Here is a 56,103-nt window from a genome sequence, read left to right as displayed (position 1 = left end):
TGAACTCGGCGCCAACCTCGCCCTTTCGGGGACTGTTCTGCAAAAGGGAGGGCGCGTGTATCTGACGCTCAACCTCCTCGACACGCGGACGAGCCGCCAGATCCAGTCCGTTCTTATCCAGATGGCGGCATCGGCGGTGGGGGAGCTGCAGACGAGGGCGCTGCAAGCTATTAGCGAGATGCTGGGGCTCGAAGGCGAGGCCTCCACCTCAGCCCACCTCGCCAGAGGTTCCTCCAATCCCGATGCACTGAAGCACTATATGGACGGACTCGGGTATCTCGAACAGAACGCGGATAACGACGACCTCGGCCGCGCAGTGTCCCTTTTCGAGAGCGCGATCCAGCAGGACCCTACGTTCTCGCTCGCCTACGCCCGCCTAGGAGAAGCCAGCCTCCAACAGTACGAGGTCACGCGCGATTCCTCTTGGATCGGCAGGGCCGAGACCGCCGGTCGCCGCGCCGTCGCCCTCGACCCCGGCGAGCCTCTGGCGTACGTCGCGCTATCGCGCTTCTACCGCGCCACCGGGCGCTACCCCCGCGCCACGCAAGCGGCCAGCCGAGCAGTGGACCTTTATCCAACGAGCTTCGACGCGCTGCTCGCCCTCGCGAGAGCCAAGCAGGCCTCCGCCGACATTAAGGGCGCAGAAGAGGCCTTTCGGAAGGCCATTCGGGTTCGCTCCAATCTCTGGACGGGCTACGCTGAACTGGGCTACTTCCTCTTTGGGATGGGGCGTTACCAAGAGGCGATCGAACAGTTTGGAGAGGTCATGCGATTAGTTCCTGCTAACTCGCAAGGCTATGCCGCTCAGGGAGGCGTGTATCACCAACTGGCTCGGCAGGCAGCGGCTTCTGGCGACGAGGCCCTCTCGGATGAGATGTACGCAAAAGCTGGGGAGAGGTACGAAGAGGGACTAGCGCGGCGAAAAACGTCGGGCGCGTACTCCAACTTTGCCTCGTTCCTGTTGGAACAGGGGCGAGTCGCCGAGGCCATTCAAGCATACCGACAGGCTCTCGACATTAACAGCGCAGATCACAGGCTGTGGGCGAACCTCGCTTCAGCCTTGGATGAGGCGCCAGGGAAAGAACGTGAGCGCACTGGCGCGATTCGCAAGGCTGCTTCAGCTGCCGAGGCAAGCCTCCGAGTCAACCCCCAGGACGCGCAGGTTCTCGCCTCTCTCGCGGTCTACCGGGAAGAGCTTGGCCAAAAGGACGCGGCACGCGCTGCTGCTATCAAAGCCGCTGACCTAGCTCCGGCCGACCTCCGAACACAGTACAACCTTTTCTCCGTCTTCGAGAAGACCGGCGACCGAGACCGCGCCCTAGAGCACCTCGCTCGCGCGTTTGAGGGGGGCTACTCCCTCTCGGACATTGATGACACCGCGGACTTCTCAAGCCTGCGAAGCGACCCGCGTTTCGCAAAACTACGCGCGAGATCCCAAGACTCGCGCTAACTCATCGCGGGCAACCCGCACAGATATGCCAAGCAGAACTGTTGGAGTCATTACCAAAAAAAAAGGAGTCTATGTTGTATTGTCTAAGTCGCGAGGCGATGCGCCGGGCAATGCCATTGAGGACTATATGGAGGCAAGCGCGTATTGCGTACTCGTATGGGAAGTGCGGGGCATAAATGATGACATAGAGATTGAGCTGCCCTGGGTGTCCGAGGGGACGATGTTTGCGAAGGAGGTTGCGCTTCAAGGGAAGCGCATCTTCGTCGCTGCTACTCCCGGCTCCATTAATCCTGGCTCGAGGCCTTACCCATACCAGGTGCGGATAGGTAGCGGGGCGAGCATCGCCGCAATCTCCCCGCCGCCGGTGATCATCATGCCTCCCTGAGCGCCCCCGCTCCGTAGGCAGCACGTCCGCCATCTGGTAGCACCCCTCGCCCGAGGCCTCTGGCGGTAGCTTGCGCGTTTTGCACACGCACCCCGCCGCCACGCGCGCGGCGCCCCGATGGCAGGCTACCCCCACGACGACATCGAACCCCGCTGGCAGGCCTACTGGGCCGAGCACGACACGTTTAAAACCCTCGGCCCCGGCGACGAGGGCTTCGACGCCAGCAAAGAGCCGTACTACGTGCTCGACATGTTTCCGTACCCCTCCGGGTCTGGTCTCCACGTCGGCCACCCGGAGGGCTACACGGCCACGGACATCCTCGCGCGGTACAAGCGCGCCAGAGGCTTCAACGTGCTCCACCCGATGGGCTGGGACGCCTTCGGCCTGCCCGCCGAGCAGTACGCCATCGAGACGGGCACGCACCCGCGCGAGACGACCGAGAAGAACATCAACACGTTCCGGACGCAGCTCCAGAGCCTCGGCTTCTCCTACGACTGGTCGCGCGAGGTCAACACGACCGACCCCGGTTACGTCCGCTGGACGCAGTGGATCTTCCTCAAGCTCTACGAGAAGGGCCTCGCCTACCAAGCTGAGGTGCCCGTCAACTGGTGCCCGGCGCTCGGGACCGTTCTCGCGAACGAGGAGATCATCGACGGCAAGAGTGAGCGCGGCGGGCACCCCGTGGTACAGCTGCCCATGCGGCAGTGGATGCTCAAGATCACCGAGTACGCCGACCGGCTCCTGGCCGGCCTGGACGACGTGGAGTGGCCCGTTTCCACCAAGGAGATGCAGCGCAACTGGATCGGCAAGAGCATCGGCGTCGAGGTGGACTTCCGCGTCTTCGGCCACCCCGAGAAGGTCGTCCGTGTGTTCACGACGCGGCCAGACACGCTCTTCGGTGCGACCTACATGGTCCTCGCCCCCGAGCATCCGCTCGTGAAGCAGATCACGACGCCAGAGGCCTCTGGCGAGGTCGAGGCGTACGTGACGAAGGCGTCGCACAAGACCGACCGCGACCGGATGGAGCAGAAGACTAAGACGGGCGTCTTCACCGGCGCGCATGCGGTCAACCCGGTCAACGGCGAGAAAGTCCCGGTATGGGTCGCGGACTACGTGCTCAACACCTACGGGACGGGCGCCATCATGGCCGTCCCGGCGCACGACGAGCGCGACTTCGAGTTTGCTCAGGCCTATGGCTTGCCCATCCGCGAGGTCGTCGCGGGCGGCGAGAAGGACGACGACGGCAGGCTCAAAGAGGCCTACACCGGCGAGGGCCCGCACGTCAACTCCGACGCCAGCGGCCACGCCGTGAGCGACATCGCGACCTCTGGCGCCAACCTCGACGGCATGGGCCTGGAGGAGTCCAAGACTGCCATCCTCGCGTGGCTGGAGGACAACGGCGTGGGCCGCGCGCAGACCAACTACAAGCTCCGCGACTGGCTCTTCAGCCGCCAGCGCTACTGGGGCGAGCCCTTCCCGGTCGTCCACATCGACGGCGCGCCGCAGCCTCTGGCGCCAGAGGCCCTGCCCGTCACGCTCCCCGAGGTCCCGGACTACAAGCCGACCGGCAGCCCCGACGGGCCTCTGGCGCAGGCGACGGACTGGATCTCGCTCACGGTCGACGGCAAGGAGGCCAAGCGCGAGACGAACACGATGCCGCAGTGGGCGGGCTCGTGCTGGTACTACCTGCGCTTTCTCGACCCGCACAACGACGAGCAACTCGTAGACCCCGAAAAGGAGAAGTACTGGCTGCCAGTCGATCTCTACGTCGGCGGCAGCGAGCACGCGGTTCTGCACCTGCTCTACGCGCGCTTCTGGCACATGGTGCTCTTCGACGCGGGCGTCGTGTCCACGCCCGAGCCGTTTGTCAAGCTGGTCCACCAGGGCATGATCCTGGGGGAGATGGAGCACACCGCCTACCGCCGCCTGGGCGACGACGGCGAGGTCTTCGGCTGGGTCTCGGCCCAGCACGCCGTCGAGGTGGAGGGCGAGGACGACTCCGACGTCAAGTTCCAAGACGAGCGAGACGGCTCCTCGCTCGTGGCGGTTCGCGTGGGGGACGACGCGGTCACCAAAAAGGGCGACGGGTTCGTGCTCGTCGAGTCGCCAGAGGTCCGCGTGCTCAGCCGCTCCTACAAGATGTCCAAGAGCCGCGGCAACGTGGTCAACCCGGACGACGTGGTGAGCGAGTACGGCGCAGACAGCCTGCGCCTGTACGAGATGTTTATGGGCCCGCTGGAGGCGACCAAGCCCTGGAGCACGCGCTCCGTCGAGGGCGTCCACCGCTTCCTCTCGCGCGCCTGGCGCCTCATCACCGGCGAGACCGGCCACGAGGGCGAAGCCTCTGGCGGCCTCTCCGATTCCATCACGCAAGAGGCCGCGAGCAAGGATCAGCTCCGCACGCTCCACGCGACGATCGCGAAAGTGACCGAGGACATCGAGGCGATGCGCTTCAACACGGCCATCGCGGCTATGATGGAGTTCGTCAACGCAGCCTACAAGTGGGACACGGTCCCGCAAGAGGTCGCCGAACGCTTTGTTCAGCTTCTGGCGCCGTTCGCGCCGCACATCGCGGAAGAGTTGTGGGCGCGCCTCGGCCACGAGGAGAGCCTGAGCTACGCGCCGTGGCCGGAGCACGACCCCGAGCTTCTAAAGGAGGACGAGATCGAGATCGCCGTGCAGGTCAACGGCAAGCTGCGCGGCACGGTCACCGTCGCCGCCGATGCGGACAAGGCCGCGGTCCTCGAAGCCGCCTACGCCGAGCCCAACGTGCAGCGCCATACGGAAGGCAAAACCATCCGCAAAGAGATCGTCGTCCCCGGCCGTCTCGTCAACCTCGTCGCCACATGATCGGCTTCTCACGATCCGCGCTCCTTCTCGGCGCAGCGGTGTTCGTCCTCGCAGGCTGCCGCACCGAGTCCACCGACGCCACGTCGCCAGAGGCGCAGGCCTCTGGCGAGGCGGACACGACTGAGGTGGCCAGCACCTTCGAGATCAGCGCCCCCGAGCGCGTGCAGGGCGCGAGCCAGCGCACACGCGAAGTCAACCTCGTGAGTCAGACCGATGACGAGACGGCGTGCTACCTCGTGGTGGAGAACGCGGGCACGATGGAGATGCTCATGGCCGAAAAGGACCTGTGCGGCATCACCTACGAGTTCGAGGGCGAGCGCGTCAAGATCACGCAAGAGGACGCCACAGTCCGCGCCGTCTCGTGCGCCGGCGATCCGGACTGCCCGGACACGGAGACCGTCCCGCTGGTGGTCCAGGTGGAGCGCCGCTAGTGTCTCGCCTCGCTCTTGAGCCTCTGGCGGCGGCCTGCGCGGCGCACCTCGCCGCGACGATGGACGGCGACGCGGCGCACGACCTCGCGCACGTCCGCCGCGTCGTGGCATCGGCAGTGCGCCTGGCGCGAGAGGAGGGGGCGGATCTTGATGTCGTGTTGCCCGCCGCGTGGCTGCACGACGGCGTGACCGTTCCCAAAGACTCGCCCGACCGCGCGCGCGCCAGCGGCCTCGCGGCCCGCGCGGCCGTCGCCTGGCTTCAAGCGCGTGGTTTTCCCGACGCCAAGCTGGACGCCGTTGCGCACGCCATCGAAGCGCACAGCTTCTCGGCCGGCATCGCGCCGCGCACGCCAGAGGCCCGCGTGGTGCAGGACGCCGACCGGCTGGACGCGCTCGGCGCCATCGGCATCGCACGGTGCTACGCCACGGCGGGCGCGATGGGCAGCGCCCTCGTCCACCCGGACGACCCGGTGCCCGCTGTAGACGACGACTTCCAGCCTCTGGCGCGCGCGCTGGACGACCGGCGCTACGCGACGGATCACTTTTTCGCCAAGCTGTTCCGCCTCCCCGCTACGATGCAGACCGAGGCCGGACGCCGCGAGGCCAAGCGCCGCGTGGCGTTCATGCAGGGCTTCCTTGCGCAACTCCAGAGCGAAACCGCGCCGCCAGAGGCCTCTGGCGAGTAAGACCGACGCGCAGAGACTCTCATCTCGAGAGGCACGTTCGGTTGCACTTAAGGACGGGCTGCGGTGCGGCAAGCCCGCGACTCCGCGGCCAGCGGCATGAGATCGCCGCGCTTCGCTCGCGATGACATCGGTTTGGGGTACGGCGTCGAAGGCGGTGGGAACTGCACGAGGTCTCTGGCGCCAGAGGCGAGCGCGGGACAGCTTTCCCCAGAACCCAGAACCCAGAACCCAGAACCCAGAACCCAGAACCCAGAACCCAGCCGCGCCAGAGGCCTGGACCCGCCCCGTCTCTGGCGCGTCCGAAGCGGCCTCTCTCCCGACCCATGCCGTTCTCTCTCTGGTTCATCATCGCAGGCGCGCTGCTGACGCTGATGGCCCTGATGGGCACCACGCTCAAGCGACTCCCGCTCTCCACCGCGCAAGTGTACCTGCTGGTGGGGATCGGCATCGGCCCGCTCGGCATCGGGCTTCTCGTGTTCGACCCGATCGAGCACGCGAGGATCTTGGAGATCCTGAGCGAGATCGCGGTCATCCTGTCGCTGTTCGCCGCCGGACTCAAGCTCCGAACGCCGCTCTCGGACGGCCGCTGGCGTCTCCCACTCCGCCTCGCGACGATCTCAATGACTGTGACGGTGGGGCTCGTCGCGGTCGCGGGGAAGTACCTACTGGGCCTGCCGTGGGGCGCGGCGGTGTTGCTCGGCGCCGTTCTCGCGCCGACCGATCCTGTCCTGGCCTCGGATGTGCAGATCCGCCAGCCCGATGACCGCGACCGGCTCCGCTTCTCTCTTACCGGCGAGGCGGGCTTCAACGACGGCGCCGCATTCCCGTTCGTTATGCTCGGCCTCGGGATGCTGGGCTTGCGCGATCTGGGCGAGTGGGGCTGGAAGTGGTGGGCCGTTGATGTGTTCTGGGCCATTCTCGGCGGCATCGCCATCGGCTGGCTGTTGGGCCGCGGCGTAGGGCGGCTGGTCGTGTACCTCCGCCAGAAGCACAAAGAGGCCGTCGGCGCCGACGACTTCCTGGCGCTCGGGCTCGTGGCGCTGAGCTACGGGATCGCGCTTTACGCTCACAGCTACGCGTTCTTGGCGGTCTTCGCAGCTGGTCTCGCGCTGCGCTACGAGGAGCGGCGGCACACGGGCGACAAGCCCTCGGAGGAGGTCGAGGAGATGGCACGCCAGGCCGAGAACGAAGAGGTCGCGCTGGACGAGAACGTGGCGCCCGCGTGGATGGCGACGGCCGTCTTGGGCTTTGCCGAGCAGGCCGAGCGGATGGGCGCCGTCGTGCTCGTCGTGCTTGTGGGCGCGCTCATGACGTACGCCAGCCTTACGTGGGAGACCCTCGCGTTCGTGGCCGTGCTGTTCCTGGGCATCCGGCCTCTGGCGGTGAGCATCGGCCTTTTAGGATCGCGCACGACAGGGATTCAGCGCGGCCTCATGGCGTGGTTCGGGATCCGCGGCATCGGCTCCATCTACTACCTCATGTACGCCGAGGTGCACGGCGTGTACGACCTCTTTTCTGGGGCCATCCTCGGCGTTGTGCTGACCACCATCGCGGCGAGCGTAGTGGTCCACGGGCTTTCGGTCACGCCCATCATGGAGTGGTACGGGCGGCGGAAAGAGTCGGGGTAGGCGCCTGCGCCTCTGGCGTCGGAGCAGCCCGCTACGGTTGCGGAGATCCTCTGGCGCCAGAGGCCGACGTGATCGGGGAAAGCCATGTGACAAAAGGGTGGCACTGGGTGTGTCTACGCTGTGTGTATCGGTCCAACCCCTTCCCGACATGAGCACGCCCCGCATCCATCCCCTCAGCCGCCGCCCGCGCCAGAGGCGCCTCGTCGTCGCCGTCCGTGGCGCCGCCGGAACGGGCAAAAGCTGGTTCGCCGCGAGCATGGCTGAGGCCGGCCTCGGCCGCCTGTGCTACTTCGACACCGAGCGCAAGGCGCGCCTCCTGCCGGGCTCGGACGGCTCGGTTTTCGACGCGCTTGAGATTGAGCACCCGGACGAACTGCCGCAGTTCGTGGACTGGGCGCTCGGCGAGGGCCGCGAGGAGCAGGGGTACGGCTGCTACGCGCTGGACTCGTGGGCGATGTACTTCGGCCGGAAGCATCGCGCGACGGTGGAGGCCGTCCGCGCGCGAACGGGCGACCCGACGGCGCAGCCATCCGCCGAAGAGCTTCAGAACGACCAGATCGTGTTTCAGGAAGTCCTCCGCCGCCTGTGCGTGGACTCCGGTGCGTGCGTCGTCATCACGGACCAGATCGGCGCCAGAGGCAAGGCGGACCGTGAGGAGAACGAGATGGGCCGCGTCCTGCCCATGACCTCCAGCGGCCTGGAATACTTCGTCGACGTGATGCTGGAGCTCTCGCTCCGCCAGGACGGCTTCGAGACGCGCCGCGTCGCGACGGTTGTCAAGAGCAACGCCAGTGAGTTTCCGGTCGGCATGGAGGTAGAAGCCCCGGCCTTTGGCGACCTCCTCGCGCGGATGGGCGCCGGCCCGGTCCCCGCCGAGGCGCCGACCGTCCACGAACTCCCCGCGCCCGCGCCTCTGGCGCCAGCCCCGAGCACGCTGGAAGACCTGATGCGCGAGGCGACGGCCTTCGGGCTGGACCGACACCAGCTCCTGCTTTCGGCGCGGCACTACTGCGGCGTGCAGGCGCTCCAAGAGCTGGACGCGCCGCAGATCGACGAGTTGCTCGGCAAGATGCGCGAGCGGTTCGCCGGCGACGGCGCGGCCTCTGGCGACAGCGCCGCCACGGCGGAGCCGGAAGTGAAGGTGGCCAAGCCCCGCAAGAAAGCGGCGTAACGCGAGGGCCGCAGCGTGGCGCCAGAGGCCCGGAGCCTCTGGCGCTCGGCTCGCGTAGAGGCGCGGTACCCACCCCGCTCCCGTGACCCAGCCTCTCGACGTCCTCGCCCTCGCCGCCCACCCCGACGATGTCGAACTCTGCGCCGGCGGCACCATGTGCCTGCTCCACGACCAGGGCTACACGACCGGCGTGGTCGACTTTACGCGCGGTGAACTCGGCAGCCGCGGCACGCCCGAGACGCGCGCGCAAGAGGCCGAGGTCGCCTCTGGCGTGCTGGGCCTGAGTGCCCGCCACAACTTGGCGCTCCCCGATGGCGACATCCCCAACACGGCCGAGGCGCGCGAGGCGCTGATTCAGCGCATTCGGCTGCACCGCCCGAGCATTGTGCTCATCAACGCGCCAGAGGACAGGCACCCGGATCACCCGGCGGCTTCGCGCCTCGCAACGGACGCGCTGTTCTACTCCGGGCTCGTCAGAATCGAGACCGAGTGGGAGGGGGAGGCGCAGGAGCCGTGGCGCCCTCCGCACGTGCTCCACTACATGCAGTCCATCCCGTTCGAGCCCACGTTCGTGATCGACGTAAGCAGCGTGTGGGAGCGGCGCATGGAGGCGTTGCTGTCCTACCGTACGCAGTTCTACACAGGCGGCGATGCGGCCGAATCGGACGCGTCAGAGGCCTCTGGCGAGACGTCCGGTGAGAGCGAGCCGGAGACGTTCATCTCCAATCCCGCCTTTCTCCAATGGGTGGAGGCGCGCGCACGGACGTACGGCTACCGCGTCGGCGCGACGTACGGCGAGCCGTTTCTGTACCGCCACGGGCCGGTCGGCGTGACGGACTTGGTCGCGATGCTGTCCCGCGAGCCGCGCTTCCGGTAGGCCTCTGGCGCCAGAGGCTAGAACGAGCGCGAGCGGATCATGCCGGCGAGGCTGAGCCCGAGGGTCACGGACGTGATCGGGCCGTCGAGGACGGTTTCGAAGCCGCGGTCGAAGCGGGGCATGATGCGACTGACGCGCAGGCGCACGGCGGTGCCGCCGTACCGCCTCCGGCGGTCCCCGAGATACTCCAGCCCAACGCCATAGCCCCATCCGAGGCGCGTGCCGGGAGAGTACGAGGAGAGCGGATCGTCATCGGTTTTCTGGGCCGAGACACCGCGCAGCAAGAGGCCACCCGCGACGTAGGGCAGCACGTCCAGTCCGCCGACGGCGAGACGCGGGCCTGCCTCCACCGAAAGGAGTCCGACCGAGAGCCTGTCCGTCTCGACCAGCTCGGTCCCGTCGGTCCCGACGCGCGTCTCGGCTACGTTGAGGTCGCCGCCGTGGATGCCGAACGCTGCGTGCCCCCATTTGTAGCGGAGGCCCAGGCTGATCTCGCCCGCGATCGATGTGTTTGTGGCGTCGGCCAGATTCCCGGAGCCCCAGCCCGGGCCGAACCCGAACGTGAGCGCAACCGAGCCCTTCACGTCATAGCGGACGCGGACCTCTTCGCGCACGAACCGCGCGTAGGGCGTGTTCGGGTACCGCTCCAGGAACGCGTCTGCGCGCTCGTTGAGCGCCTTCTGCGCGTCTGAGAAGCTGACATCGATATAGCCGCCGCCCCACGCGGGCTGTACGAGCAGCTTGGCGACCGCGAGCCGGGCGAGCGCCAGTTCCTCCTCGCTCGCGCCTCTGGCGGCGAGGCGCTGGGGCACCTCGCTGGAATCGCGGATCAGCGTGTTGGCGGTGGAGAACCGCAGGCCGTAGCGAGGGCCGGGAAGGAGAGTCAGGCGAGGGGTCCCGACCGTGTAGAACACGTCCGTGCGCGGGTACCACGTCGACGTAGGCGTGGACCACCAGTCGCCGTCGGCCGCGAGCCAGCGGACGGCCCAGAGATCTCCCGCCAGGAGCCCGAGGGCGAAACGGTCCGCGATGGACGGCCAGATCACGGAATCGCGCGGCGTGCCCTGCGTCTCTACCAGGTACGTCTCCGCGAGAACGGCCACGCTATCTGCCCGCCCGAACTGCCCGGCCACGATGGCGCGGTCCCACGCTTCGTCGAGCTGGCGGAAGTAGAGCTCTCCGGGGAAGGTCGTGGCGCGGATGTCCGCTTCCAGATCCGAGAAGCCGAGCGAGTCCTCTGGCGTTTGCGCCGCCAGAGGCAGCGAGAGGAGGGCGAGAGCGAGGAGGGCGAAGCGCATGGGGCCTCTGGCGAGATGGGCGGGGAGGCTACGTCCAAACCGGACGCCTTCCAAAGGCCGCGCCAGTGACTCGCGCCGTCACACCCACCGTGCCGCACAGATACAAAAAAAGTGAGGGCACGCGATCCGCATCGCGCCGCATCGACTCCCTACCGTTGCTGCCGTCAGGCCCTGGCGGAGTTCAGGAGGAGCTGGCCGTGCGGGACGTGCCCTCACTTCGCCGACGAGCCCTGCGCATGTGCGTCAGGACGACCGGCTGCGACAAAGGTACGGCAACGCCAGAGGGGTGAATCGCGAAGGGCGTGGGAATCGTGTGAGGACGCACGCGGCGCGGCCTCTGGCGCCAGAGGCGTGGGGCGGTTCGATTCCAGTCTCCAGTCCCTAATCCTCCGGCTCGTCCCACTCCTCGTCCGGGCGGGAGTCGCGGCGGCGCCAGTCCGCCTCCTGGTCGGAGCGGGCATCGGCGCGGACGGACTCCAGCATCTGGAGGTAGGAGCCGTAGCGCTCCGGCGTGATGTGCTCAGCGTCCACGGCGTCCTGAATGGCGCAGCCCGGTTCGTGATCGTGCGTGCAGTTGGGGTAGCGGCAATCATCTAAGAACGGCCGGAATTCCACGAAGTAGCCGCCGAGCTCCTCTGGCGTCATGCCCCAGATGCCGAACTCGCGGATGCCGGGCGTGTCCGCCACCCATCCGCCGGCGACTTGGAAAAGGGTCGCGAACGTTGTCGTGTGGCGGCCTTTGTTCGTCTTCTCGCTGACCTCGCCCACGACGAGGTCGAGCTCGGGATCGACGGCGTTGAGGAGGCTGGACTTGCCGGCGCCGGAGGGGCCGGAGACCACGCTGACCTTGCCTTCGAGCGCGTCGCGGAAGGCGTCCACACCCTCGCCGGTTTCGGCGCTGGTAAACAGCACGGGGTAGCCCAGGCTCTCGTACAGCTCGGCCCAGAACTCCAAGGCCTCTTGCGCGCGCGGCTCGCCTTCCAGGAGGTCGGCTTTGTTGAGCACGAGGCCCGCCGGGATGTGGCTGGCCTCGGCGGCCACCATAAAGCGGTCCACGAAGCCGGGGTTGAGCTTGGGCTGGAACGTGGCCTGCACGCACCACGCGCGGTCCAGGTTGGTCACGATGACGTGCTCGCTCCGGGCGCGGTGGCCGGCGGCGCGGCGGCTGAGCTGGTTCTCGCGCGGCGCGATCTCCTGCACCATCCCCGTCTCGTCCTCCAGCAGGAGGATCCGCACGCGGTCGCCGACCGCCAGAGGGTTCGTCTCGTCGATGGTTTCGGCCTCCAGCCGAAACTTGCCGCGGATGCGCGCCTGAACGTCCTCACCATCGTCGGTGCGGACGGTGTACCAGCTGCCGGTGGAGCGGGTGACGAGGCCCCAGGCCTCTTTCGGAGCCTCTGGCGCGTCGCCAGAGGCGGGGAGGGGAGCGTCGGGAGAAGACGGGTCGGACACGGGCACGAGTGAAACACGAGGGGCAAGGCTCCGTCAGAACGCCCAGACCCTCCCGAGGCTCCGGCCTCCACCGCAATGCCGACCACTCCCGACCCGAAAAGCCGCGCCCGCGACGCATTCGCCGATCTCGACACCCCAGAAAAGACCGCCTTCGTGATCGAGGCGACGTTTTCGACCATCGCCTCCGCGCTCCGCGAGACGGGGGAGCGGCTCGGCGAGATCATCACCGAGTTCGATCCCGACGCGTTCTTCCGCGACGGTACGGCCGCCCCCGCGCCAGAGGCGCCGACCGAAGCCCGTCGCCCTCGCGCCAAGACGGCACCTGCGCCCAAAACCGAGACGGCGAAAAAGGCCGCGGCCAAGAAAGCCGCTGCGAGTAAGCCGGCGGCGAGCAAGACCGCGCCGAAGTCCAAACCTGCCTCCAAAACGGCCGGGCGCACTCGCAAAAAGAAGGACGGCGACGCGTGAGTGACCCGGAGAACTCCTGGCTCGAACGGTTCGAGCGCGCTGGGCCTCTGGCGCGCCTCGGGCTGCTCAGTGGCGGCGCGGTGCGCCTAGCCGCCCGCGCCATCGACCGCGGCCTGGAGCGCGCGGCCGAGATCGCAGCCGAGGCGGAGGACGCGTTCAAGAAAGAACTCGACCCCAACATCAAGGACGCCACGATCCTAGAGGAAACGACCTCCGCCAAGGCGGACGCACCCGCCGACCGCAAGCGGCCCCGCTAGCATCTCAAGCCTATAGCGCCAGAGGTGCACAGAACCGCTCAACGGGGACCGCCGCCAGAGGCCTCTGGCGAGCTACGCCGTAAGCGCCTCTACAAGCGCCGGCGCTACGTCGAGCAGCGAAGCCGCCTCCGCGAAACGCTCCGCGCCGGGACCGACCGCGATGAGCGGGACCGGGTTCGTGGTGTGGCTCTTCGTCGTCGGCCGCTCGATGTTGCCGTGGTCGCTGGAGACCACGAGGAGGTCGTGCTCCGTGTCCATCGCGGCGTGGATGGCGCCGAGAAAGGCGTCCACCATGGGCAGGACGATCTCGGGCGTGAGTCCGTCGCGGCCGTGACCCGCCGTGTCGGTATGCGGAAAGTCGTAGAGCGTGAACCGGTGCCTTTTGGCGAGCGCGACCAAGCGCTGCCCGGCCGCCTCGGGCGAGACCGTGACGTGGTCCGGGTCGATGTGGCGCTGCCACGCGTGGCCGGTAAAGTCTGCCGGGAGCGCCTCGCCGATCGCGAGGTCCGCCGCCGTTCGCAGCCGGACGCCAGAGGCCCGCGCCGCGCGCGACGACGTGTTCCAGCGGTTGCGCGCCTCCATGAGCTTGAAGTACCGCTCCGGGTAGCCGTTCGCCAGCGCCATCGCCTCTGGCGCGATGCCGCGCCGCTTGAGCCGCTCAAAGACGCTGTTTTCCGCCAGAGGCTCGTGCGTCGTGCTCGGCGGGTACGGACCGAAGTGGCGCCCGTGCAGCTTCGGCCCGTCGATGCCCGCGAACAGAGCGACCTGCCCCGTCCCGCTCTGTGGCAGGCCCTCCATGCCCAGCGTGGCGTCGAGCGAGGTGAACACGTGCCGCTTCTGGCGGACCGGCGTGGCCTCGGCCGTCCACGCCTGGCCGCCCGCGAGGTCTCGGAAGGCGGGAAGCGGCAGGGTGTAAAGTGGGTTGTGCGGACTCGCCGGCCCCAAGCCCACGCCGTCCAGAAACACGAACAGGCAACGGGTCATCGCGCGGCCTGAATAACGGCGTCCATGTCGGCGCCCAGAACCGGCACGCCTTCCGGTCCCGAAGCGAGCGCGAACGCGGCGCGCCCTGCGCCAGAGGCCCATTCCAGCGCCCGCGCCTCTGGCGACCCCGCCTCTGGCGCCGCGCCGACGGCGACCTGCGCGAGTGCCGCTTGCATCAGCGCTGCCTCGCGTTCGTCGTGCTCGAACGGCCCGTGGCTCATCGGGAACGGGGAGACTAGCACGCCGCCCGCCCGGACGACCGCCGTCGCGCCCGGCCGCAGGCTCGGCGTCAGCCGCGCGAGGCCCATCGGCGCGACGGCGACGACCCGCCCGCCGGCGCCCATCGCGGGTTTCTGCACCGCGAGGTCGAACCCATCCTTCGCGCCCGTCACGATCCCGCCAGAGGCGAACTGCGTCGCCAGGCGCGTGGCCGCCTCGAAGGCCGCTGGCGCGAGACCGACGCGGCCGAGTAGCGCGAGCGCAGGCGCCTCCATCGCGTCCACGTGCCCGTACGCCCAGATCGCGACCGGCCGGTCCGCGGGCGGCAGCGCGTCTAGGCCGGTGGGCCACGCCGCGTCGCCAGAGGCCAGGACGGCCACGCGCTTGGGCGCGAGCGCCGAGACCTGCGCGGCGGCGGCGACCATCGCTTCGTCGAGTTCGTCTCCGAACAGGCGCTCCACGATGGAATCGGCGCGGGGCGCGCTTTTGAGGCGCAGCAGCACCTGTTCGCGCGGGGTTGCGCGGAGGGCCTCTGGTGAGGCGAAGTGCTCCAGGACGCGGTGCGCGGTGACGCGGCCCACGCCGTCGAGGCGGAGCAGGGCGAGGGCAAACGGGGCTGCGGAGACCATGGCGCACGTTACCACCGCGCAGGCGGCGGAGACGGCCCCAGCGTGCGTTACGAAATCCCCCGTTCGGTTTCGGTTCGGCCAGCGCCGCCATGCGCCCAGAGAGCCTCGTGCGCGTTTCGGCGGCGCCAGGAGCGAGGCACACGGTTTGTGCGGGCCGCAAGCCTACTTCCCACCACGATGGAAGACTCCCCCCGACTCATCGTGCTCTCCGCCTCGCCAGCGGGCGAGGACTTCCTCCGTTCCCAATCCCTCGTCGAGGCACCCATCGTGGTGCCGTCGGCCGCCATCCTTGCGGCCACGCTGCGCGACGAGCCGCACGATGGCGTGGTGGTGATGGACCCGGACGAGGCCGGTGCCGCCTGGGACGCTGTGCGCGCCTTCGCGCCCGAAACCCCGACCGCCGTCGTCTCCGACATGCCCATTCCGGGCGTCCCAACCGTCCTGCCCGACGGGCTCCACGGCTGGATCACCGCGCTGCGCCCACCCGTGAAGTGGGACGCCGTTCGCAACACGGATTCGCTCGAAGCCTTCGCGCACCACCTGCCTATTGGCGTGTACCGGAGCACGCCGGACGGCCGCATCCTCTACGCCAACCCCGCCCTCGCGCAAACGCTCGGCGTAGAGTCCGTGGAAGCGCTGGCCTCGCTCGACGTCCGGAAAGACCTCGGCTACCCGCGCGAGCTGTTCGTCGAGGAGATCCTGCGCACCGGCAGCGTTCGCAACCACGTCGTGTGGTGGCGGGACCCCGCTGGCCGCGAGGTCTACACCCGCGAAAACGGCCGCGCCACGTACGACGCCTCTGGCGAGGTGATGTACTACGAGGGCACGATGGAAGACGTCACCACCGAGCATCTCGCGCACCGCCGCGAGCGGAGCAGGGCGCGCCAGATGGAGGCCCTCGTGCGCTTCGCCGAGTCCGCCGACCTCGCGATGGACCGCGAGGCGCTGCTCAACGCCGCCGTAGAGGCCGGTGTGGACGCTACCGGCTCCGACTGGGGCCTGCTCATCCTCCACGACGGCGAGATCAACCAGGTGGAGGCGTGGTCCTCTGAGTTCCCGCCAGAGGCCATCGGCGAGATCGCGGCCACGGGCGCCTTTGCCTACGTCCCGCTGGAGACGGAGACCTTCCTGCTCCGCGACGTGCAGGGCAGCTCGCTCCAGATCCCGGGCGTGGTCCGGGAGGCAATGAGCCGGTACGGCTTCCGCAGCTTCGGAAGCTTCCCGCTCGTCCGCGACGGCAAAGCGGTTGGGGCGTTTATCGCCGGCTTCAACACCCCGCACACGTTCGATGACGACGAGCGTCAGATGGTCGCCGCGCTCACGTGGCACCTCGCCGGAGCGCTCGCCCGGGAGCGCGCCGAGCGGGACCTCCGGGACTCGGAGGAGACGCTGCAGTTCATCGCCGAGGCCACCAACCACGTCCTGTACCGCCTTCGCCACACGCCAGAGGCCAACACGTTCGACTACATCAGCCCGGCCATCGAGACGCTGACGGGGTTCTCCCTGGAAGCTCTCAAAGCGGAGGGGGGGCTTCCCGCGCTCGTGGGCGAGGACATCTTCGTGCAGCCTCTGGCGCCCGGCGAGAGCCACATCAACGAGGTGTACCAGATGCGCACGGCCGGGCAGGAAGTCCGCTGGGTCGAGAACAGCGCGTTTCCCTGGGTGGACGAGAAAGGGGAGACCATCGGCGTGGTGGGCGTCCTCCACGACGTGACGGATCGCGTGCAGCGCGAGGAACTCGCGGCCGCCCGGGCCAAGGCGGCGTTGGCGTCCCAGACCGCGCTCGCGTCCCTTGCGCGGTTTAACGCGCCGTCGCTGGACGCCTTCTCAGAGGTCGCGGCCCAGAGCGCCCTTCAGACGCTGGACGCCGACCGCGTCGCCGTCTGCATCTTCGACGGCGTCGAGGTGACCGCCCGCGCCACGGCGACGCGCGCGCCAGAGGCCACCGTGCTGTTCCGGCCGATCCCGCTCGGCGAACTCGACGGTTTGCTGGAGACCATCGGCGAGCACCGCACGCTCGCAATCGCGGATACCTCGCAGGACCCCCGCGCCGAGGCGCTCCCCCTAGGAGAGCGGTTCGAGGGGAGCGGGTTCCACAGCGTTCTCGCCGCGGCCATCTGGCGTTCGGGAAAGCCCGTGGGCTTTGTCCTGATGAACCGGAAGGACAGCTACACCTGGACAACTGAGGAGCAGGACTTCGCCGCTGGCGTCGCGGACGCGATCGCGCTTGCGGTTGAGCGCGCCGAGCGCGCTCGCGCGGAGTCCGCGCTGATGGAGAGCGAGGAGCGCCACCGCGCGCTTGCCGAGATGTCGAGCGACTACGCGTTCGTGCTGTGCAAGTGGGAGGGGATGGATCCCATCGTGACGTGGATCGGCGGCGCGATTGAGGACGTGACGGGGTACCCCATCAGTGCGTTTCAGGACGCTTCCGGGATGCGGAAGCTTCTGTACGAAGAGTCCCTTGCGGCCGCATACGCGGCGTTCGAAGGCCTCGAAGAAGGCTGCGAAGCCACGGCCGAGCTCCGCCTCAGGACCCGTAGCGGGGAGGACCGGTGGGTCTCGCACCGCGTCAGAGCGGGCGAGATGCTGAAAAGCGAGGGGCGCTTGATGTACCACTCCGGCCAGGATATCACGCTCCGCAAGCAGTCCGAGGCGGCGCTGATCCACGCGCGCGAGCAGGCCGAGGCCGCGCAAGCCGCAGCCGAGGAGATGGGCATGCTGAAAAGCTCGTTCCTTGCCAACATGAGCCACGAGATCCGCACGCCGCTGACGGGCATCCTCGGGTTCTCGGACCTCCTCGCCGAAGAACTGGAGGGCGAGCAGCGCGAGTACGCCGAGTTCATCGAGCGGAGCGGCCGCCGCCTTCTGGACACGCTCAACTCCGTGCTGGACCTCTCGCGCCTCCAGGCCGACCACGTCCAGCCCGAGCTTCGCCCGGTCGACCTCGCCGAGGAGGCCCGCGAGGCCGTGCAACTGCTCACGCCTCTGGCGACCGAGCGCGGCCTCTCGCTCCGCTTCAGCGCCAGAGGCCCCGTCCACGCGATGCTGGACCGCACGTGCATCAACCGGACGCTCACCAACCTGATCGGCAACGCGCTCAAGTTCACCGACCAGGGTGGCGTTGATGTCGTGGTGGAGGCCTCTGGCGACGATGCCCGCCTCATCGTCCGCGACACGGGCATCGGCATCGCCCCAGATTTCCTGCCGCACCTCTTCGACGAGTTCCGGCAGGCCTCCCAGGGGGAGGCGCGCTCGCACGAGGGCTCTGGCCTCGGCCTCGCGATCACGCACCGCCTCGTGGACCTCATGAACGGCGACATCGCTGTTGAAAGCGAGCTCGACGTCGGGACCACCTTTACGCTCAGGTTCGAGGCTGTCCGCCAGCCGCCGCCTGAGTTGACAGAAGCGAGACGCCCTCCCGAGTGGACCACCGGCATCCAGGCGCCAGAAGCGTTGAACACGCCGCCTCGGGCGCCCGCTACTCCGCCAGAGGCCTCTGGCGAGACCCCCGAGGGATCCGGCGGGGACGGGCAGGGCACGCCTTCCGGCGACCCGGTTCTGATCGTCCGGCCCGCGGAGGACCGCGCCACCCCTGAGCCGCCGCGGCCGCCCGTCTCGCCTGTGCAAACGTGGCTGGCCTCGCTCGACATCCACCCCTTTGGCGACGCCACGCCGGAGACCCCCCATAAAAACGTATCGGCAGGGCTTGAGAACCCCCCGCGCCCTGCCGATACCGCTCCTGAATCCTATCCAGAGGCCCCGCCTGCCTCCCACGATCCCATGATCGACGCTGCCCGCCCCGCGACCATCCCGCCGACCTCCCCCGAAGACGCTGCCGCAGACGACGCGCGGCCGTGCGTGCTCGTGGTGGAGGACAATGCGGACACACGGATGCTCCTCGACCGCATCCTGCGCAAGACGTACCGCGTGATCGCGGTCGGCGGCGCGCGAGAGGCCCTGGGCGCGATGAACGTGCAGCGCTTCGACGCGCTCGTGCTCGACATCAACCTCGGAGGCAAGGAGACCGGCGCCGACGTGCTCCGCATCGCCCGCGCCATGCCGGACCACGAGGAGGTGTACGCCATCGCGCTGACCGCTTACGCCCTCCCGGGCGACCGTGAGCGCCTGCTCTCGGCCGGCTTCGACGAGTACATCTCGAAGCCGTTTACGCGCCACGCGCTGCTGGAGTCCCTGACGGCGGGCGTGCAGGCCAGCCTCTAACCGCTCTCGAGCGCCCACGGCGGCGCTTCAGACGGCTGCCCTGGGGGAATCCCCAGACCTCTGGCGTGAACCCCAAGGGCGCTCCCGGCTGGGAACGCCCCGCTACGCGTCGGGCGTAGACGGAGCCCTTTTTAGCGCTCCCATGTCCTCACGCGATCCCGAAGCCGACGCCCAGGCCGCGGGCCTCCAGTACGTCACCGACCAGCAGCCGGGCATCTCGCGCCAGAGGCGGGGCCGAGGGTTCTCGTACCACCGGCCCGACGGGTCTCTGGTGGACGATGCGGAAACGCGCGAGCGGATCGACGGCCTCGCCATTCCGCCGGCGTACAAGGAGGTCTGGATCTGCACGCTCCCTGTGGGTCACCTCCAGGCCACAGGCCGAGACGATCGCTCACGGAAGCAGTACCGCTACCACCCGCTCTGGGAGCGCCACCGCTCGCGGAAGAAGTACGACCGGATGGTCGCGTTCGGCGAGGCGCTGCCGGTACTTCGCGAGAGGGTGGAGGCCGACCTCCGCCGAAGCGCTCTGGACCGGACAAAGGTGTCCGCGCTCGCGGTCGCGTTGCTCGACGAGACGCTTGCGCGCATCGGCAACGCCGCCTACGCGGCGGAGCACGGCCACTACGGCCTCACCACGCTCCGGGACAAGCACGCCCGAGACGCCTCTGGCGCGATGCAACTGGAGTACACCGGCAAAAGCGGCAAAACGCAGACGCTCTCCGTGCAGGACAAGCGCCTCGCGAAGCTCGTCCGCGCCTGCCGCGACATCCCCGGCTACGACCTCTTTCAGTACTACACCGACGAGGGCAAGGCCACGCTGGGCTCGGCGGACGTGAACGCGTACCTGCGCGAGGTGGCCGGGGAGTTCACGGCCAAGGACTTCCGCACATGGGGAGGGACGGTCCACGCGGCGCGTGCTCTCGCGGAAGAGGACGTTCCGGAATCGGACCGCCAGAGGCAATCGGTGGAAGCCGAGGCGATCCGAGAGGTGGCGGGCAAGCTGGGCAACACGCCCGCCGTCACGCGGGGGCACTACGTCCACCCGGACGTGTTGGAGGCGTACCGCGAGGGCGACCTCCAGAAGCGGATGCGCGTGCGGAACGCGGGCAACACGCCCGCCGGCCTCGTGCCGCCCGAGGCGGCTGTTCTAGACCTGTTGAGGGGCTAGGCCTCTGGCGCCAGAGGCGTGCGCGCTCGCCAGAGGCCGGCTTGCTTCCAGTCCCCAGTCCCCAGTCCCCAGTCCCCAGTCCCCAGCTCAGGCCTCTGGCGTGGTGCGCATCTGGCGCACCACCTCCCAGACCGTGTGTGGCAGCTCAGGCACGATCAGCCGATCCATCGCCAACGTGACGGCATCAGGCGAGCCGGGGCAGCAAAACAGGAGCGTGTCGGCGTCGCCGTCCTCGGGACCGTAGAGACCGGCCGTGGCGCGCGTCAGCATGGCCGCCGCGCCGATGGTCTCGAACGAGAGCATCCGGAAGATCTCGCCGAAGCCGGGCAGCGGCTTCTGGATCAGGCGGTCCGCGACCTCCACCGTCCGGTCGCGCGTGGCGATGCCGGTGCCGCCAGAGGTGATGACGACTTCCACCTCGCCCGCGAGGTGGAGCAGAACGGACCGGACCTCCTCGGCGTCGTCCGGCACGATGCGGCTAAACGTGATGAGGTGGCCCGCCTCGCGGAGCCGGTCTTTGATGAGGTCGCCGCTGGCGTCGGTCTCCTTGGTGCGCGTGTCCGAGACCGTCACGACGGCGCAGGAGATGGACGAGTTGGGAGCGGCGGCGCGGTGTTCGTGTACGGACATGCGCGAAGATAGACGGCCTCTGGCGCGCGCTTGCCTACGCGTCCAAGGTTTTTGAGCCCGGCGCCTCTGCGCCAGAGGCGGGCTCTCCGAACCACCGCGGCGGGTCGTGCCCGTGGCCGCCCCAGGGGTTGCAGCGCAAGATCCGCCAGAGCGCCAGGATGGAGCCGCGCAGCGCGCCGTACTCTCGCAACGCGATCACCGCGTACTGCGAGCACGTCGGGGAGTAGCGGCAGGTGGCGGGAAGCCACGGCGAGATGCCGAGCTGGTAGAACCGGACCAAGCCCACGAGCAGCAGCCGTGGCACCCTCCACACCCACCGCCCAGCTTCTGCGAGGGCCGTGCCTCTGGCGTCGGCTGGCGTGTTCATGGCGGGACGGTTCATGCGGGGAGAACGCCAGAGGCGAGCAAGCGGTGCCCTGGCACTCAGGCTCTGGCGCGCACGCCGCTGCCTCTGGCGCCAGAGGATCAGTCGCCCTCGACGAAGAACAGGATCTTCCAGGTGCTGCCGCGCTTCTCGAAGCCGGCGCGCAGGCCGATGGGGCTCCACACGAAGGTATCCGCCACCCAGCCGCGCTGGCCGTTCGCGAGGCGAACGGGCACCCACGTGTAGCCGTCGGCGCGCGTCCGGTCGGAGTCCTCGTAGGCGGTCGGTACGATGGTGTGCGTCAGGCTCGTCAGGACGCCGCCGGCGAGCGTCGGCGCGTTGCGGACCCGGACCTCCTCGCCCACGATGAGGACGTGCTCGAACGGGTCCAAGTCTTCCGGGAAGCGGCCGAACAGGTACGGCGTAGTGATCACGCCGCCCTCGGCGGCGCTGCCCATCGATATCGTTCGCGCGAGGGCGGGCCACAGGTCCTCCTCGCGCTCGTACTCGCTGTTGAACCACACCTCTCGCACGCCCTCGGCGCCAGAGGCGGTGGCGCCGAACGAGATCGTGGCCTCTGGCGCGAAGGCCGAGAGCACGGCCGCGGTATCGCGCGCGGCGGCGGCGGCCAACAGTCGCGACCGGAACGCGACAAAGGAGGCGTCGGCGGCGCCTTCGTCCACGGGCGCGAGGCGCGAGAGCTGGGCGTGCGCGGGCGCGGCGGCGAGCAGCGCGAGCAGGAGAACGAGTCGGGTCATGGCAGTCGGGGAGTCCCCAAACCTACCGAGCGGGCTGCGACGGCGGCGTGTCGCGCGCCTCTGGCGCCAGAGGCTCAGTCGGCGGCTCCAGCGGCCGAGGCCTCGTCGGACGGGACGACGCCCACGTCCTCGCCAGAGGCCTCGCTCTTCACGTACACCGTGCGGCGCGGGAACGGGATCTCGATGCCCTGCTGGTCGAAGCGGAGCTTGATGAGGCGGCGGAGGTCCCGCTCGGCGGGGAACTGCTCGCCGGGGCGGACCTGCGCGATGATGCGCGCGGTCACGCCGCTCTCGCCGAGGTTCATGACCGCCTGCACCTGCGGCGCCTCCTCCAAGAGGACCTCGCGGGCGTGGTCCGCCTGCGCCCACTCGTGCGCGATGTGCTCCAGCGCCACCAGCCCGGCCTCCACGTCGCTCTCGTACGAGAGGTCCACGGTCACGATCGCTCGCGCGTAGCCGATGGACTTGTTGCCGAAGACGCGCATCTCGCCTGCCGGGATCATGAGCACCTCGCCGTCGAACTTCCGAGCCTTGATGAGCCGCAGGCCGACGTACTCGACCGTTGCCGTTTCGCCGTTGAACGTGATCAGGTCGCCCACGCCGATCGTGTCGTCGAAGAGGAGGAACAGCCCCGAGATCACGTCCTTGACAAACGTCTGCGCGCCGAAGCCGATGGCGAGGCCCGCGATGCCGGCGCCGGCCAGGAGCGGCCCGACAGCCAGGCCGACCTCCGTGAGCACCATCATCACCGCGAGCGTCCACACGACGTAGCGCGCGACCGAGCCCATGAGGTCCGCGACCGTCAGCACGCGCTGCCGCTTTTTGTCCAGCGTCGGCCGGTCCTGCACGCTCGCGATCCACCGCCGTTTGAGCCGCTTGATAAGCGCCAGTGCGAGCAACGCCCCGCCGATGATGAGCGCGACCTGGAGCACCACGCCGCCGACGCCGAACCAGAACTCGGCCCCGAACAGGTCCGACCACGCCTTGGGGACAAGGGCGGAGGTCGTCGTGTCCGCGACGGCGGTGGCGGTGTCGGCCTCGGCGGCCTCTGGCGTGAGCTGGAAATACATAATCAGGCCTCTTGCGCGAGGCGGGCGTTGCGAGCGAGTTCGAGAAGCCGGAGCGTGGTGGCAACGCTCGCGGCGATGGCGAGGCGGGGCGCGACGGCCATGCCGGACCACGTGAGCACGACAAGCGTGGCCGAGCCGGCAAGGGCGGCGGTGGCGTAGAACCCCTTGTACAGGATCGCGGGGCGCTCGCCGACGAGCACGTCACGGATCACGCCCCCGCCGACCGCCGAGAGGCCGCCGACGAAGATGGTGCCGAGCGGGCCGAGTCCGAAGGTCGCCCCTTTGGCAGCGCCCATCGCGGCGAAAAGGCCCAGTCCAAGCGCGTCCGCCAGCATCACGCGGTTCCACGTGCGCGAGATCGTGCGGCCGAACAAGAGCACGGCCAGCGCGCCGGTCAGGCAGACCGCGAGGTAGCGCTCGTCGCGGAAAACCGCCGGAGGCGTGTAGCCCAGCAGCACGTCGCGCACGATGCCCCCGCCGACGCCGGTCAGCACGGCCAGGACGGAAATGCCGAGCCAGTCCAGGCCTTCACGGACCCCCTTGAACGCCCCCGAGAGGGCGAACACGAACGTCCCGGCGATGTCGAGCGCGAAAAACATGGGCGCCTCTGGCGTGGAAGAAACGGTCCCGTTTGACGGGGGCGGCTGCGCCGATGGTAGGGGCGCCGGCTCCGGCGGCACAGAGGAGACGGGGCGGAAAGGCCGTGCATCGCCGGTGGAGCCCCGCCGCGCCTCTGGCGCCAGAGGCCAGAACGCGCCGTTTCGCTCGCGACGCGAGAGGGGCGCCGCGCACGACTGACGAACCGATGCCGCGCCTCCCGGTAGCTTGCGCCATGCGCCTCGCCCAGGTCGTCCCGCTGGCCCCCGTCGAAGGGCCGTTCACGTATTCCGTCCCCGACGCGCTCGACGCCGAGGCCGTCGTCGGCGCGCGCGTGCTCGTGCCGTTCGGGCGGCGCCAGCTCACGGGCGTCGTGGTCGCCAGAGGCGAGGGCGAGTCCGCAAAGGCGAAGCCTTTGGTAGATGTGCTGGACGCGCGGCCGTCGCTCACGCCCGAACTCCTCGCGCTCACGCGATGGGTGGCCACCTACTACCTCTGCACGTGGGGCGAGGCCATCAAGACGGCGCTGCCGAGCGGCACCGAGGTGGAGACGCGTCGCATCGTGCGCGCGCTGCGCCCGCCAGAGGCGGAGGACGGCGACGACGGCCGCGCGCTTCTCGCGGCGCTCGCGCAGAGCAACGGCAGCGGGCTCAAAGTGCCCGCCCTCGCCGAGGCGATGGGCCGAAAGACCGCGCCACAAGCGCTGCTGCGCCGGTTGGAGGCCTCTGGCGCCGTGAGCGTGGAGTACGAACTCCAAGAGGCACGGACGCGAGCGCGCGTCGAGAAGCACCTCACGCTGACCGGCGCCGACCCGTCCGGCCTGACCGGCGCGCGGCAACAGGCGCTCGTAGCGCTTCTGGCCGACGCGGGCGAGCCGGTCCGCCAGGCCGAAGCGCTCAAAGCCTCTGGCGCCTCCAGCAGCACCGTCAAAGGGCTCGTCGCCAGAGGCCTCGTGGAGACGCAGGACTTGGAAGTGGAGCGGACCGACGACGCGCTCGACGCGCCTCTGGCACCTGCGGCGGACGTGACGCTCCACCCGATGCAGGAGGCCGCGCTAGGGGAGATCCGCACCGCCATCGGGGGCGACGCGCCCCAAACGTTCCTGCTCCACGGCGTGACGGGCTCGGGCAAGACCGAGGTCTACCTCCGCGCGCTCGCCGCGGCGCTCGCCAGAGGCGAGTCGGGCATCGTGCTCGTGCCCGAAATCGCGCTGACGCCCCAAACGGTGCGCCGCTTCCGCGCCCACTTCGGCGACCGCGTGGCGGTGATGCACAGCCGCATGAGCCCCGGCGAGCGCCTGGACGCCTGGACGCGCATCCGCGACGGGAAGTACCCGGTCGTGATCGGCCCGCGCAGTGCCATCTTCGCGCCGGTCGAGAACCTGGGCCTTGTGATTGTGGACGAGGAGCACGAAGCCAGCTATAAGCAGTTCGACCCCGCGCCGCGCTACCACGCCCGCGATGTAGCGGTTTTCCGCGCCCACCAGGCCGGCGCGGTCTGCGTGCTCGGCAGCGCCACGCCCAGCCTCGAAACCGCAGCGAACGCCCGCTCGGGTAAGTACGCCTACCTCGCGATGCCGGAGCGCGTGCCGGTGTTGGTGAGAAAGGAGTCAGTGGCCAGTGGCCAGTCGCCAGCGGCAGAGGTCGCCTCTGGCGCCAGAGGCGTGCCTGCGGAGTCCTCCACTGCGTCCCCTCTCTCTCTGGGAGAGGGACAGGGTGAGGGGCGCACCTCGCCAGAGGCCTCTGGCGAAACCCGGAGCCATCCTGGAACGCAACCCCCTCCGCCCGCTGACGCGGGCACCTCCCCGAGGGGAGGGTTTGATGCCCCTTCTGACGCATCAAACCCTCCCGCCGCGCCAGAGGCCTCTGGCGACGACTCCTCTGCGACTGGCTACTCGCTACTGGCCCCTGCCCCCTTACCGCCCGTCCGCGTGATCGACCTCGCGCGCGAGAAGGAGGTCCGCCGACTCAAAGGCGCCCTCTCGCACGACCTGCGCGAGGCCATGCGCCAGAGGCTGGAGCGGGGCGAGCAGACCATCCTGCTGCAAAACCGACGCGGCTATGCGCCCGTCATCAACTGCGAGACGTGCGGTTGGACGCCCGAGTGCCGCGACTGCTCGGTCTCGCTCACGCTCCACAAGACCAACCGCACGCTGCGGTGCCACTACTGCGGACGCGCCGAACGTTACCCGCCGGTCTGCCCCAGTTGCGGCGCCGACGACCTCAAGCTGCTCGGCTCCGGCACGCAGCGCGTAGAGGAGGAGATCGCCGAGGTCTTCCCCGAGGCGCGCCTCTTGCGGATGGACATGGACACGACGAGCCGGAAGGGCGCACACCAGAAGATCCTCGACCGCTTCGGCAGGGGAGAGGCCGACATCCTGCTCGGCACGCAGATGGTCGCCAAAGGCCTCGACTTCCCGCGCGTAACGCTCGTCGGCGTGGTCAACGCCGACACGGGGATGCTGCTGCCGGACTTCCGCGCGTCCGAGCGGACGTTCCAGCTCCTGGCGCAGGTCGCGGGCCGCGCCGGTCGCCACGACCTGCCGGGCGAGGTGCTCCTCCAGACGCGCAACCCGGAGCATCCCGCCATCCAGCACGCGCTCAACCACGATTACTCCGCCTTCGCGCGTGAGGAACTCGTCGAGCGCTACCACCTCGGCTATCCGCCCTACGGGCGCCTGATCGGCATCGAGATCAAGGGGCCGTACGAGAACTCGACGCACAAGCTGGCGCAGGCCTGGACCGACGCGCTCGCGCGGCGCGCGTCGGGGATCGCGGGCACCGATGTGCTCGGGCCTGTGGCCGCGTTTGTGGGCAAAGTGAAGGGCTTCTGGCGCTTTCACACCCACCTTAAAGCTCCCCGGACGGTCCCGGCGAAGATCCTCGCAGACGCGGTGAGCGCCGCGACGGCGGAGATCGGCGCGCCGCCAAAGGGCCACCGGATCAACGTGGACGTGGACCCGGTGGGACTGTACTAAGTCTCTGGCGCCAGAGGCCGGGGATGGTCCCTCCGGGAGAGGAAGGGCGCATGAGTGGAGGAGGCCCCTTTGCCTCGCCCTCCCCAACCAGCCTGCACCGCTATGCGCTACGTCAGCCTTTCAGCCATCCTCTTGGCTCTCGCCTTTTTCGTCTTGCCCGCTTCTGCCCAGGAAGCTCGGGGTGTCGATGATGTCCCGGAATTTACGTTCGAGATTCAGTACGAATCGGAGGCGCCCAGCGAGCGGAGAGCCAACATGGCCACCATCACCGTGAGCGGGCTCGGCCGCTCCGCACCGGAACTCAAGAGTATCAACCTCAGCACGTCCGAGCGCGCCGAGCGCCGTGGCACCATCCGCCTGACGCGCAACGAGGACGGGACCTACACCGGCCGAGGCGAGGTGCCAGCCAACAGCCAGATTCAGAGCGTCACGCTGGGCTACACGGAGGTCGAGTGGACTCTCCAGATCGTCAGCCTCAAGGAAGGCGAGAACGAAGCCGGCACGATGATCACCCCGAGCGGCGCCCGAGCGCGTAAAGGCAAGGGCAAAAAGGTCACCGTGCGCGTCCGGTGCTGCCCTTTCCAGGTCATCGTCGTGGTGAGGGGCATTGAGGCGGAGACCATGAACGGCCGCCGCTAGCGGCTCCATCGGTCCTGACGCCTGGCCTCTGGCGCCAGGGGCCGGGCGTCGCTGTAGGTGCCTCGCCAGAGGCCTCTGGCGAGCTACCGCTTCGCGTCGATGCTCGCGAGGGTTTCCGCCACGCGCTCCAGCGTGGGGCTGTCGGCGCCGAAGCCCTCACGGAAAAGCTCGCCGGCTTCGCGCGCGGCCGCCTCGGCTTCGCTCAGCTCGCCGAGGTCACGCAGGGCTTTCGCGAGGTTGACGAGCGGGAAGCCGACGTTGGGGTGCCGCTCGCCAGAAGCCGCGCGGTAGATCGATACCGCCTCGCGCAAGAGGGGCTCGGCCTCTTGCGCGCTGCCGAGCGAAGTGAGCGTGGAGCCGAGGTTGCTCAGGCCAAAGGCCGTGCTCGGGTGCCGGTCGCCAGCGGCCTCACGGAACAGCGCCACCGCTTCCCGCTGGACGCGAGCGGCGTCCTGGGGGCGACCGGTGGAGAAGTACAGCGCGCCGAGGTTCGCGAGCGTGTTGGCGAGGCCTAGCTTCTGGCGCGGGTGAACGGTCCGGTAGAGCCGCGCTTGCTCCTCGAACATCTCGATGGCGCGCGCCTCCTCCCCGAGCGCGGACAGCGCCACGGCGAGGTTGCCGATGGACAGCACGATTTCGATGTCGTCTGGAGGGAGAAGGGCGCGCTCGATGGCGAGAACGCGCCGGTGCGCCTCGGCGGACCCCTCGGCGTCGCCGGTGTAGTACCGGAGCGTTCCGATCTCGGCGAGCACGCCGGCGGTGTCCTCGTCTCTCTCGCCTCGTCGGTCGAGGTGCGTAGCGAGCGAGAGCGCGAAAAGGGAGTCGGCTCCGTCGTAGTCCGCGAGCTCCCGGCGCACCATCCCGAGGCCCCGTTGCACCGCCGCGGTGGTCAGCGCGTGGGGTCCGTCCAGGCGCTCGTAGAGCGCTAGCGCGAGGCGGTACTGCGCGTCGGCCTCATCCAACAGGCCGAGTTCGTAGTACGTCTGCCCCAAGCGCGTGTGGGCGTCGGCGCGGACGTTGGGCTGGTCGGCCATCGCGGAGTCGAGGTCGGCCGCCGCTCGGTCGAGCAGGTCCGCGACCCGGACGTCCCGGCCCTCTACGTCTGGGTTCGCCGCCGAGAGCATGCCCAGGAGGAACGCCTGCATCGCGCCCGCCTTGGCGGCTTCGGCGCGGGCCTCTCGCGCCTGCCACAGCGCGACGCCCGTGCCCCCGATCAGCGCCAGAAGCACGAGCGCAGCCGCCCCGACGCCGGCGCGGTGACGCCGCACGAACCGGCTCGCGCGGTAGCCCGCCGTCGCGCGCCGCGCGCGGATGGGCTCGCCGTCGAGGTACCGCTGGAGGTCGGCGCCGAGGGCCTCGGCGCTGGGGTAGCGGCGCGAGGGCTCCTTCTCCAGCGCCTTCATCACGATCGTATCCAGATCGCCGCGCACGCCTCTGGCGACGGCCTCTGGCGCGGCGGCGGAGGGCAGCGGCGGCGTCTCGTTGCAGATCACCCGCTCCGCCTCCGACGCCGTGGAGCCCGAAAGCTGGTACGGCCGCGTACGCGCCAGAAGCTCGTAGAGGATCACGCCGAGCGCGTACACGTCGGTCGCCGTGGTGACGCTGCCGCCGCCGACCTGCTCGGGCGAGGCGTAAGCGGGCGTGTGGGCCGAGCGCGTCCGCGTGAGGTCGTCGCCAGAGGCGTCCAGCAGCTTGGCGATGCCGAAATCGAGGAGCTTGACGCGAGCGCTGCGCGCGCCCAACGGGACGTGGCGAGGGGGGAGCGCCAGATCCTCCTCGGTGCGGCGCTCAAAGCCGGCGCCAGAGGCGAGCGCAGTGCTCGGACTAGACAACTCGGACCTCGGACCTCGGAACTCAGACCCGTCGGCGCCAGAGGCCACGAGGATGTTGCCCGGCTTGAGGTCGCGGTGGACGACGAGGTGCTGGTGCGCGTAGGCGACGCCCTCGCAGACGGCCACGGCGAGGGCGACGCGCTCGCGGGTGGATAGGTCGTGCGTCTCGGCGTAGTCCGTGATGGGCTCGCCGCGGACGATCTCCATGACGAGGTAAGGTGCGCCTCTGGCGCTGCCGTCGTCGGTGACGCCGCCGTCGTAGAGCCGCGCGATGCGGGGATGCTCCAGGCGTGCGAGGATCTGCCGCTCGGCGCGGAGGCGCGAGGCGAGCCCGGCCACGTCGGGCCCGGCGTGAAGAAGCTTGAGCGCCACCTCGCGCTCGTAGGCACCATCGGCGCGAGAGGCGCGGTAGACGACGCCCATGCCGCCCTCGCCCAGCACGCCCTCCAGCCGCCAGGGGCCGACGCGATGGCCGATGCGCGGGTCTTCGTCGGGCTCGTCGTCGCGGGCGACGAGCGGGGCGTCCAGCGGGCCTGTGGCCGCGCCGTGGCCGAGGAGCAGGGCGCGAGCCGCTTCGCGGACCTCGGCGTCGGGCTCGGTGGCGAGCGCGTGCTCGCGGGCCTCTGGTGAGAGGTCCGCGAGGTCGAGGAAGAGGTTCGAGGCGCGCTCGTGGGTGCTAGGGGCAGACATCGCAGCGGGGGCGGTGTCTGGGCATCGCAATCCGTGCGCGGATCGGCTCACGCCAGAGGCCTAGCCCACGGCGGCGCGCGCCTCGCGGGCCTCCTGCACCAGGCTCTCGGCGCGGGCGTTGCCGGGCTCCCGCTCTGCGAGGGCAGAAAGCAGGCGGACGGCGCTGTCCAGGTGCCGGCGCGCGTCGGCGCGGCGGCCGGCCTGGGCGAGCGCGCGGCCGAGGTGGAGGTGCCCGAAGGCGACCGTTTGCTGCGCGTTGGAGCTCTCGGGGTCCGCCACGTACAGGCTTTGGTAGATGTCGAACGCCTTCTGGAGCTCGCGGACGGCCTCTGGCGCGTTGCCCGCGTCGAGGAACAGGCGGCCGAGGGCTTCGTGCGAGACGCCGACATCGCGCCGGGCGTCCGAGGTCGCGTCGTCCCGGGCCGCGATGCGTTCGCGGAGAGCGATGGCGCGGCGCGTGGGGCCGGCGGCAGAGTCCAGCGCGCCGCGGTCGCGGAGAAGCGTGCCCTCGCGCTCGAACGTGATGCCCAGCATGCGGAGCGAGAACAGCGTCTCGGCATCGCGCGGAATGCTCTCCAGAAGGCCTCTGGCGCGCTCATAATGCACCATCGCGGAGTCCGGCTGCGCGAGGTTGGGGAAGTACGGGTGGCCGGCGTAGTCGCCTCGATTGATGTGCCCGGTGGCGAGGTAGGTGGTCACGTCGGGGTCGCCAGAGGCCCGCGCAAAGGCCCGGCGGTAGACGGCGAGGGCGCGGTCGAGGTGCGGAACCGCGGCCTCCGGCGAGACGGCGTGCGCGACGACGACGCCCAGCTTTTCGTGCAACCGCGCCTCCGTCGTGAGCGCCTCCACGATGAGCGAGTCCGGCACGCGCGCCAGAGGCGGGAGCAGGGCAAGGCCGCGGCGGTAGCTCGCCATCGCGTCGTCCATCCGGCCGAGGTTGTTGTCCGTCGGGTTGCCCTGCACGTTGCCGATGCGGAAGTACGCCGCGGCCAGGTCTAGGCGGAGGCGCGGATCGTCGCCAGCGCCAGAGGCGAGGCGGTCGAGGTAGTCCAGCGAGCGCTCCACGATGGTCTCGCGGGCGGGCGTGGAGCCGGGCAGCCCCGCAATCGCGTCGTGCACGTCGTAGAGCATGGCCTGCGCGGCCTCTTGCGCGATGGCGAAGCGCTCCTCGGCGCGGTCCCGCGCGCGCGAGGCCTCGGCCGCCTGCCACAGCGCCAGCCCGGCCCCGCCGAGGACGGCGAGGAGCACGGCGAGCGTGGCGGCGGCGAGCGTTTTGTGCCGCCGCACGTAGCGCCCGAAGCGGTACGAGGCCGTCGCGGGCCTCGCCTCCACGGGGAGCCCCGCGAGGTGACGGCGGAGGTCGGCGCCGAGCGCGGCGGCCCCGTCGTATCGCCGCTCCGGCTCCTTCTCCAGCGCCCGCATGACGATCGTGTCCAGGTCGCCGCGGATCGCCTTTCGCCGGGCCTCTGGCGCCGCGTCCGAGGGCCGCATCGGGAGCGCCTCGCAGACGATCCGCTCGGCCTCGGACGCCGTCGTGCCCGAGAGGCCGTAGGGCCGCTGGTCGGTCAGGAGTTGGTAGAGGACCACGCCGAGGGCGTACACGTCGGTCGCGGTCGTGATGGTCTCGCCGCGGAGCTGCTCCGGCGCCGCGTAGGCCGGCGTGAGCGCGCGGCGCTGCGTCGCGTCGGACTCTCCGTTTTCCAGCAGCGAGGCCACGCCGAAGTCGAGAAGCTTGACGCGCGTGCCTCTGGCGGTTCCGAGTGCCGGGTTCTGGGTTCCGGGTTTCTCGTCCTCGCCGCCTGGATCTCCTCTGGCGCCAGAGGCGGGTGCTTGGACGTCTTCCCCCGCCTCGCCAGAGGCAACGAGGATGTTGCTCGGCTTGAGGTCGCGGTGGACGACGAGGCGGTGGTGCGCGTAGGCGACGGCGTCGCACACCTCCGCTACGAGCGCGACGCGCTCGCGGACGCCCAGGCCTCTGGCGTCGGCGAAGGCCGTGATGGGGAGGCCGTGGGCGCGCTCCATCGCGAGGTAGGGGAGCCCGTCCTCGGTCACGCCGCCGTCGTAGAGCCGCGCGATGCCGGGGTGCTCCAACCGCGCGAGGATGCGCCGCTCGGCGTCGAGGCGGAGCGCGAGCCAGTCGCTCGTGAGGTCGGCGTCGGGCGCGAGGAGCTTGAGAGCCACCTCGCGCTCGTAGTGTCCGTCGGCGCGCTCGGCGAGGTAGACGGCGCCCATGCCGCCCTGCCCCAGCCGCCCGGTGATGCGCCACGGCCCCACCTCGCGCCCGATCACGCGCGCCTCCGCCAGAGGCGCGCCCGGCCTCTGGCGCAACGGCGTGACCGCGGGCTCATCTAGTGGGCCGCTCGGGGCATCGTGCCCGGCGAGAAGGGCGCGGACGGAGGCGAGAACGTCGGGGTCCGTTTCCTGCCCGAGGACCGCCTCGCGGGCGGCGGGCGCGAGGTCGGCGGTGTCCAGGAAGAGCGCCGTCGCGCGGGCGTGCCGGTCGGCGGCGGTCACGCCGCGAGCGCGCTGTGGAGCCACGCGCGCGCCACGGTCCACTCGCGCTTGACCGTCGCGGGGGAGATGCCCAGCACCTCGGCGGTTTCGGGAATCGTGAGGCCCACGAAGTACCGGAGTTGCACCACCTCGCCCTGGCGCGGGCTCAGTGCGGAGAGGTTCGTCAGCGCCTCGTCCAGCGCGATCACCTCCTCGGCGCGCTCCGGCGGGACCAGCCGCTCCTCGTCCAACGCCAGAGGCTTCGCGTTCCCGCCTCGCTTGAGCGCGTTCTGAGCCCTCGCGCGGTCCACGATCACGCTCCGCATCACGCGCGCTGCCACACGAAAAAAGTGCTGGCGGTCGGCGTAGACGCTCGTCGAGCCCGCCATGCGCTCGTACGCCTCGTGCACGAGCGCGGTGGTGTTTAGCGTCTCGTCGGCGCCGCGCTTCTGCCTCTGGCGCCGCGCCAGCGCGCGCAGCTCCTGGTACACGATCGGCACGAGCCGTTCAAGGGCGTCGCGGTCGCCCTCGCGGGCGCGCTCCAGGAGTTGCGTGACCTCGTGGTTCATCGGGGAGGGGAGGGTCCCCGCGAGGATAGAGGCGCCGCAGGTACGGAGCAAGGGGCGGCCTCTAGCGCCAGAGGCGATGCGCCAGGGGCGCCCGTCCCGCCGCTCCGTCTCGGCTACGCCGCCGTCACCTGCGTGAGGACCGCCGCGAAGTGGCACACGCTGCCCGCCAGCACGAAGAGGTGCCAGATGGCGTGCGCGTACGGGATCCGCTTCGAGAGGTAGAAGACGGTCCCCACCGTGTACGCCAAGCCACCCGCGACGAGCCACGCGAGCGTAACCGCCGGCAGCGCCGCGATCAGCGGCTTGATGGCGACAATGACGAGCCAGCCCATCCCGATGTACAGCAGCGTGGAGGCGAGCGTAAACCGGCCGGTGTAGAACAGCTTGAACACGATGCCCGCTGCCGCCAGCGCCCACACGGCCACGAACAGGCTCCAGCCCCACGGCCCGCGCAGCCCCACGAGCGTAAACGGCGTGTACGTCCCCGCGATGAGGACGTAGATCGCGCAGTGGTCGAACACCTGAAGCCACTGGCGCGCGCGCGCCCACTGCGCCGGAATGGCGTGGTACACGGTGCTCGCGGTGTACAGCAGCACCAACGAGGTCACGAACACGCTCGCGCTGACAACGTGCCACACGTCCCCCCACAGCACGGTAAGCGTGATGAGGACGGCGCCGCCAGCGGCGCTCGCGAGCACGCCCAGTCCGTGCGTGAGCGCGTTGAGGAGCTCTTCGAAAGGCCGCTGCGGGGCGAGGTCGGTGGTCATGGCGCCAGAGGTGAACAGTGTTAAGCTAGGTCTCCACGCGGCGACCCCAGATGATGTTTCGGGGACGGGGGGCGGAAGTCCCCGCGTATGGGGCCGCCTCTCGCGCCGCGATGCGCGCGTTCTCTACGCCAGAGGCGTCATGGCCACGCTTGGAACGGCTTGTCCCATTTGCGAGTCGCCGGCGCTCGCTTCCCACGCTCCGCGTGACATGACTCCGCCTGCTCCAACTGCCTCGTCCGATCCCCGCACAGGCCTCCGCACACTCGCGGATGGCGCGTCGCTCCCGTTTGCACAGCGCGACGTGGTCGTGATCGGCGGCGGCCAGTCCGCCCTCGCGGTCGGTTACCACCTGGCCCGTGAGCTGCGCAAGCGCGAGGCGACGGTTGCGCTGCTGGACCGCCAGCCGGGACCGGGCGGCGCGTGGCGCGACGGGTGGGACTCGCTCCGCCTGTTCTCGCCCGCGGAGTGGTCGTCGTTGCCCGGGTACCTCCTGCCGCGCCACCTCGGGGACCGCAGCGCCGACGCGTTCCCGCACCGCGACGACGTGTTGGGCTACCTCACCGCGTACGAGGACCGCTACGAACTCCCCGTCTGGCGTCCCATAGACGTTCGCGCCGTTCGGCGGCTCGGCGACGATCGGCTGCTCGTCGAGACCGACCGGGGCGACGTCTCGGCCCGGGCTGTCGTCGCGGCTACGGGGACGGCGGCCCGGCCGTTCACGCCTCACGTTCCCGGCCGCGATGTGTTTGGCGGTATTCAAATGCACTCGTCGGCTTACCGCTCGCCAGAGGCGTTTGCGGGGCTGCGCGTGCTGGTCGTCGGAGGGGGCAACTCCGGGGCCCAGATCCTGGCCGAGGTGTCGGCTGTCGCGGACGCCTCGTGGGTTGTAGAGCGCGAGCCCCGGTTCTTGCCTGAGGACGTCGACGGTCGCGTCCTTTTCGACGCCGCGACGGCGAGGTACCGGGCGCTCCAGAACGGCGAGGCGCTCGAGCGTCCGCACGGCCTCGGCGACATCGTCCAGGTGCCGCCCGTCCGCGAGGCGAGAGCCGCTGGCCGTTTGGAGAGCTTCCGGCCGCCGATCGCGGCGCTGACCGCCTCTGGCGTCGTCTGGCCCGATGGGACGGAAGAGCGCATCGACGCCGTGATCTGGTGCACGGGCTTCCGTCCGGCGCTCGGGTTTCTGGACCCGCTCGGCGTTGTCGGCGCGGACGGTCGCGTCGCGGTGGAGGGAACGCGTTCTATCGCTGAGCCGCGGTTGTGGCTCGTGGGCTACGGGGAGTGGACCGGCTTCGCCTCGGCCACGCTGGTCGGCGTCGGGCGCTCCGCGCGAGCGACGGCCCGCGAGGTGGCCGCTGCGCTCCCGACGGCTTCCGTCCCGTAGTACGCCTCTGGCGCCTGAGGTCACCCTCGCGCCAAGGCCCCGTCGCGCCAGAGGCGTCGGCATCGCGTGGACAACTCGCGAGGTCCGCGCGCGCGCGGAACCCAGCGGGCCTCTGGCGCCTCTGCGGGGCACCTGATCCCGCCCCCTATGACGTTCGGCACCCTCACGCTCCACGCCCTCCCCGAAGGACAGTTCACCGTCGGGTTAGACAAGCGGTTCGTGCCGCACGCCGAGGGCGAGGCGCTCCCGGCGGGGACGCTGTTCGTTTCTGTGTGCCCGCACCTCGTCATCACGCCCAGCGAGACGCTGCTGCTCGACACCGGGCTCGGGAGTTGGGCCGAGGGGCGCGGGACCGAGGTCATTGGCGAAAGCCTCTCGCGCCACGGCGTCACGCCAGAGGCCATCACGGGCGTGCTGTTCTCGCATCTCCACTTCGACCACGCCGGCGGCGCCATCACCGAGGTCGGCGGCGAGTGGCGGCCGACGTTCCCCAACGCGGAGTACGTGGCGCAGGGCGACGAGCTGAGCGCAGCGGGCTACAAGGGCGAAAGCGCCCGCGTGCGCGACCTGGTGGCAGAGACGTTGGAGCGGGCCGGTCAACTCCGCCTGTTGGACGGCAACGGACCGGTCACGGACGAGATCGAGGCGGAGATCACGGGCGGTCACACGGGCGCGCACCAGCTTTTCCGCATCGCCGCCGACGGCCACGCGGGCGACCTCCGCGCGGTCTACGCCGGCGACGTGCTGGCCGGGCCGAGCCAGGCCACGCGCCGCTTCGCGGCCAAGTACGACGTGGACGGCGCCGCCTCCCAGAACAGGCGCGACCAGCTTCTGGCGGAAGGCGCCGAGCGCGGCGACCTGTTCCTCTTCTACCACTCCACGAGCACGCCCGCCGCGTTCGTCGAGCCCGGCCCGCGCGGCGGCTGGCGCGTGGTCCCGGTCGAGGAATAGGCGCCAGAGGCGGGGCAGACCATTCGGGCAGAGCCCCGCTTCAATTGGGCCTGTGCCGGCAGCGCGTTTGTCAGCAAATAGATCATGGCAACAAAGCCGCACATCATATTTTATAATATTATTATCGTCATCAAAATTGAGGGTTGATTTTTACTATTACTTTGAATCTTACACTTTTCGATGTCCCGCATTCATCCTGGGCTCCGAAGTCACCTATCGCTTCACCCGGCGACAGCGCAGAGACCACCATTGTGTGACCCTCTGCACCTGAGACAACAGCGTTCGCCACATCCGCACTAGCATTGCTTATGAAAGCCCCGTAGCTCAGAAGCCTCCCCCCGGTGTGGCTGAATACCCTACTGAGATCGTATGAGACTCTCTCTCCTGCTTGTAGAACTATCTCTTCGGGTACTACCGTTCGGTCGGATATCCGCGTCGCCCCTATGCATCTGTCCCTTGCGTCACCATCATAAGCATCGCAGCCCAAGCATAAAATCGAAAGGGCGAAGGATAATATGCTGTTTTTTAGTTTGCTATTGGGCATGGTCTTATTTGCTTCAGCAACAGGATGCTCGGATTGTGCCGCATGCTTTTCCTTAGAAAGGGTACCGATTAGATTGATGTAATGAACTGCAAGAGGGTCTGGCCGACGTCGCCTTTCGCGGAGAGAGCGCCGTCGGCAAGACCTTTAGCGCTCTGCGCGCTGCTCCTGAGGTGGTCATCCTCCCAGGCCAGGCTTTGATTACGCGGTCATCGGGCAGAGACGAAGTCAAGACTTAGGCCTCATCAGGGTCTCGAAATAGCCCTGGTGACGCTCAGAGCCTGCTCCTGCTCGCCTGTTGCAGTTGGCTACACATATCTGCCCCTACCCTTAAAAGATAGGTCAAAAAAGAGCATTTACAACATTATCCGCTCGATCTCATCCAGCGTGACCACATCCGAACTCCGGTCGTAGAGCTTCGTCGTGCGCGGGGACTCGTGCGCGGCAATCGCCTGGGCGTTCTCCAGCGTCCCGCCGTTCTCCATGTAGACTGTGATCCCGGTCGCTCTGAGCGAGTGGTTCGTGATCCGTTCTGACAGTCCCACGACCGTCCCACGGCGCCTCAGCATCGCGCGCACGTTGTTGCGGTGGAGGCCTCGCCCGGTCAACTGCCGCGCACGATCCACCGACTGAAACAGCGGCGCGGTCTTCTCGATCAGGCCTCCGGCCTCGATGTAGGCGTCTAGGTACTCCTGGGTGAGGTGGTGCGCGGGCACCTCGTGGAGCTTACCGCCTTTCTCGTGGAGCCGGAGCCAGCTCCGCTTGCCCATCGAGTAGTAATCGGCCACCGTCATCCCGGTATCGGCTCCAACCCTGGCGAAACTGTAGAGCATCGTCGCGATGAGCGCGCGGTCGCGCAGCCCAATCACCGTATCGGTTGGGATGGAGCTAATCAGCGCTTTGGCATCCTCGCGCGACAAGACGGGAGTTGAGCCCTTCTTGACGACGTGCTTGGGGCCGCGGACGACCGAGGCAGGGTTAGACGACAGCACCTGGACGCGCACGAAGTAGTCGAAGAGCATCCGGATGGCCGCGAGGTGTTGCTTGACAGTCGGGGCCGATCCGGTGTGCTCCTCTATATAGGCGGCCACGACGACCGGCTCCAGCTCGTGCAGTCCGATCCCGCGCACCTCGCACCACGCAAAGAAGCGCCGGACGGCTCGCGCGTAGGCCGCCGCCAGAGGCCTCTGGCGTCAGGCCAGGCGCAGCGCGTCCCGCACGGCGACCTCGAACTCGGCGAGCATCATCGCCGTCGCGCCCCACACCTCCAGGTCCGCGAGCGCGTAGAACGGCACCTCGAACTCCTGGCCTTCCAGGCCGGGAAGCTTGGCGGGTCGCACGGTCACCTGCTTGGCCTCGTCTCCGAGAAGGGCTGCCAACGGCACGTCGACAAGCGCCGCCACTTCGGCCTCTTGCGGGACAAACGCCGGCCGGTGGTCCAGCGACGCCACGATGGGCCAGACCGCGAAGCCGCTCGGCGGGATGTAGAGCGGGCTGAGCGCGCCCAGCACGTCCGGCGCCTCGGGCGGCACGCCGACTTCCTCCCAGCCCTCGCGCAGGGCCGCCGCCTTTGGCGTCTCGTCGCCGTCCAGGCTCCCGCCGGGGAGCGAGACCTGCCCGCTGTGCGCGCGGAGCGTCGGCTGGCGGACGGTTAGGACGAAGGTGGCCTCGCCTTCGGCGCCAGAGGCGGCATCCTGCGGGTACAGCAGGATGAGCGTGGCGGCGCGGCGGGCGTTCTTGCCGTCTACGGAGAGCATGCCGGGCCGGTCGCCACGCCCGAACGGCGCCATCGTGGCGTGGGCGTCGAAGCCGGGGAGGGGCTCGGCCAGCCTCTGGCGGAGCGGATCGAGAAGCGCGTCGAGTAGGATCATGCCGCGCCGACGCGCCAGAGGCGGGCGGGGTTCAGGGGAGCCCCGCGCGCGCGCGCGGCATACACCGGCCCTCTTCTTTCCCCAGACCCATGTCCTACGTCATCGGCGGCGCGCTCGTCCTCGCGGCGGTCGCGCTCCTGTCCATCTTTTTCTTTGCCTTCCGCGATCCCGCCAGCAAGAACGGCGAGATGAAGAAGTAAGCCTCCGGCGCCAGAGGCCCGCCGCGTCTCCTCGCGACGGGCCCAGGGGGCGTGCTAGGCTTCCAGAACGTCCGTCAGCGAGCGCTCGAGGATCGCGAGGCCCTCGTCCAAGCCGTCGCGGTCGATGGTGAGGGCGGGGCGGAAGCGGATGCTCCGCTCGCCGCAGCCCAGCACGATCGCGCCGTGCTCGTAGGCGCGCTTGGCCACGGCGTCGCGCTCGTCGCCAGAGGCGAGGTCGAAGGCGCACATGAGGCCGCGGCCTCTGGCGTGGGTCACGGACTCGAAGCGCTCCTCCATCGCGCGGAGGCGGCCGAGCAGGTGCTCGCCCTGGCGCCACGCGTTGCCGACTAAGTCGTGCTCCTCGATGACCTCGAGAAAGCGGTCGAAGCGGACCATGTCCACGAGGTTGCCGCCCCAGGTGGAGTTGATGCGGCTGGACTTCTCGAACACGTTGTCCTCCACCTCGTCGATGCGGCGGCTGGCGAGGATGCCGCAGACCTGGCTCTTCTTGCCAAAGGCCATGATGTCCGGCTGCACGCCGATGCCCTGCCACGCCCACATCGTGCCCGTGAGGCCGACGCCGGTCTGCACCTCATCGAAGACCAGGAGCGCCTCGTGCTCGTCGGCGAGGGTGCGGAGCGCCTGGAAAAATGCGGGGCGGAAGTGGTTGTCGCCGCCCTCGCCCTGGATGGGCTCGATGATGATGGCCGCGATGTCGTGCGGGTTGGCCGCAAACGCCGCCTCGGCCTCGGCGATGGCCTGCGCCTCGCGCGCCTCCACGTCCTCACCGTAGCGGATGACGGGGTTGGAGATGCGCGGCCAGTCGAACTTCGGGAAGTAGCGGACCTTGTTGGGGTCCGTGTTGGTGAGCGACATCGTGTAGCCCGAGCGGCCGTGGAAGGCCTGCTGGAAGTGCATCACCTGGCTGCCGATCTCGCCGCGGCCCGCCGCGATGTTCTTCCGCACCTTCCAGTCGAACGCCACCTTGAGCGCGTTCTCGATCGCGAGGGCGCCGCCGGACACGAAAAAGGCGTGGGGCAACTCGGCCGGAATCCCGACGCGCTCGAACGTCTGCACGAAGCGCGCGTAGTGCGGCGTGTAGATGTCCGAGTTGGCCACCTTGTTGACCGCCGCGTCCATCAGCCGCGCGCGGAACGCCTGCGCCTCTGGCGACGGCCCGGCGAGGCCGGGGTGGTTCATGCCGAGCGGGTTGGAGGCGTAGAACGTGAAGAGGTCCACGTAGTCCTTACCCGTGACGGCGTCGCGGAGGTAGATGCCCTGGCTCTGGTCCATGTCGAGGACCATGTTGTAGCCGTCGGCCAGGATGTGGCGGCCGAGGATGTCGCGGACGTCGGTGGCGCTGGGGAGGGCTTTCGGGGGCGTGTCGAGGACCTGCATGCGGAGTCTGGAAGGGGTTCCGCGAAAGGTACGGCCCCGCGCCAGAGGCCCCGGTGAGATCCCGCGCCGCGCGAGGCCTCTGGCGCGAGCGTGCGCCGGGTTCAGCCTCTCGCTAGAGACTCAGCCCTTCGCCAGAGGCGCGTACTCCGCCGTGGTCACGAACTCGTAGTCGAACCGGGCACGGCCGAACCCCCGGCTCCGCATCCGCACCCGCATCTCGGAGACGAGCGGCACGCCGTCGATCTCGGTAAACGCGAGCTCGGCGCCGGTCTGCTTCATGATCCACCCCGCGAAGCGCGGGAGCGACGGCGCGTGGACGGTCGCGCGCAGCAAACGGGCGGGCGTGCGCGAGAACACGAAGTCCGCGCCCGCGATCTCCCCCGCGATCTCCGCCCCCCTGCGCGGCGTCGCCCGCACGACGAGTTCGCCGGGATCGCTGGACGGAAGCTCCGTGCGATCGTACGCGTCGCCGGTCAGCGCCTCTTTCAGGTCCTGCATCTCATCCTCTATGGTGGCCTCTGGCGCGTCCTCCGCGCTCTCGCCAGAGGCCTCTGGCGGGGCGGGCTCCGGGAGGTTGGGGCCGAGGAGTCCGTGCTTGAACCCCTCCTGGTGGCTCGTGACCTCGAACCGCTCGGCCACCTCGTGACTCGAAATCAGCTTCGCGGCGACGGCTGAGACGATGCGCTGAGCGTCGGATCGGAGTGGCGAGGCGTTGGGCATGAGGCGGAGCGCTGGGCGCAGGAGGATAGCCCGCGCCAAGGGCCGCTGGCGCCGCGTCCCACGCGCTGGCACTCCGGCGCGCTACCGCACCTCTACCGCCAGAGGCGCGTCCATCGCGGCCAAGCCCGCGCGCGGATCTCCGCCGAAGACGAACCGGCGGGAGAGCGAGATCGCCGCCGGATCGCCCAGGCGAGGGTCCGTGTTGGGGATCTTGGAGCGCACCCAGACGCCGTGCGCGCCGACGTACTCGCGGTCGTGCAGGCAGGCCATGACCGACGGCTGGCGTTCGTCTCGGTAGGCCGTTGTGAGGCGCGGCGAGAAGCCTCTGGCGGAGACCTCGTGGCGCACGGCATAGGCCGCCAGAGGCCCGCGCACGATCTCCCACGATGGGAAGGCGTCGCCCACGCTCGGGTCGATGCGGCCGTCGATCAGCGCGCCGCCCGGCGTGCTCGCGCTGCGGTAGACCGCGCCGTGCATCGCGGGCATGAGGTCCAGAAAGTTCATCACGCCCGGCACGCGGTGGACGCGGAGGCTGGCGCGGGACTCGGCGTAGCGCGCGTAGAACGTCCACTGTAGTTCCGCCAGAGGCCCGCTGTTGAAGCCGACCACGCGGCGGATCGCGCGGACCGGCCCGGACCGGTTGACGAGGAAACCGCCCTCGGAGAGCGAGGCCGTGTACGGCGTCCGCTGGCATACGCCCGGCCCGAATGCCACCATGTCCACGTCCAAGATGTCCGGCCCGCCGTCGATGCGCAGCTCGTCCATGATCCACCGGTCCGAGAAGCCGACGGCGTAGTGCGCGGTCGTGAGCGTCGTGGTCTCGGGGTTGCTCGCGGGCCTCTGGCGCGAGGGGTAGCCGTAGAGCGAGCTCATAAACCGCGGCGGGTGCTCGCCAGCGCGGTCGTATGTCGCGAGGTACTCGCCTCTGGCGAATGCGGGTGCGTAGGCGACGTGTGGCTCGGGGGCGTCCCCCATCCACGCCTCTGGCGCGGCGAAGAGGTACGCGTAGCGCGTCTCGCCAGAGGCGAGCGCAGGAAACGTTGCAGCGGTGACGGCGACCTCGACGGCGCCAGAGGCGATGACGTCAACGGGCGGCCCGAAGTCGGCCAGCATCAGCGCGATCTCGTCGTCGGCGTCCAACGTCACGTCCGGGTCCAGCCCGACGTGCGTGTCGGGATCGGCGTAGCCGAGTTCGACGACGTGGCCGGCGAGGTCCTCGCACCAGTTCCGCCGCGGGCAGTCCTCTGGTGCCAGGCCGGCGTACACCACGGCGAGGTCGTAGACGAACCGCTCGTCCACCTGGACCGGGATCGGCGTGAGAACGCCATCGCGCATCGCAAAAGCGCGAACGGAAGCGGGCGCGGCGCCGAGCAGCGCGGGCGCGTCGGCGCCGGTGAGCACGACCGGGCGCGGGTCGGGGTCGGCGCCAGGGGCCGGTTGGGAAAGCAGGGCGAGCGCAAGCGTCAGAATCAGCATCGTGAAGCCTAACGCCAGAGGCCCACGCGTGGTACCCATCGGCCTCTGGCGGGCAACCGCGCCGCATAGGGTGCGGCGCCAGAGGCGGTAGGTTCGGCCTCGTCTCTGCCGGTCCCCACATGCCTACAGCCTTACTCGTCGCCCTTGGAGGCGCGCTCGGCGCGCTCGCGCGATGGGGCGCTGCGCTCGGCATGGCGCGGTGGTTGGGGACGAACGCCCCCTGGGGCACGTGGAGCGTCAACCTCGCGGGCTGTTTCCTGATCGGCCTCGCGCTCCCGCTGCTTCACGAGACGCACCCGCAGCGCGCCCTCGCCGTCGTCGGTTTCCTGGGCGCGTTCACCACGTTCTCCACCTACACCGCCGACACGCTCGTGCTGTGGGAGGCGGGCCGAACGGGCCTGGCATTCGCCAACGCCGCGGGTAGCGTCGTGGCTGGGCTCGTGGCCTGTGGCCTCGGGCTCGCCCTCGGCCGCGCGCTTGCCTGAACCTCTGTCGCGGTGCCTTCGCCAGAAGCCCCAAACGAAAACCGCCTCTGACGTCGCGGCGGACGCCAGAGGCGGAAGGTGGGGACGCGGGGTCGCCTAGCGGCGGCCTGGTCCCATGAAGTACCACGCGATGAGGCCCACGAAGGGGAAGAAGAAGACCACGAGGGCCCACAGAACCTTACTGCCCGTATCGGCAGAGCTGTTCGCGATCTGCACGAACGCCCACACGAGGACGATGGCGTAGATCAGGCCGCAGACGCCGCTCTGCCACCCGGCGATGACGTCGAAGGCGTTGCCGCCGCCGCAACCGCTCAGGGCAACCGTGGCGAGGCCGAGGAACAGGGCGGGGAGGAGGGAGAGGCGTTTCATGTCAGGAGGAGAAGGGAAGGCGGGCGCCAGAGGCGTCTAGCGCTGGTTGTCGCGCACGACGCGCTGGCCCCAGATCAGGAACAGCAGCACGCCGATCACCGGCACGCAAAACAGAGCGATCAGCCCCAGCTTGACGCCGATGGCGAGGTAGGTCTTCCACGTCGCGAGGGCGGCGAGAAAGGCGAGCACGGCGTTGAGCACCAGGATCAGCGTCAGCAGCAGCGTCTTGGCGAGGCCGACGAGCGAGGCCGCGAGGGTAGCAGCGAGGAGGATCGACATGGTGTGCGAAGGGGGAGTGCGCCGCTGTACGGAGCCTCCGGCGGGGAGGTTGCACGAGAGACGCGAGCGGTCTTCGTATCGCCAGAGGCCTCTCGCGCATCTTCTCGCGGACTCCCTGCAGAGCCGAGCGGCTTCCGGCCTGTACCCATGGCAACGCTCCGGCCGCAAGTGTGTCCAAGGCCTCTGGCGGCGGGACCTTCGGGCGCTCGCAACCGTTGAGAAGAACGGCGTGCCAGGCAACAGTCAGGGTGTGACACAGCGGTGTCGCCAGCCCTTCCGATCCTGTCGCGTTCGCACTCCATTCCATGCCAGAGGGGCCGTACAGAAGGCCATCCTCGCATCCCAAACCCGCTCCCCCGGAGCTGCCCTCATGGCCGCCAAAGAAGACATCACAGACGCCGCCAAAGTCAAAGCGCTCGATCTCGCGATGAAGCAGATCGATAAGCAGTTCGGGAAGGGCGCCGTCATGAAGATGGGCGACGCGCCGCCCGTCCTGATGGACGCCGTTTCCACCGGATCGCTGACGCTGGACCACGCGCTTGGAATTGGCGGCGTGCCGCGCGGGCGCATCATCGAGATCTACGGGCCGGAGTCGTCGGGTAAGACGACGCTCGCGACGCAGATCATCGCCGAGGCCCAGAAGATGGGCGGCACGTGCGCCTTTATCGACGCCGAGCACGCCTTCGACCCGACCTACGCCGAGAAGCTGGGCGTCAACACCGACGAACTCCTGATGTCGCAGCCCGACACCGGTGAGCAAGCGCTGGAGATCTGTGACATGCTCGTTCGCTCCGGCGCCATTGACGTGGTCGTAATCGACTCCGTGGCCGCGCTCGTGCCCAAGGCCGAGATCGAAGGCGAGATGGGTGCCAGCCACGTCGGTATCCAGGCGCGGCTCATGAGCCAGGCGCTTCGCAAGATCACCGGCACGATCAAGCGGACAAACACGATCCTGATCTTCATCAACCAGATCCGAATGAAGATCGGCGTCATGTTCGGCTCCCCGGAGACGACCGCCGGTGGCCGCGCGCTTAAGTTCTACGCCTCGGTCCGCATGGACATCCGCCGCATCGGCGCGATCAAGGACGGCACGGAGGTGACCGGTAACCGAACCCGCGTTAAGGTGGTCAAGAACAAGGTGGCTCCGCCGTTTAGGCAGGCTGAGTTCGACATCATCTACGGCGAGGGCGTCTCCTCCCTCGGCGAGCTCGTCGACCTCGGTCTGGAGCACGACATCATCCAGAAGTCTGGCTCCTGGTACTCCTACGGCGATGTCAAAATCGGCCAGGGTCGCGACGCGACGAAGGCGTGGCTCAAGGAGAACGAGAACTACCGCGAGGAGGTCAAGAACAAGATCCGGGTCGAACTCGGCATGATCCCCGATCCCAACGCGGAGGTGGAGGAGACCGCGGTCTCGCCCAACGGCCAACTCGTCGACGCCGACTAGCGGAACGCACGCGCTCCGCTTCGCCAGAGGCTCCCCGCTCGCCTCTGGCGCGTCGCCCCCACCCGGTTCTCTGGGTGGGGGCGTTCGTTTTCGCCCATGCGGCACCCATCGCAGGAGCGCAATCCCCGGGCAGAGCCACGCCAGAGGCCACCCCGGTGGGGACAGCTGCGAAACTGCTATGGCGAGAGGCCGACTGGCCGCCGACAGCGACGCTCAGGGTCGAGCGGGCGAGTGCGATAGTGCACCAGAGTCTGCAACCTGGGGAGCGGCTGCCAGGTGTGGAATGGCTCGGAATTGTGCTGAGCCGGACTCTGTTTGACTCTGCCCGGTGTGAAGGCGATGTTGAGGCTCACTGGCACCTTCCGCCAGAAGCCCTCTTTGAGACATGCGTAGCGTCTGGGTCGCACTTCTCGGTATCGCCCTATCTGGCTGCGACACTGCCGTGCAAACCTCGCAGGTTCCATCCCGGCCGCCTCTGGCGCGGACCGCAACGGTCGGGCTGTTCGCGGACGCGCAATACTGTGATTGCGCGCCAGAGGCCGACCGCCACTACCGCGCAAGCCTGTGGAAACTGGGCGCGGCGGCCGACGCATTCGACCGCGAGCGCGTGGATTTCTCTGTGCACCTCGGAGACCTGATCGAGCGCGATGCGGAGAGCTTTGCGCCCGCGCTCGGCGCGCTGGCAGGATTGGACTCAGCCCTCGTCCACGTCCTCGGCAATCACGATTTCGACGTAGCGGGGGACGACCGCGAGTCCGTCCCCGAACGGCTCGGTATGGAGGCGCGCTACCACGAGCGCTCCAAGGGCCTCTGGCGCTTTGTGTTCATGGACGGCACGGACCTAAGCACGTTCGCGACGGCGCCGGGGAGCACTCGGCGCGCGGAGACGGACGTGATGCGCGATTCGATCTCGGCCTCTGGCGGCGAGGTTCACCTATGGAACGGCGGCGTCGGCCGGGAGCAACTGGCGTGGCTCCGCGCGACGCTCGACGACGCGCTCGCCAGAGGTCAGCGTGTAGTCATCCTCTCGCACTTCCCGCTCTACCCGTTCACGACGCACAACCTCTGGAATGCGGACGCTGTGCTCGCCGTCTTAGACGACTACTCGAACATCGTCGCCCACGTGAGCGGCCACGACCACGGAGGTCGCGCCACGACTCGGGGGGGCGTCTACCACATCGGCATTGAGGGCGTCGTCGAGACGCGGGGTCAGAACGCATACGCAGTGGCTTATTTCGGCGTGCACGCGCTCGAACTCCGGGGAGTGGGGCGGGCGGCCTCCGTCGTCCTGCCGTACCGGAACGGGGAGACGTCTGCTCGTCGGCGCCGTCCGGGTACGGCACGGTAGCCGTGCAGCGCACGGGTTGAAGAGGTCGGCGCCAGAGGCGATAGGGTGAGAAGGGCGGCATCGTGCCGGTATCTTGCGGACCTCCACTGCCTCCCGCTATGTCGCTCGTCCACACCTTCGCAATCGCGCTCCACATCCTGTTTGCCGCCGCGTGGTTCGGCCTGGGCCTCGCGCTTCCCTCGCTCGCGCGGGCGGCGGCCTCTGGCGGCGCGCCGCAGGCCGGCCGTGTGATCACGATGATGAACGCCTCCATCGTGCTGTTCTACGGCTTCGCGGTCCTCAACTGGGTGCTGGGCATGCGCCTCGGCTTTGAACTCCAGTACAACCTCTGGCCGTACCACACGTCGATGACGCTCGGCCTCGTGCTGGTGCTGGTCCAACTGTTCGTGATCCGTCCCGGCTGGAACGCGCTCGTGGCCGGGGACGTGGAGAAGGGACGCAAGCGCATCGGCATGGGCATCGGGATCGGCCACGCGGTCTGGCTGGGCATCTTCGTCCTGATGTACATCGGCCGCGGCGTCGTCGGCGCATAGCGCGCGACCGGCCTCTGGCGCCAGAGGCTGCTTTATCCGTCGCCGACGCGTTCCAGGACCAGCGCCGCCAGGGGCGGCAGCGTGAGGTCCAGCCCGGCGGGCCGGCCGTGCGGACCTCCGCGTGTTGCCTTCAGCGTGCCCGCCGGGCCTACGCCGGAGCCGCCGTACTCGGCGTCGTCCGAGTTGAGCACGACGCGCCACTGGCCGGCCTCTGGCGCCCCAACGCGGTAGCCCTCGCGCACGACGGGCGTGGCGTTGAGCACGAAGAGAAGCGTCCGGCCCCCAGCGTGGCGGAGGTAGCTCGCGACGCTGTGCGCCTTGTCGCCGTAGTCGATCCACTCGAAGCCGCCAGAGGCGTCGTCCCAGAGCGCGGGGTGGTTCTGGTAGAGGCCGAAAACGGCCGCCACCCAGTGTTCCAACCCCGCGTGGAGCGGCTCGCGCGCGAGCCCCCAGTCCAAGCCGTAGTCGTGCGTCCACTCGCTGACCTGGCCGAACTCCTGGCCCATGAACAGCAGCTTCTTGCCCGGGCTGCCGATCATGTGGGCGTAGAGCAACCGGAGATTGGCGGCTTTCTGCCAGTCGTCGCCCGGCATCTTGCCCCACAGTGAGCCTTTCCCGTGGACCACTTCGTCGTGCGAGAGGGGGAGCGTGAACTGCTCGGTAAAGGCGTAGACGAGCGGGAAGGTGAGATCGTCGTGGTGGTGCGTGCGGTGGATGGGCTCCTTGTGGAAGTACTGGAGCGTGTCGTGCATCCAGCCCATGTTCCACTTGTAGAGAAAGCCGAGGCCGCCCGCGTCGGTCGGCTGCGTCACGCCGGGGAACGCCGTGGACTCCTCTGCGAACGTGAGCGCGGTCGGGTGGGCCGCGTAGACCTCGGAGTTGAACCGCTGGAGAAGCGTGATGGCCTCCAGGTTGTGGTTACCGCCGTGGACGTTCGGGCTCCATTCATCGCGGGAGTAGTCGCGGTAGAGCATGCTCGCCACCGCGTCCACGCGGATGCCGTCGATGTGGTACTCCTCCAGCCAGAACCGCGCCGACGAGATGAGGTAGTTCTGGACCTCGGGCCGGCCGTAGTCGAAGACGTAGGTGCCCCAGTCGGGGTGCGTCCGCATGAGCGGATCGGTGTACTCAAAAAGGGGCTCGCCGTCGAAGTCCACGAGGCCCTGGGCGTCGGGCGCGAAGTGCGCCGGCACCCAGTCCAGCAGCACGCCGACGCCGCGCTGGTGCATCCGGTCCACGAACGCTTTGAAGTCCTCTGGCGAGCCGTACCGGAAGGTGGGCGCGAAAAAGCCGATCACTTGGTAGCCCCACGAGCCGTAGTACGGGTGCTCCATCACGGGCAGCAGCTCGACGTGCGTGAACCCGAGCGCGAGCACGTGGTCCGCCAGAGGATCCGCCATGTCGCGGTAGTTCATCGGCCGTCCCCCCGGGCGTTGCCAGGAACCGAGGTGGACCTCGTAGATCGCCAGAGGCTGCTTCAGCGTTTCCGGCCCCTGGCGCGAGGCCATCCAGCTTTCGTCCTCCCACTCGTGCACGTGGAGGTCGGTCACGATGGCGGCCAGGCCTTCGCTGGCGCTGCCCCCGGGAGCGGGGGGCTCCATCGCGAACGCGTACGGGTCCGTTTTCTCCCACCGCATCCCCCACCGCCCGATGCTGTACTTGTAGCGCGCGCCTGGTCGCACGTTGCGCACGTACGTCCGCCAGAGGCCCTCGCCGATGGGCGCCATCGGGTGACGCTCGGCGTCCCACCCGTTGAAGTCCCCGACGACGCTCACGCTCGCCGCGCGCGGCGCCCAGACGGTGAACCACGTCCCGCCGCCGTTGGGGTGGGCGCCCATGCGGCGGTAGCTGTCGGTGTACTGGCCTGCGGCCCAGCGGCGGCGGTCGGTGGCGGGGAAAGACAAGGCGCGAGGGGAGGGGAGAGCGCGAGACTACGCCCGAGGGCGCGCGCGGTGCCTCTGGCGCGGGAGAGGTGCGGGACCCGCTCCGCCCTGGGGCGTCTGCATCCGCGCGCCAAGCGAGTAGGGGTACGCCTACGAACCCTAGGGGCAAGCCTCTGGCGCCAGAGGCGCAGACAGGCTGCGTCCCCCGTTCCCCAGTCCTCTCCCGCCAGAGGCCTCTGGCGATTTCGTCTCGCGAGTCGGTGTATCCTCGCGCCCGCCCTTCGCATTCCCCCGATCCGCCCGATGCACCTCCTCCCCGGCAAACCCTACCCTCTCGGCGCGACCTGGGATGGCGTCGGCGTCAACTTCAGCCTCTACGCGCCGGGGGCGGACCGCGTGGACCTGGTGCTGTTCGACGGGCCGGAGCCGGACGCCGTCAGCATGCCGATCACGCTGGAAGAGCGGACGGGGCCGCACCACCACGGGTACCTCCGCAACGTGCGCCCGGGGCAGCTCTACGGCTACCGCGTGCACGGGCCGTACGACCCCGCCAGAGGCCTGCGCTTCAACCCCAACAAGATCCTGCTGGACCCATACGCCAAAGCCATCGGGCGGCCTCTGGCGTGGGACGACTCGCTGTTCGGCTACCAGATCGGGCACCCCGACGCAGACCTCAGCTTCGACGAGCGCGACAGCGCGCCGTTTGCGCCTCTGGCGGCCGTGATCGAGAGCCGGTTCGAGTGGGGCGACGACCGCAAGCCGGACATCCCGTGGGAGAGCACCATCATCTACGAGGCGCACGTCAAGGGCGTGAGCCAACTCCATCCGGGCGTGGACGAGGAGTTGCGCGGGACGTACCTCGGGATGGCGAGTGAGCCGGTCATCGACTACCTCAAGGACCTCGGCGTGACAACGGTGCAACTCCTCCCGGTGCACGCCAAGTTGCAAGACCGCCGGCTTGTAGAAGCCGGGCTGTCCAACTACTGGGGCTACAACACGCTCGCCTTTCTCGCGCCCGAGCCCGAGTACGCGACGCGTGCCGGGACGGACGCCGTGCGCGACTTCAAGATCATGGTCCGCGCGCTCCACCAAGCGGGGCTGGAGGTCATCATCGACGTGGTGTACAACCACACCGCCGAGGGCAACCGCTTTGGCCCGACGCTCTCGTTCCGCGGCATCGACAACCTCTCGTACTACAAGGAATCGCCCGACGACGCGCGTTACCTCGTGGACTACACGGGGACGGGAAACACGCTGGACGCGGGCAACCCGTACGTGCTCCAACTCATCATGGACAGCCTCCGGTACTGGGTGCTGGAGATGCACGTGGACGGCTTCCGGTTCGACCTCGCGAGCGCGCTCGCCCGCGAGTTGTACGACGTCAACATGCTGGCCTCGTTTTTTCAGATCGTGCAGCAGGACCCCGTCCTGAGCCAGGTGAAGCTTATTGCCGAGCCGTGGGACGTGGGGCCCGGCGGCTACCAGGTGGGCGCCTTTCCGTGGCAGTGGGCGGAGTGGAACGGCCGCTACCGCGACACCGTGCGGCAGTTCTGGCGGGGCGATCCTGGCATGAAGTCCGACTTCGCAACGCGCATGGCGGGCTCGTCAGATCTCTACGCCAACTCGGGCCGCCGCCCCTTTGCGAGCATCAACTTCGTGACGGCGCACGATGGGTTCACGCTGCAAGACCAGGTCTCCTACTCCCGCAAGCACAACCACGCCAACGGCGAGGACAACCGCGACGGCCACGAGCCCAACTACTCCACCAACTGCGGCGTAGAGGGCCCCACGGACGACCCCGACGTGCGCGCCTGCCGCCAGAGGCTCAAGCGCGCCCTCATGGGCTCGCTGCTGCTCTCGCAAGGCGTGCCGATGATCCTCGGCGGCGACGAGATCGGGCGGACGCAGGGCGGCAACAACAACGCCTACAACCAGGACAACCCGACCACGTGGTACGACTGGGACTTGGACGCGGAGGACGAGGAGTTCTTGGACTTCGTGCGCGAGGCCATCGCGTTCCGGCGCGCGCACCCCAACGTGCGCCGTCGCTCATTCCTCACCGGCTACGCCGACGAGGCCGGCGTGCGCGACGCCGCGTGGTGGCACCCAGATGGCCGCCTCATGGAGGGGCCGGACTGGGAAGGCTCCGGTCTCACCACGTTCGGGCTCTTGCTCCGCGGCGACCGCATCCCCGGCACGGACGCCAGAGGCTGGCCGCGCATGGACGACACGCTGCTGCTGCTGTTCAACAAGGGCGACCACGACCACGACCTCGTGCTGCCCGTGCGCGAAGCCGGGACGCCTCTGGCGTGGCGCGCCGAGGCGCCGTTCGATCTCGGCGTGGAGCCGCGCTACGAGGACGGCGCGACCGTGACGCTGCCGTCCAAGTCGCTCGTGGTCCTCGCGGCCGTGCCGTGGCCGGAGGGAGAGCCGAGCTAAGCCAAAGCGAGATCGCCTCTGGCGCCAGAGGCAGCGTCTACCGGGCCTCTGGCGCCAGAGGCCCGCGGTTGTACAACTCGGTCAGGCTGCGGAGCCACGCGGCGGACTCGTCGGTGAACTGATCCTCGCGGACGCGCCACGCCCAGTTCTCGTCGCTGACGGTTCCGGGCGTGTTCATGCGCGTCTCTGCGCCGAGCCCAAGCACGTCCTGCATGGGCGTGACAACGGTCCCGGCGACGGAACCCATCACGGCCCGGACAGCCGCGCGGGCGGGCGAATCGGTGCAGTGGTCGAGGTGGAGGTAGGCGCGGGCGTGCTCGCGCTCCTCCGGCGTGGCTTCCTCGTTCCACCAGCCCTGGAACGTGTTGTTGTCGTGCGTGCCGGTGTACGCAGCCAGACGCGGGCGGTAGGTGTGCGGCAGAAAGGAGTTGGCGGCACCGCTACCGAAGGCGAACTGCAGAACGGCCATGCCCGCGAGCGAGAAGCGGTCCATGAGCGCGGTGACCTCTGGCGTGATGATGCCGAGATCCTCGGCGACCATCGGAAGCGGCGAGCCGGACTCGGCTTCCAGAGCGCGGATCAGCGCCTCGCCAGGGGCCTTTTCCCACTCGCCCGTTATGGCAGTGGGCTCGCTGGCTGGGACGCTCCAGTAGGCTTCCAGGCCGCGGAAGTGGTCCAGGCGCACGAGGTCCACGAGCGAAGCGGTGTGGGCAAACCGGCGGCGCCACCACGAGAAGCCATCGGCCTCCATGTCGTCCCAGCGGTAGAGCGGGTTGCCCCAGCGCTGGCCGGTCTCGCTGAAGTAGTCCGGCGGCACACCGGCGACGTGCGTAGGGCGGCCGCTGGCGTCGAGCCGGAACATCCCCTGGTGTGCCCACACGTCCGCGCTGTCAAAGGCGACGTAGATGGGGAGGTCGCCGAGGATGCGGACGCCACGAGTGCGGGCGTAATCGTGAAGCGCCTCCCACTGCCGCCAGAACATGAACTGCCCGAAGCGGACCCGGTCCATCGCGCCGGCGTGCTCGTGCGCGGCCTCGATAAGGGCGCTCTCCTCCCGTCGCGCCAGAGGCGCAGGCCACTCGATCCACTCGACGCCTCCGTGGGCAACCTTGAGCGCGGCGAACAGCGCGTAGCGGTCCAGCCAGTCCACGTGCTCGTTGCAGAAGCGGATGTAGTCCTCGGAGAGGTGCGCCGCGTCGCCATCGCGCCAGCGGGCGTAGGCGAGGTCCAGGAGCGCGCGCTTGTACGTCTCGACGGCACCAAAGGCCACGCGCTCGGCCGGGAAGTCCGGCGCGCCTGCGAGGTCGCCAGAGGACAGCAGTCCGTCCTCGATCAGCCGCTCGGGGCTGACGAGCAACTCGTCGGCCGCGAAGGTGGACGGGCTCGCGTACGGCGAGTGCCCGTAGCCGGGCGGCACGAGGGGGAGCACCTGCCACAGGGTCTGGCCCGCGCGCGCGAGGTAGTCCACGAAGGCGTGGGCGCCGGGCCCGAGGTCGCCGATGCCGAACGGGCTCGGCAGGGACGTGACGTGAAGCAGGAGGCCGCTCTGGCGACGGGTCATGGAGGCGGGCGATGGGGGCGCGTAGTCTATCACGCAGCGGCCGGTGACGGGGGGGAAGGATGTGCGGAGCCTCTGGCGCCAGAGGCCTCTGGCGAGGGCGGCAGCGCCGCCGGGAACACGTGGAGGTCTAGATTCCCCGCCGTGGCCGCGTTTCGGCTACTGTCCTCCTATCCCAGACCTATGCGAGACCGCATCCGGCTAGACCTCACGTTTGACTCCGCCGCGCTTCAAGACGACCTGAAGCGGCTGGAGTCGGCAGGATGGATCGATCACTTCGTGACGCAGAACTACGACGGGGACTGGAGTGTCATCCCCCTCCGAGGCCCGGCCGGGGCAACGCATCCCGTGATGATGATCTATTCGGACCCAACGTGCTCCGAGTTCGAGGACACGCCGTTTCTGAAGGACGCCCCGCATTTCCAAGAGGCCCTCCAGGCGTTCAAGTGTCGGCTCTACGCGGTCCGGCTCATGAAGCTGGCGTCGGGCTCGCGCATCAAAGAGCACACGGACCACGAGCTTTCCGCCGAAGAGGGCACCGCGCGGCTCCACATCCCGGTCACGACCAACGACGGCGTCCGCTTTGTACTGAACGGCTCCCGAGTCGTCATGAAGGAGGGGGAATGCTGGTATCTCCGGCTGAGCGACCCGCACGCGGTCGAGAACACGGGCGCCGAGGACCGGGTGCACCTCGTGATCGACGCGGAGATGAACCCGTGGCTACAGGCCCAACTCGAGGCGCCGCAGCCGCCTCCCGAGCAGACGGGTTGGGCGCAGCGGCTCTCGCGGCTTTTCAAAGCCAGCTGACGCTCCAACGTGCGCCTACGTCTCCAACTGCGTAGCGCCTCTGGCGCCAGAGGCTAGTGCGCGCGAGAGATCGGGAAGTCCGTGCTCTGCCGGTCCCAGGCCAGCGTCAGCGCCGACCCGTCCTCCAGGAAGGACCACGTGAGCCCATCGACGGGCGCGAGGAGAACGGTCGGCGTGGCGTCCACTCGCGCGATGTCCAGCGCTGCGTCGTACTCGTCCGCGAGGTGCATCCCGAGGGCGCGGTTGACGTGGAGCGTCCACGCGTTGTGGTGCGGCGTGACGAAAAGGGAGTAGGCGCCCGGCTCCAGCCGCGTGCTCCCCACCATCAGCGGGACCGTCGTGAACAGCTCCGTCGCGCGGTGCGCGCCCGCCACCCACGCGCTCCCGAAACCGACGAGCCCGCCCCAGACCTCGCGGCCTCTGGCGTACGGCTTGCCGTGCACGACGGAGACGTAGCCGCCATCGGTAAAGCGGAGGCCGGCCCGACCCACGCCGCTGCCGGGCGGCGGCGCCTGCGTGTCCACGCGCAGGCCGGTCACGACAAACGCTTCCACGACGGCGTGGGGGTCGCCAGAGGCGTCCGCTGGCGCGGTGTGGGTGTGTTGAGCGGCGGCGGCGCCTGCGAGCAGGAGCGCGGCGAGGCAGGCGAGGGCGTGCTTCATAAGGGCGAGAGGCCTCTGGCGGGCTAAGGTCGGCGCCCGAGGTGGCGCCGGCGGGCGATAAACGGCCGTGTGCGGAGCCCTAGTGCGGAGCGCCAGAGGCGCTAGGCGCTCAGCCGCATCGGAATGGCGGAGAGGTCGCGGAACTCCTGGACGCGCGCGTTCACGTCGTCCAGGGTCAGCGAAAGCATGTTCTCGGGGCCGAACGCGCCGACGCAGTGCGACGCCATCGCGCTGCCCGTGACGATGGCCTCGCGGAAGGCTTCGTCTGAGATCTCGCCGCAGCGCGCGAGGTGGCCGGCAAAGCCGCCCATAAACACGTCGCCCGCGCCCGTCGGGTCGGTGACCTCTTCGAGCGGGTAAGCGGGGGCGGAGAACAGCGTCGGCGCGTCCAGGTCGCCGGTGAAGAGCAGCGCGCCGTGCTCGCCCTTTTTGATCACGAGCGTCTGGGGGCCCATCTCGCGGATGATCCGCGCTGCGCGGACCAGGTTGGACGTGTCCCCGAGTTCGCGGGCCTCGGCGTCGTTGATGACGAGCACGTCGACGCGGGCGAGCGTGGACCGCAGGGCCTCTGGCGCGCTCTCGATCCAGTAGTTCATCGTGTCCATGATGACGAGCGAGGGACCGCTGCCATCGGGGCCGGTGACCTGGTCGAGGACCGTGGCCTGGACCGTGGGGTCGAGGTTGCCGAGGCAGAGCACGCGCGTGTCGCGGTAGCTCTCCGGGATCTCGGGCTCGAACGTCGCGAGCACGTTGAGGTGCGTCGCGAGCGTGTCGCGGTGGTTGAGGTCGTGGTGGTAGCGGCCGGCCCAGAAGAACGTCTCGCCGTCGGGGTCCCGCGCGAGGCCCTCCGTATCGACGCCGCGCGATTTCAGCGCGTCAACGTGGGCTTCGGGGAAGTCCCCACCGACGACGGCGCAGAGGCGGACGGGGTCCGCCAGAAGCCTCGCCGCGAGGGTGGCGTAGGTGGCCGAGCCGCCCAGCACGCGCTCGGCGCGCCCGAAGGGGGTCTCGATGGTGTCGAACGCGACCGTGCCGACGACGAGCACACTCGCCGGGGGCGGAATCTGAGACATGGAGCGGCCACGGGCGGCGCCGTGGCGATGGTGGAGCGCAAGATAACAGCCGGCGGGAGGGCTCCGGGCCGCGGGTGCTCGCGGCCGGGGCTCAGGGCCTCTGGCGGCTCGCGACGAAAGCCACGGGTGCCTCCAGGATCGCCGCAGAGATCGCCGCCGTCGCGCGACGGCGGCCGCGTGACTACGCGATGCCGGGAGCGGAGCCGCCGGCACCGTCGCCAGAGGCCGACTCGGGCACGCCGCGGTCGTAATCGGTGTAGCGGAGCGGGGGCTCTCCGAGGCCTTCGGCCATCTGGGAGAGCACGTCGCGCACGTCGCCGATGTGGTCGCCGCAGGGGCGAGCCTTTTCGCGCGCGATGCCGAGGATGCCCTCGCGCTCGTCGTAGTACGTCTCGTGGAGGAAGAACGAGCCGTCTGGGTGGACCACGGCGCGGTAGCCCCAGTACGCAATGGCGGCGAGGCCGCGCCCGCTCTCGACGGTCGTTGTCGTGATGTCGAAGCCGCAGGGCGGGGTAAACGTGCTACGAACCATGAAACCAGGGGAGGGGGGCAGAAAGGTAGCGCCTCTGGCGCCGCGTCAAGGCGGAGGCGGGCGCTGGTGCGGCCCTGCGCGGGGGCTTTTTGTGCGCTATCGCTTGCGCTGAATCCGCTTCCACGTTTCGCGCACGCTCGCGTCGATCTCGCCGAGGCTGGGAAGCGCGATGCCGTGCTTGAGCGCGCCGCGCACGAGAAAGGCGCGCAACACCTGATCGGGCACAGGAAGTGGGTACAGCCGAGCGTTCGCCCGCGCCAGGAGCGGGTCCAGAACGCGCGCCAGAAGCCCGAGCCGGAGCACGACGAACGCGCCGAGGCCCGCCCAGACGGCGTCGTACCGGCCCGTCCGGGCCAGGAGGGACAGCGCGACGAGCAAGATTGCGGCCTGCACCATCGGGTGCGCCAGCGCCTGCACGAGGCGGACGGCCAACCGGCTCGCGAGGGCCGGCGCGGCGAGCGCCCACAGCACGTAGGTGAGGAGCGTCGCGACAAGCGCCAGAGGCCACGGGAGGACAAACAGCCACACGGGCAGCGTCGCGATGGCGAGCGTGCGGGGCGCGTCCAGCCACGCTTCGGCGCGGGTCACGA

The 56,103-nt window shown here is 69.3% G+C and carries 49 protein-coding genes and 1 other RNA gene (1 of these 50 cut by a window edge); 22 read left to right on the top strand and 28 right to left on the bottom strand.

Annotation, left to right across the window (positions count from 1 at the left end):
- The 7 genes from BSZ36_RS11160 to bshB1 all read left to right on the top strand — a co-directional run.
- Nucleotides 1-1,450: the 3' portion of a serine/threonine-protein kinase gene (locus BSZ36_RS11160; protein ID WP_094548934.1), read on the top strand. 1,130 nt of this gene lie to the left of the window's left edge; only the last 1,450 of its 2,580 coding nucleotides appear in the window; its start codon lies off the left edge, out of view; the stop codon is at nucleotides 1,448-1,450.
- 502 nt (nucleotides 1,451-1,952) lie between these two features.
- The gene (gene leuS / locus BSZ36_RS11150; protein ID WP_094548930.1) at nucleotides 1,953-4,685 is read left to right on the top strand and encodes a leucine--tRNA ligase; all 2,733 of its coding nucleotides are present in this window, start codon (nucleotides 1,953-1,955) and stop codon (nucleotides 4,683-4,685) included.
- The gene (locus BSZ36_RS11145) at nucleotides 4,682-5,116 is read left to right on the top strand and encodes a hypothetical protein (RefSeq protein WP_094548928.1); all 435 of its coding nucleotides are present in this window, start codon (nucleotides 4,682-4,684) and stop codon (nucleotides 5,114-5,116) included. The genes leuS and BSZ36_RS11145 overlap by 4 nt, the downstream gene beginning before the upstream one ends.
- Nucleotides 5,116-5,802, top strand: coding sequence for an HD domain-containing protein (locus BSZ36_RS11140; protein ID WP_218827647.1), 687 nt, complete (start codon nucleotides 5,116-5,118; stop codon nucleotides 5,800-5,802). Before BSZ36_RS11145 ends, BSZ36_RS11140 begins: the two co-directional genes overlap by 1 nt.
- Before the next feature lie 323 nt (nucleotides 5,803-6,125).
- Nucleotides 6,126-7,430 carry a cation:proton antiporter gene (locus BSZ36_RS11135; protein ID WP_094548926.1) on the top strand — a complete coding sequence of 435 codons (1,305 nt, stop codon included), beginning with the start codon at nucleotides 6,126-6,128 and terminating at the stop codon, nucleotides 7,428-7,430.
- 148 nt (nucleotides 7,431-7,578) lie between these two features.
- Nucleotides 7,579-8,601 carry a DEAD/DEAH box helicase family protein gene (locus BSZ36_RS11130; protein WP_094548924.1) on the top strand — a complete coding sequence of 341 codons (1,023 nt, stop codon included), beginning with the start codon at nucleotides 7,579-7,581 and terminating at the stop codon, nucleotides 8,599-8,601.
- An 82-nt stretch (nucleotides 8,602-8,683) separates the two neighbouring features.
- Entirely contained in the window at nucleotides 8,684-9,478 is a 795-nt protein-coding gene (gene bshB1 / locus BSZ36_RS11125) for a bacillithiol biosynthesis deacetylase BshB1 (RefSeq protein ID WP_094548922.1), read from the top strand.
- A 17-nt stretch (nucleotides 9,479-9,495) separates the two neighbouring features.
- Here bshB1 and BSZ36_RS11120 read toward each other — a convergent pair whose 3' ends face one another.
- The 3 genes from BSZ36_RS11120 to rsgA form a co-directional block, all read right to left on the bottom strand.
- Nucleotides 9,496-10,776, bottom strand: a complete 1,281-nt coding sequence (locus BSZ36_RS11120) for an outer membrane protein (protein ID WP_094548920.1) — start codon at nucleotides 10,774-10,776, stop codon at nucleotides 9,496-9,498.
- A gap of 114 nt (nucleotides 10,777-10,890) precedes the next feature.
- An RNA gene (gene ffs, locus BSZ36_RS11115) (signal recognition particle sRNA small type) lies at nucleotides 10,891-10,988 on the bottom strand.
- Between the two features lie 169 nt (nucleotides 10,989-11,157).
- On the bottom strand, nucleotides 11,158-12,228 hold the full coding sequence (gene rsgA, locus BSZ36_RS11110; protein WP_094548918.1) for a ribosome small subunit-dependent GTPase A: 1,071 nt from the start codon (nucleotides 12,226-12,228) through the stop codon (nucleotides 11,158-11,160).
- Nucleotides 12,229-12,303: 75 nt separating this feature from the next.
- Here rsgA and BSZ36_RS19435 point away from each other — a divergent pair, with 75 nt between their 5' ends.
- Both BSZ36_RS19435 and BSZ36_RS11100 read left to right on the top strand, forming a co-directional pair.
- Nucleotides 12,304-12,696: a hypothetical protein gene (locus BSZ36_RS19435; protein ID WP_094548916.1), complete on the top strand. Its 393-nt coding sequence runs from the start codon at nucleotides 12,304-12,306 to the stop codon at nucleotides 12,694-12,696.
- Nucleotides 12,693-12,953: a hypothetical protein gene (locus tag BSZ36_RS11100; protein WP_094548914.1), complete on the top strand. Its 261-nt coding sequence runs from the start codon at nucleotides 12,693-12,695 to the stop codon at nucleotides 12,951-12,953. The genes BSZ36_RS19435 and BSZ36_RS11100 overlap by 4 nt, the downstream gene beginning before the upstream one ends.
- A 72-nt stretch (nucleotides 12,954-13,025) precedes the next feature.
- Here the strand turns inward: BSZ36_RS11100 and BSZ36_RS11095 are convergent, their stop codons facing one another.
- Together BSZ36_RS11095 and BSZ36_RS11090 are read right to left on the bottom strand one after the other, a co-directional pair.
- Complete coding sequence (locus BSZ36_RS11095; protein WP_179271147.1) at nucleotides 13,026-13,937, bottom strand: alkaline phosphatase family protein; 912 nt, start codon at nucleotides 13,935-13,937, stop codon at nucleotides 13,026-13,028.
- Nucleotides 13,934-14,785 carry a DNA-processing protein DprA gene (locus BSZ36_RS11090; protein WP_094548910.1) on the bottom strand — a complete coding sequence of 284 codons (852 nt, stop codon included), beginning with the start codon at nucleotides 14,783-14,785 and terminating at the stop codon, nucleotides 13,934-13,936. Before BSZ36_RS11090 ends, BSZ36_RS11095 begins: the two co-directional genes overlap by 4 nt.
- Before the next feature lie 177 nt (nucleotides 14,786-14,962).
- Between BSZ36_RS11090 and BSZ36_RS11085 the strand changes: the two genes are divergently transcribed.
- Nucleotides 14,963-19,006, top strand: a complete 4,044-nt coding sequence (locus BSZ36_RS11085) for an ATP-binding protein (protein WP_094548908.1) — start codon at nucleotides 14,963-14,965, stop codon at nucleotides 19,004-19,006.
- Nucleotides 19,007-19,148: 142 nt separating this feature from the next.
- On the top strand, nucleotides 19,149-20,174 hold the full coding sequence (locus BSZ36_RS11080) for a DNA topoisomerase IB (protein ID WP_094548906.1): 1,026 nt from the start codon (nucleotides 19,149-19,151) through the stop codon (nucleotides 20,172-20,174).
- A gap of 87 nt (nucleotides 20,175-20,261) precedes the next feature.
- On the opposite strand, the gene BSZ36_RS11075 is transcribed toward BSZ36_RS11080, so the two are convergent.
- The 5 genes from BSZ36_RS11075 to BSZ36_RS11055 form a co-directional block, all read right to left on the bottom strand.
- Nucleotides 20,262-20,804: a MogA/MoaB family molybdenum cofactor biosynthesis protein gene (locus tag BSZ36_RS11075; RefSeq protein ID WP_094548904.1), complete on the bottom strand. Its 543-nt coding sequence runs from the start codon at nucleotides 20,802-20,804 to the stop codon at nucleotides 20,262-20,264.
- Between the two features lie 34 nt (nucleotides 20,805-20,838).
- Nucleotides 20,839-21,186 (bottom strand): membrane protein insertion efficiency factor YidD, encoded by a 348-nt coding sequence (yidD, locus tag BSZ36_RS11070; protein ID WP_245837477.1) that lies wholly within the window; start codon nucleotides 21,184-21,186, stop codon nucleotides 20,839-20,841.
- Between the two features lie 83 nt (nucleotides 21,187-21,269).
- Nucleotides 21,270-21,926, bottom strand: coding sequence for an SH3 domain-containing protein (locus tag BSZ36_RS11065; RefSeq protein WP_094548902.1), 657 nt, complete (start codon nucleotides 21,924-21,926; stop codon nucleotides 21,270-21,272).
- Nucleotides 21,927-22,000: 74 nt separating this feature from the next.
- Nucleotides 22,001-22,996 (bottom strand): mechanosensitive ion channel family protein, encoded by a 996-nt coding sequence (locus BSZ36_RS11060; RefSeq protein WP_094548900.1) that lies wholly within the window; start codon nucleotides 22,994-22,996, stop codon nucleotides 22,001-22,003.
- Nucleotides 22,997-22,998: 2 nt separating this feature from the next.
- Nucleotides 22,999-23,595 (bottom strand): trimeric intracellular cation channel family protein, encoded by a 597-nt coding sequence (locus BSZ36_RS11055; protein WP_094548898.1) that lies wholly within the window; start codon nucleotides 23,593-23,595, stop codon nucleotides 22,999-23,001.
- On the opposite strand from BSZ36_RS11055, the gene BSZ36_RS19430 reads away from it, so the two are divergent.
- From BSZ36_RS19430 to BSZ36_RS11045, 3 genes are all read left to right on the top strand, one after another.
- A complete protein-coding gene (locus BSZ36_RS19430; protein ID WP_179271146.1) occupies nucleotides 23,576-23,794 on the top strand; it encodes a hypothetical protein in 219 nt (72 codons plus the stop codon). The genes BSZ36_RS11055 and BSZ36_RS19430 overlap by 20 nt on opposite strands.
- Nucleotides 23,795-23,828: 34 nt before the next feature.
- Nucleotides 23,829-26,570 (top strand): replication restart helicase PriA, encoded by a 2,742-nt coding sequence (gene priA, locus BSZ36_RS19425; protein WP_179271145.1) that lies wholly within the window; start codon nucleotides 23,829-23,831, stop codon nucleotides 26,568-26,570.
- Between the two features lie 102 nt (nucleotides 26,571-26,672).
- Nucleotides 26,673-27,209, top strand: coding sequence for a hypothetical protein (locus tag BSZ36_RS11045; RefSeq protein WP_094548894.1), 537 nt, complete (start codon nucleotides 26,673-26,675; stop codon nucleotides 27,207-27,209).
- A gap of 83 nt (nucleotides 27,210-27,292) precedes the next feature.
- Here the strand turns inward: BSZ36_RS11045 and BSZ36_RS11040 are convergent, their stop codons facing one another.
- The 4 genes from BSZ36_RS11040 to trhA form a co-directional block, all read right to left on the bottom strand.
- Entirely contained in the window at nucleotides 27,293-29,731 is a 2,439-nt protein-coding gene (locus BSZ36_RS11040) for a serine/threonine-protein kinase (RefSeq protein WP_094548892.1), read from the bottom strand.
- Between the two features lie 60 nt (nucleotides 29,732-29,791).
- Entirely contained in the window at nucleotides 29,792-32,245 is a 2,454-nt protein-coding gene (locus BSZ36_RS11035; RefSeq protein ID WP_143536861.1) for a serine/threonine-protein kinase, read from the bottom strand.
- Complete coding sequence (locus BSZ36_RS11030) at nucleotides 32,242-32,793, bottom strand: sigma-70 family RNA polymerase sigma factor (protein WP_094548888.1); 552 nt, start codon at nucleotides 32,791-32,793, stop codon at nucleotides 32,242-32,244. Before BSZ36_RS11030 ends, BSZ36_RS11035 begins: the two co-directional genes overlap by 4 nt.
- 113 nt (nucleotides 32,794-32,906) lie before the next feature.
- Nucleotides 32,907-33,560 carry a PAQR family membrane homeostasis protein TrhA gene (gene trhA, locus BSZ36_RS11025; RefSeq protein ID WP_094548886.1) on the bottom strand — a complete coding sequence of 218 codons (654 nt, stop codon included), beginning with the start codon at nucleotides 33,558-33,560 and terminating at the stop codon, nucleotides 32,907-32,909.
- A 208-nt stretch (nucleotides 33,561-33,768) separates the two neighbouring features.
- On the opposite strand from trhA, the gene BSZ36_RS11020 reads away from it, so the two are divergent.
- Nucleotides 33,769-34,941 (top strand): ArsO family NAD(P)H-dependent flavin-containing monooxygenase, encoded by a 1,173-nt coding sequence (locus BSZ36_RS11020; protein WP_094548884.1) that lies wholly within the window; start codon nucleotides 33,769-33,771, stop codon nucleotides 34,939-34,941.
- A gap of 147 nt (nucleotides 34,942-35,088) precedes the next feature.
- Nucleotides 35,089-35,892, top strand: coding sequence for an MBL fold metallo-hydrolase (locus tag BSZ36_RS11015; protein ID WP_094548882.1), 804 nt, complete (start codon nucleotides 35,089-35,091; stop codon nucleotides 35,890-35,892).
- 130 nt (nucleotides 35,893-36,022) lie between these two features.
- Here BSZ36_RS11015 and BSZ36_RS18975 read toward each other — a convergent pair whose 3' ends face one another.
- The 6 genes from BSZ36_RS18975 to BSZ36_RS10990 form a co-directional block, all read right to left on the bottom strand.
- Nucleotides 36,023-36,436: a hypothetical protein gene (locus BSZ36_RS18975; protein ID WP_143536860.1), complete on the bottom strand. Its 414-nt coding sequence runs from the start codon at nucleotides 36,434-36,436 to the stop codon at nucleotides 36,023-36,025.
- 353 nt (nucleotides 36,437-36,789) lie between these two features.
- Nucleotides 36,790-37,614, bottom strand: a complete 825-nt coding sequence (locus tag BSZ36_RS11010; protein WP_094548880.1) for a tyrosine-type recombinase/integrase — start codon at nucleotides 37,612-37,614, stop codon at nucleotides 36,790-36,792.
- Between the two features lie 12 nt (nucleotides 37,615-37,626).
- A complete protein-coding gene (locus tag BSZ36_RS11005; RefSeq protein ID WP_094548878.1) occupies nucleotides 37,627-38,304 on the bottom strand; it encodes an NUDIX hydrolase in 678 nt (225 codons plus the stop codon).
- 254 nt (nucleotides 38,305-38,558) lie between these two features.
- Nucleotides 38,559-39,902 carry an L-lysine 6-transaminase gene (gene lat / locus BSZ36_RS11000; protein WP_094548876.1) on the bottom strand — a complete coding sequence of 448 codons (1,344 nt, stop codon included), beginning with the start codon at nucleotides 39,900-39,902 and terminating at the stop codon, nucleotides 38,559-38,561.
- Nucleotides 39,903-40,022: 120 nt separating this feature from the next.
- Nucleotides 40,023-40,622: a hypothetical protein gene (locus BSZ36_RS10995; protein ID WP_094548874.1), complete on the bottom strand. Its 600-nt coding sequence runs from the start codon at nucleotides 40,620-40,622 to the stop codon at nucleotides 40,023-40,025.
- Between the two features lie 81 nt (nucleotides 40,623-40,703).
- On the bottom strand, nucleotides 40,704-42,137 hold the full coding sequence (locus BSZ36_RS10990; RefSeq protein WP_143536859.1) for a hypothetical protein: 1,434 nt from the start codon (nucleotides 42,135-42,137) through the stop codon (nucleotides 40,704-40,706).
- An 80-nt stretch (nucleotides 42,138-42,217) separates the two neighbouring features.
- Between BSZ36_RS10990 and crcB the strand changes: the two genes are divergently transcribed.
- A complete protein-coding gene (gene crcB, locus BSZ36_RS10985; protein WP_094548870.1) occupies nucleotides 42,218-42,583 on the top strand; it encodes a fluoride efflux transporter CrcB in 366 nt (121 codons plus the stop codon).
- Nucleotides 42,584-42,679: 96 nt separating this feature from the next.
- Here the strand turns inward: crcB and BSZ36_RS10980 are convergent, their stop codons facing one another.
- On the bottom strand, nucleotides 42,680-42,952 hold the full coding sequence (locus tag BSZ36_RS10980) for a PLD nuclease N-terminal domain-containing protein (protein WP_094548868.1): 273 nt from the start codon (nucleotides 42,950-42,952) through the stop codon (nucleotides 42,680-42,682).
- Between the two features lie 36 nt (nucleotides 42,953-42,988).
- The gene (locus BSZ36_RS10975) at nucleotides 42,989-43,231 is read right to left on the bottom strand and encodes a hypothetical protein (protein WP_094548866.1); all 243 of its coding nucleotides are present in this window, start codon (nucleotides 43,229-43,231) and stop codon (nucleotides 42,989-42,991) included.
- A gap of 370 nt (nucleotides 43,232-43,601) precedes the next feature.
- Here BSZ36_RS10975 and recA point away from each other — a divergent pair, with 370 nt between their 5' ends.
- The 3 genes from recA to BSZ36_RS10960 all read left to right on the top strand — a co-directional run bounded on the left by recA (nucleotide 43,602) and on the right by BSZ36_RS10960 (nucleotide 46,559).
- Nucleotides 43,602-44,678 carry a recombinase RecA gene (gene recA, locus BSZ36_RS10970; protein ID WP_094548864.1) on the top strand — a complete coding sequence of 359 codons (1,077 nt, stop codon included), beginning with the start codon at nucleotides 43,602-43,604 and terminating at the stop codon, nucleotides 44,676-44,678.
- A 442-nt stretch (nucleotides 44,679-45,120) separates the two neighbouring features.
- On the top strand, nucleotides 45,121-46,026 hold the full coding sequence (locus BSZ36_RS10965; protein WP_179271144.1) for a metallophosphoesterase: 906 nt from the start codon (nucleotides 45,121-45,123) through the stop codon (nucleotides 46,024-46,026).
- Between the two features lie 98 nt (nucleotides 46,027-46,124).
- On the top strand, nucleotides 46,125-46,559 hold the full coding sequence (locus tag BSZ36_RS10960) for a hypothetical protein (protein WP_094548860.1): 435 nt from the start codon (nucleotides 46,125-46,127) through the stop codon (nucleotides 46,557-46,559).
- A gap of 32 nt (nucleotides 46,560-46,591) precedes the next feature.
- Here BSZ36_RS10960 and glgB read toward each other — a convergent pair whose 3' ends face one another.
- Nucleotides 46,592-48,463 (bottom strand): 1,4-alpha-glucan branching protein GlgB, encoded by a 1,872-nt coding sequence (gene glgB, locus BSZ36_RS10955; protein WP_094548858.1) that lies wholly within the window; start codon nucleotides 48,461-48,463, stop codon nucleotides 46,592-46,594.
- Nucleotides 48,464-48,745: 282 nt separating this feature from the next.
- On the opposite strand from glgB, the gene glgX reads away from it, so the two are divergent.
- Nucleotides 48,746-50,881: a glycogen debranching protein GlgX gene (gene glgX / locus BSZ36_RS10950; protein WP_094548856.1), complete on the top strand. Its 2,136-nt coding sequence runs from the start codon at nucleotides 48,746-48,748 to the stop codon at nucleotides 50,879-50,881.
- A gap of 37 nt (nucleotides 50,882-50,918) precedes the next feature.
- On the opposite strand, the gene malQ is transcribed toward glgX, so the two are convergent.
- Complete coding sequence (gene malQ / locus BSZ36_RS10945; RefSeq protein ID WP_094548854.1) at nucleotides 50,919-52,442, bottom strand: 4-alpha-glucanotransferase; 1,524 nt, start codon at nucleotides 52,440-52,442, stop codon at nucleotides 50,919-50,921.
- A 180-nt stretch (nucleotides 52,443-52,622) separates the two neighbouring features.
- On the opposite strand from malQ, the gene BSZ36_RS10940 reads away from it, so the two are divergent.
- Entirely contained in the window at nucleotides 52,623-53,246 is a 624-nt protein-coding gene (locus BSZ36_RS10940; RefSeq protein WP_094548852.1) for an aspartyl/asparaginyl beta-hydroxylase domain-containing protein, read from the top strand.
- A gap of 53 nt (nucleotides 53,247-53,299) precedes the next feature.
- Here the strand turns inward: BSZ36_RS10940 and BSZ36_RS10935 are convergent, their stop codons facing one another.
- The 4 genes from BSZ36_RS10935 to BSZ36_RS10920 form a co-directional block, all read right to left on the bottom strand.
- The gene (locus BSZ36_RS10935) at nucleotides 53,300-53,908 is read right to left on the bottom strand and encodes a DUF2911 domain-containing protein (protein WP_094548850.1); all 609 of its coding nucleotides are present in this window, start codon (nucleotides 53,906-53,908) and stop codon (nucleotides 53,300-53,302) included.
- Between the two features lie 101 nt (nucleotides 53,909-54,009).
- On the bottom strand, nucleotides 54,010-54,981 hold the full coding sequence (locus tag BSZ36_RS10930) for a PfkB family carbohydrate kinase (RefSeq protein WP_094548848.1): 972 nt from the start codon (nucleotides 54,979-54,981) through the stop codon (nucleotides 54,010-54,012).
- A 181-nt stretch (nucleotides 54,982-55,162) separates the two neighbouring features.
- A complete protein-coding gene (locus BSZ36_RS10925; protein ID WP_094548846.1) occupies nucleotides 55,163-55,513 on the bottom strand; it encodes a hypothetical protein in 351 nt (116 codons plus the stop codon).
- Nucleotides 55,514-55,609: 96 nt separating this feature from the next.
- Nucleotides 55,610-56,103 (bottom strand): hypothetical protein (locus tag BSZ36_RS10920; protein WP_094548844.1); only part of this gene is annotated, 494 nt, incomplete at its 5' end.

This window comes from Rubricoccus marinus, assembly GCF_002257665.1.
GTDB lineage: Bacteria > Bacteroidota > Rhodothermia > Rhodothermales > Rubricoccaceae > Rubricoccus > Rubricoccus marinus.
The sequence above is the reverse complement of the archived record's forward strand: the minus strand, read 5'-3'. Positions and strand labels throughout refer to the sequence as shown.

Excerpts from the sequence above, each read along its gene's own strand:
- BSZ36_RS11065 (WP_094548902.1), bottom strand. The coding sequence starts at position 21,926 with ATGACCCGACTCGTTCTCCTGCTCGCGCTGCTCGCCGCCGCGCCCGCG.
- BSZ36_RS19430 (WP_179271146.1), top strand. The coding sequence starts at position 23,576 with ATGTCGAGCGCGAAAAACATGGGCGCCTCTGGCGTGGAAGAAACGGTC.
- BSZ36_RS11120 (WP_094548920.1), bottom strand. The coding sequence starts at position 10,776 with ATGCGCTTCGCCCTCCTCGCTCTCGCCCTCCTCTCGCTGCCTCTGGCG.
- BSZ36_RS10925 (WP_094548846.1), bottom strand. The coding sequence starts at position 55,513 with ATGGTTCGTAGCACGTTTACCCCGCCCTGCGGCTTCGACATCACGACA.
- BSZ36_RS11060 (WP_094548900.1), bottom strand. The coding sequence starts at position 22,996 with ATGTATTTCCAGCTCACGCCAGAGGCCGCCGAGGCCGACACCGCCACC.
- BSZ36_RS10975 (WP_094548866.1), bottom strand. The coding sequence starts at position 43,231 with ATGTCGATCCTCCTCGCTGCTACCCTCGCGGCCTCGCTCGTCGGCCTC.
- BSZ36_RS11090 (WP_094548910.1), bottom strand. The coding sequence starts at position 14,785 with ATGGTCTCCGCAGCCCCGTTTGCCCTCGCCCTGCTCCGCCTCGACGGC.
- BSZ36_RS11080 (WP_094548906.1), top strand. The coding sequence starts at position 19,149 with ATGTCCTCACGCGATCCCGAAGCCGACGCCCAGGCCGCGGGCCTCCAG.
- BSZ36_RS10935 (WP_094548850.1), bottom strand. The coding sequence starts at position 53,908 with ATGAAGCACGCCCTCGCCTGCCTCGCCGCGCTCCTGCTCGCAGGCGCC.
- crcB (WP_094548870.1), top strand. The coding sequence starts at position 42,218 with ATGCCTACAGCCTTACTCGTCGCCCTTGGAGGCGCGCTCGGCGCGCTC.
- glgX (WP_094548856.1), top strand. The coding sequence starts at position 48,746 with ATGCACCTCCTCCCCGGCAAACCCTACCCTCTCGGCGCGACCTGGGAT.
- recA (WP_094548864.1), top strand. The coding sequence starts at position 43,602 with ATGGCCGCCAAAGAAGACATCACAGACGCCGCCAAAGTCAAAGCGCTC.
- BSZ36_RS11145 (WP_094548928.1), top strand. The coding sequence starts at position 4,682 with ATGATCGGCTTCTCACGATCCGCGCTCCTTCTCGGCGCAGCGGTGTTC.
- leuS (WP_094548930.1), top strand. The coding sequence starts at position 1,953 with ATGGCAGGCTACCCCCACGACGACATCGAACCCCGCTGGCAGGCCTAC.
- BSZ36_RS11005 (WP_094548878.1), bottom strand. The coding sequence starts at position 38,304 with ATGATCCTACTCGACGCGCTTCTCGATCCGCTCCGCCAGAGGCTGGCC.
- BSZ36_RS10990 (WP_143536859.1), bottom strand. The coding sequence starts at position 42,137 with ATGGGTACCACGCGTGGGCCTCTGGCGTTAGGCTTCACGATGCTGATT.
- BSZ36_RS11095 (WP_179271147.1), bottom strand. The coding sequence starts at position 13,937 with ATGACCCGTTGCCTGTTCGTGTTTCTGGACGGCGTGGGCTTGGGGCCG.
- lat (WP_094548876.1), bottom strand. The coding sequence starts at position 39,902 with ATGCAGGTCCTCGACACGCCCCCGAAAGCCCTCCCCAGCGCCACCGAC.
- BSZ36_RS10980 (WP_094548868.1), bottom strand. The coding sequence starts at position 42,952 with ATGAAACGCCTCTCCCTCCTCCCCGCCCTGTTCCTCGGCCTCGCCACG.
- BSZ36_RS11020 (WP_094548884.1), top strand. The coding sequence starts at position 33,769 with ATGACTCCGCCTGCTCCAACTGCCTCGTCCGATCCCCGCACAGGCCTC.
- trhA (WP_094548886.1), bottom strand. The coding sequence starts at position 33,560 with ATGACCACCGACCTCGCCCCGCAGCGGCCTTTCGAAGAGCTCCTCAAC.
- BSZ36_RS10995 (WP_094548874.1), bottom strand. The coding sequence starts at position 40,622 with ATGCCCAACGCCTCGCCACTCCGATCCGACGCTCAGCGCATCGTCTCA.
- BSZ36_RS11030 (WP_094548888.1), bottom strand. The coding sequence starts at position 32,793 with ATGAACCACGAGGTCACGCAACTCCTGGAGCGCGCCCGCGAGGGCGAC.
- BSZ36_RS11015 (WP_094548882.1), top strand. The coding sequence starts at position 35,089 with ATGACGTTCGGCACCCTCACGCTCCACGCCCTCCCCGAAGGACAGTTC.
- BSZ36_RS11130 (WP_094548924.1), top strand. The coding sequence starts at position 7,579 with ATGAGCACGCCCCGCATCCATCCCCTCAGCCGCCGCCCGCGCCAGAGG.
- BSZ36_RS18975 (WP_143536860.1), bottom strand. The coding sequence starts at position 36,436 with ATGCCCAATAGCAAACTAAAAAACAGCATATTATCCTTCGCCCTTTCG.
- priA (WP_179271145.1), top strand. The coding sequence starts at position 23,829 with ATGCGCCTCGCCCAGGTCGTCCCGCTGGCCCCCGTCGAAGGGCCGTTC.
- BSZ36_RS11055 (WP_094548898.1), bottom strand. The coding sequence starts at position 23,595 with ATGTTTTTCGCGCTCGACATCGCCGGGACGTTCGTGTTCGCCCTCTCG.
- BSZ36_RS10930 (WP_094548848.1), bottom strand. The coding sequence starts at position 54,981 with ATGTCTCAGATTCCGCCCCCGGCGAGTGTGCTCGTCGTCGGCACGGTC.
- BSZ36_RS10960 (WP_094548860.1), top strand. The coding sequence starts at position 46,125 with ATGTCGCTCGTCCACACCTTCGCAATCGCGCTCCACATCCTGTTTGCC.
- BSZ36_RS11045 (WP_094548894.1), top strand. The coding sequence starts at position 26,673 with ATGCGCTACGTCAGCCTTTCAGCCATCCTCTTGGCTCTCGCCTTTTTC.
- BSZ36_RS11075 (WP_094548904.1), bottom strand. The coding sequence starts at position 20,804 with ATGTCCGTACACGAACACCGCGCCGCCGCTCCCAACTCGTCCATCTCC.
- BSZ36_RS11135 (WP_094548926.1), top strand. The coding sequence starts at position 6,126 with ATGCCGTTCTCTCTCTGGTTCATCATCGCAGGCGCGCTGCTGACGCTG.
- BSZ36_RS10940 (WP_094548852.1), top strand. The coding sequence starts at position 52,623 with ATGCGAGACCGCATCCGGCTAGACCTCACGTTTGACTCCGCCGCGCTT.
- BSZ36_RS11085 (WP_094548908.1), top strand. The coding sequence starts at position 14,963 with ATGGAAGACTCCCCCCGACTCATCGTGCTCTCCGCCTCGCCAGCGGGC.
- yidD (WP_245837477.1), bottom strand. The coding sequence starts at position 21,186 with ATGAACCGTCCCGCCATGAACACGCCAGCCGACGCCAGAGGCACGGCC.
- BSZ36_RS19435 (WP_094548916.1), top strand. The coding sequence starts at position 12,304 with ATGCCGACCACTCCCGACCCGAAAAGCCGCGCCCGCGACGCATTCGCC.
- BSZ36_RS11040 (WP_094548892.1), bottom strand. The coding sequence starts at position 29,731 with ATGTCTGCCCCTAGCACCCACGAGCGCGCCTCGAACCTCTTCCTCGAC.
- malQ (WP_094548854.1), bottom strand. The coding sequence starts at position 52,442 with ATGACCCGTCGCCAGAGCGGCCTCCTGCTTCACGTCACGTCCCTGCCG.